Genomic DNA, 57671 nt, shown 5'->3' with positions numbered 1-57671 from the left:
TTACGCGTGCAATAAGACAGCTGTCCCCATTCTTTTGCAATTCTTAAATAAGCTTTATCGTATTTTTTTTGTTTTTTTTCTTTCATCATGAGGAACAAATCCTGCACCTTAAAATTAAGGTATAGCAGATTCTTATAACGTTAAAAGATTACCAAATTTCACTACCCGTAATCATAGGCACTACAACCCCTGCAACAAATGCCGACATTACTAATATCCAGTCGCGTTTTGACAAACGAAAGAACTCCTGTAATATATAAGACAGCAACAATACCACCAGTACAATAATTACCTGAGCTGTTTCTATACCTAATGCAAATTCCAATAGAGGCATTAATTTGTCTTTGGAATTTTTATTGACTACGATCTTAAAATAGTTAGAAAAGCCCAAACCGTGAATGATCCCGAAGAATAATGTGGTTATAGCTATAAAGTTTATACTGCTGTTTTTTGCCGATTTCCTGGAGGCTTTAAATATATTATATAATGCCGTGATGAGAATCGTAATGGGTATTAAAAACTCCACAACACCTGCATTTACTGTAATTACACCAAAAACAGACAAAATAAGCGATACCGTATGGCCTACCGTAAACAAAGTTACGAGCAGCAATACGTTTTTCCAGTCTTTAAAAATATAGGGAACCGTTAGCACTATTAAAAACAGCACATGATCATATGCATTGATATCCAGCACATGTCTTAGTCCCATATTAAAATACAAGTCAAAATCCGACATAATGTAGTTTATGATAATTTAAACCGTAAACTTACATTTTTTTTGGATACTTTAATACCGTAAAATGGTTATAAAGAGCACAATCTTAGCTAAATTATTTTAAAAAATTATTTCAGCATAAAATATAGAAGTATATTTGTTCCTTATAATATTAACAGATAAAATATGTCTATTTCAGATTTATTCGACAGCGGTTTTAAAAATAGGAATAAAGGTCACTTTGCTTCTATTGTAAGAGTTGCTATGGAAAACGGCCACCTTAGTACAGAGGAAAGACACTTTCTTGACAAACTTGCAAAAGAGCTTGAAATTTCGGGCGAAGAGTACACAGAAATCCTTGCCAACCCTACTCAATACCCTATCAACCCGCCTTACCTTCACGTTCATAGGCTGGAGCGTTTGTATGATCTTTCAAGAATGGTATATGCAGACCACATACTAGGACCAAGACAAAAAGAAATACTTACACGTTTTGCACTTGCATTAGGTTTTACACCGGGCAACGTACACTATATTGTAGACAAATCATTATCATTGCTTGTATTAAGCGTAGATCTGGATACTTTCCTTTACGAAATGCAGCACATGAACAAATAAAAAAATCCCGCCAATGGCGGGATTTTTTATGCTATCTATTTTTCGGATGCTTTTGTCATAAACTCTTCTGCTTTCACTACCATGTTGTAGCTTCCGCAAAAGAACGGTACACGCTGATGAAGTTCAGTAGGAACAATATCCATTATCCTTCCAAATCCGTCAGAGGCTTTACCACCAGCCTGTTCTGCAATAAAAGCCATTGGATTACATTCATACAGCAAACGTAATTTACCGTTTGGTGCTTTAGAACTTGTTGGATAAATATAGATTCCGCCTTTTATCATGTTACGATGAATGTCAGATACAAGGCTTCCTATATAACGGGATGTATACGGCCTGTCTTCTTCTTCCAGCTGGCAGTACTTAATATAGTCCTTAACCCCTTGTGGGAAATGAACGTAGTTTCCTTCGTTGATAGAATAGATGTTTCCATCTTTAGGAAACTTCAGGTTAGGGTGCGATAAGTAAAAAGTACCTATTGCAGGGTTAAGTGTAAAACCGTTTACACCATTACCTGTAGTATACACTAACATGGTAGATGTTCCGTAAATTACATAACCGGCTGCAACCTGATGGTCTCCCGGCTGAAGGAAATCTTCCAGTGTTACCGGACTTCCTATAGGCGTTACTCTTCTGTAAACTGAAAAAATAGTACCTACAGAAACGTTTACATCAATGTTAGATGATCCGTCAAGCGGGTCGATAAGTACTACATATTTGTTGTTATGTAATCCGTCGTTACCCTGAATTGTTATAAAATCGTCATTTTCTTCAGAGGCAATACCGCAAACAATCTCACGATTTACCAGTGTCTGCATGAATACTTCGTTAGCATATACGTCCAGTTTTTGCTGGTCTTCACCCTGTATGTTCTGCTCGCCAAATTTACCAATAATATCGACTAATCCTGCCTTATTCACCTTGTAATTCACCACCTTAGCAGCTAATCGTATCGAGTTGATAAGCCTGGATAATTCGCCCGAAGAATACTTAAAATCCTCCTGCTTCTCAATAATAAATTCGCCTAATGTTTTGTTGCGTTCTTTCATTACTAAAACGTTGTAGTTGTGTTAGAGGGCACAAATATCGATATTTTTGTGATATGATAATAATTTATTATTTCGATACATTTTTGCTCGTACTTTTGCGCAAATTTTACTCATGTTAATTAGAAAAGGACAGAAAGAAGACATGCCGGCAGTACTGGATCTTATTAAAGAACTTGCTACTTTTGAGAAAGAGCCTAACGCTGTGGCAATTACTGTAGACGAACTTATAAAAGAAGGATTTGGCGACATGCCCCTATTCCATACATTTGTTGCAGAAGTTGACGGCGAAATAATAGGAACGGCATTGTTTTACTATCGTTTCTCTACCTGGAAAGGAAAAACCATTCACCTGGAAGATCTTATTGTAAAACAGGAAAAAAGAGGAACCGGTGCCGGAAGCGCCCTTTATAAAGAAGTGATAAGGTTTGCCAAACAAGATGGTGTTCGCCGTGTAGAATGGGTAGTGCTTAACTGGAATACCCATGCCATTAATTTCTACGAACGTTCTGGCGCTACAATATTACAGGACTGGCTTACGGTACAAATGGACGAGGAAGGAATTACAAAATTTACGTTAGACTTAGTAACAGAATAAACATTTTTCAGGATGAAAGTATTCAAATTTGGAGGAGCATCTGTAAAAGATGCCGACGGTATTAAAAATGTATACAGTGTATTAGACCAAGTAGGCCATGATGATGTGCTGCTGGTAATCTCTGCCATGGGCAAGACAACCAACGCACTTGAGGTGGTTATAAAGAACTACATTGATAAGTCAGCAGAGCTGCAGGCCTCTGTACAGGAAGTCAAGAAATACCACAACCAAATATTAATGGATCTTTTTGAAGACGATAAAAATGAAGTGTTTGCTGCGGTAAACAAAATTTTTGCCGACTTAGAAAGCTTCCTGAAAAACAACAAGTCGCCAAACTACAACTTTGTATACGACCAGATCGTTAGTCTTGGTGAAATAATGTCTACAACAATAGTTAGCCATTACTTTAACTTCCGTGGACTTAAAAATCAATGGTTGGATGTTAGAGAATTCATTAAAACCGATAACAATTACCGTGATGCTTCTGTAGACTGGGATCAGACCCAGAAAAACATCGCGAAAGGCGTTAAGAAAAAGAACCTTAACATCACTCAGGGATTCCTTGGATCTGATGAGAATAACTTTACGACTACTTTAGGAAGAGAAGGATCTGACTATACCGCTGCTATATTTGCCTACTGCCTTAATGCAGAGAGCGTAACAATATGGAAAGACGTACCTGGTGTACTAAATGCCGACCCACGCTACTTTGAAAATGCAATCCTCTTAAACCAGATCTCTTATCGCGAGGCTATCGAGCTTGCCTTTTATGGTGCTACAGTTATTCACCCTAAAACATTACAGCCGTTACAGAAAAAGGAAATTCCGCTTTATGTAAAATCGTTTATAAACCCACTATTACCGGGTACGAGTGTGAGCAAAGGTGCCGATCTTGAACCGCATACTTCCTGCTTTATCGTTAAGAAGAATCAATTGCTCATATCATTATCATCGCTTGATTTTTCATTCATTATGGAAGAAAACATCAGCGAGATATTCTTATTACTACATAAATACAAGATGAAAGTGCACCTTATCCAGAACTCTGCGATTAGCTTCTCTGTATGTGTAGATGATAAATTTGGCAATTTCACTGAATTAAAAAACATACTATCTAAAAAATTCCAGGTAACCTATAATGACAATGTTTCATTATATACCATCCGCCATTTTAATGAAAAATCGGCTGGTGCTGTAGCCCAGAACAAAGAAGTACTGGTAAGACAGATAAGCCGTGAAACAATGCAGATCGTAACTAAAGAAGCATAATTAGTTTCAACTAAACCTATCTCTATAAATTAAACCCCTGACAAAATACTACCTGTCAGGGGTTTTTTATATTTATTCCAGATCAGAATTTTTATCCAGTAAAGTCTCCCCCCATTTGTTTAGCAGCCATAAAACCTCAACAAGGCTTTTACCTGTTTCGGTTAAAGAATATTCAACCCTTGGCGGAAGCTCATTGAACGCTTCTTTCACAAGAATACCATCTTTCTCCATTTCTTTGAGCTGCTGGTTTAATACCCGCCTGTCTACTTTTCCTATACCACGCAAAAATTCACTCGGACGCTTCTTGCCTTCATTGATCTGCCAGACTATGGGTATTTTCCACTTTCCACTAATCGTATTAACAGCAAATTCTAACGGACATATTTTTTCTTCTATTGTTCTCTCCTTTGTTTTCATAAAATTGACTTTTTTATCCCTATGTGATAAAAATATGCGGTATTGCAAGCCCCATAAACATTGCTAACCTTTGCAAAACTAATTAAAAAATGAAGTGGCTTTTAAAATCAAAGAGCTTAAATGATAAACCAAACTATGAGCGAATCAAGAAAAGGAGCAAGATCTATTAAAGAAATACCTCCGTACGTTTTGGAACAACTAAACAAAGGCGAAACCGCTACCGTTAACTTAACAGAATGGCTCGCCGTAGACCAGAAATTGTTGTTTAAAAACATTTTAAACAAATATAACCGGACTGCTTATCTGAAACCCGTTCTAAAAGCCCTTGAAAATCTAAAAAACCAAACCGTTAACACCATTAATGAAGCCATAGGAAATGAACTCTTAACCCTGACTTCAATCCATAATGACACTGATTTCTTCAACCTGTTAAAATCAGACAAAGCCGATATGGCCCGATGCTGGGCAGCTTATAGCATTGGTAAAGACCCGGAAATCCCACTAAATGAAAAATTAAAAATGATACAGCACTTTGCTGCTGACAAGCACTTTGGTGTGCGTGAGATAAGCTGGATGGCAGTACGAAAAGATATTATTGATAATATTACTGAAAGTATTAGCGTACTGAGTACATGGACATCATCTGAAGATGAAAACATAAGGCGTTTTGCCAGTGAAGCAACACGCCCAAGAGGTGTTTGGTGTGAACATATTGAGATTTTAAAGCAAAATCCTGAAATAGCATTAAGCATCCTAAGTCCACTTAGTTCAGATCCGTCTAAGTATGTACAGAATAGTGTAGCCAACTGGCTCAATGATGCCGGAAAAACAAATCCCTCTTTTGTAGTACAATTATGTTCAGAATGGGAGAAACAGAACACAACAAAACAAACTGTTTACATTATAAAAAGAGCCTTACGGACAATTAATGAAAAGTAAGGAATCTACCTCTGGAAAAGACCACAGCCCAATCCTTTTAAATCTTCACACTAAATACACTACTTTTGCCGTTTTGGAGTTATATTAAAGTATGTTTAAAAATGGGCTTTTACTGGCGCTACTCTTTTGTGTTTCCGCACTTTACGGTCAGGAAATAACTACGCCCTATAAAAACCGAAAAATAATTGCTACTCAGGACACTATAGTGATCGATAGTGTGAGCATCAACAAAGTGTTTTTTAAGCTCCAGAACCGTGAAGGCAAAGAAATAGACACTTCTTTTTATAAAGTAGATTTCCGTAAAAGCACCCTTGTTTTTAAAAACGGCTTTACCTCTCAGGATACTCTTACTGTTCGTTACCTCAGCTACCCCGACTACCTTACCAAAAAATACAGCATTTATGATGAAAGCCGTGTGGTTAGTAATGGTGCCACTCAGGGGCTTTACAAAGTGACCCGTGACCCACTCAGTACCTATAAACCTTTTGACGGACTTACTACTTCAGGAAGTATTACCCGGGGTATTACCGTGGGTAACAACCAAAGTGCTGTAGTAAACTCGAACCTCGACTTACAGATAACCGGAAAGCTGTCCGACAAAGTGAGTTTGCGGGCCTCCATACAGGATACCAACATTCCGTTACAAGAAGGTGGCTACTCTCAAAAACTGGATGAATTCGACCAGATCTTTATCGAAATGTATACCGATAAATGGAGCATTCGCGCAGGCGATCTCTTTTTAGAGAACAGGCAGTCCCGCTTTTTAAATTTCAATAAAAAGGTACAGGGACTTTCTACAGCTTTCACTTTTGGTGATGAAGACAATAAAACCTCGGTATTTGCCGCAGCGGCGTTAGTACGCGGACAATATGCCAAGAGTACCTTTACAGGCCAGGAAGGCAACCAGGGACCTTATAAGCTGCGTGGCCCTAATGATGAGCTGTACATACTGGTAATATCCGGGTCTGAACGCGTATTTGTAAACGGAATACTTTTAGAGCGTGGCGAGAACAACGATTATATCATTGACTATAATGCCGGAGAGATCATCTTTACCTCGCTATTCCCTATTACATCAGAAATGCGTATTAACGTAGAATACCAGTATTCAGATCGTAACTATACCCGCTTTGTAACCTATGGTGGTGTAACCCATGAAGCAGAAAAATGGAGCATTGGCGGTTTTGTATATTCTGAAAATGATGTGAAGAACCAGCCGTTACAACAAAACCTGTCTAAAGAGCAGGTCGCTATTTTGGAAAAAGCAGGAGACAATACCAACCAAATGACTGCGCCTTCTGCTTTTATTGACAGTTATTCTGAAAACAAAACACTTTACAAAAAAGTAAATATAAACGGAACCGAAGTTTTTGAATACTCTAAAAACCCTAATGATATATTGTACAATGTGCGCTTTAGCCTTGTGGGAAACAATCAGGGAAATTACATACTGGCAAATGCCGCTGCTGTAGGACGTATTTATCAATATGCCGAACCTATAAACGGTATCCCTCAGGGTAACTACGAACCTATAATAAAGCTTACAGCTCCTACTAAAATTCAAATTGCAACGCTATTAGGTAAATTCAACCCGAGTGAGAAAACCAGTGTTGACTTTGAACTGGGAATAAGCAACAATGACCTCAACCTTTTCTCCCCAATAGACGATGGAAATAATCAGGGTTATGCAGGTAAATTAAATACAAAACAACGACTATATACAGGAACCTGGGAGCTTGATGCTTTTGCCAACTATCAGTTTATCCAGAAAGATTTCAGGACAATTGAGCGTCTTTTTAATATCGAATTCAACCGTGACTGGAACCTCTCAAACATTTTAACGACCGAGGGTAATCAAAGCTATCTTGTAACTGGTACAACTTTCAGACTGCCCAAAAAAGGACAGATTAACTACCAATTGGAAAAGCTGGATTTCTCGGGTGCCTTTAACGGTATCCGCCATGTGGTAGATGGCAGGCTTACCTTTAATAAGCTTTTAGTTCAAAACCGCGGCAGCTGGCTGCAAAGCGACAGCAACTACTCTACCTCAACATTTATCCGTAATGAGGCTTTGGCAAAATACCATGTAGGCAAAAACTGGGTGGGTGGTACCGTTCGTTTGGAAGACAACCAGGAAAAAACAAAAGAGACTAAACAATTTAGTCCGTTAAGCCAGCGCTTTACAGAGTTTGGTGCTTTTGTAGGCCGTGGTGACAGTACTAAGGTATATGTAGAATTAGGCTACCTGCAAAGGGCAAATGACAGTCTTGTTGATGGTGTACTTAAAAAAGTAAACACCTCACGATCTTACTATTTAAAATCAAGATTACTGCAAACCGAGAAAAGCGACCTAACCCTTTTTGTGAACTATCGTAACCTAAAGTTTGAAGATCCTAAATTTAAGAGCGAACCTTCGTTAAACTCAAGGTTATTATATAATGATCGTTATTGGGATCAATTGGTACAGGTTACAACAGCCTACGAAACTACATCGGGAACTATAGCCCAACAGGAATTTACCTACTTACAGGTAGAACCCGGGCAGGGCGTGTATACATGGAATGACTATAATGGCAACGGCGTACAGGAATTACAAGAGTTTGAGATCGCTCCTTTCCCGGATAAGGCTACGTTTGTGAGGGTATTTTTACCCAATCAGGTATTTGTGCGCACTCACCAGAATAAGTTCTCACAATCACTTACCCTTAATCCCAACCAGTGGCAAAACAACACCGGGTTTAAAAAACTGTTATCCTATTTTTACAACCAGACCTCTTTTCTTATTGACCGTAAAATTGAAAGAGATACCAATAACTTCGACTTGAATCCGTTTTCTTCCAGTGAAGAAAACCTGCTGGGCGTTAACTCGAGTATTCGAAACAGCTTGTTTTACAATCGGGGTAAACAGGATCATTCTATTACCTACACCTACCTTAAAAACAGGGCAAAAACATTGCTTACTGTTGGCTCTCAGGAAAACAGCAACAGTTCACATCAACTGCAATATGCTCACTTGGTTAAAAAAACGTGGCTGCTTGGTTTTTCGGGGCAAACGCTTCAATCGGCAACTGCATCAGAGAATTATGGAAGTAAAAATTTTAGAGTAGAAGGTTTTGGACTCGCGCCTAAGCTTTCTTATATTTTTTCAAGAAATGCAAGTTGGGATTTGTTCTATGAATACAAAAGCAAAGAAAACCGCATAGGCGAAATGGAAACGTTGTACCAGCAGCGTGTAGGTACTTCTTTTACCTATGCTTCAGAAAAACAATTTACCGCCAGCGGCGAATTCTCATTATACAAAAATGATTTTGCAGGTAATGAACTTTCACCTGCTGCTTACCAAATGCTTGAAGGATTACAGCCGGGACAAAACCTTACCTGGAGATTGCTGATCCAAAAAAACCTGACCCAGTTTTTAGACATCAACATTAATTATCAGGGGCGAAAAAGTGAAACCAGCCAGGCCATACATACAGGTAATGTACAGCTAAGAGCTTATTTTTAATTACTACTTATACTCTTTTATCAATAAAGTTAACCGGCTTACGGCTCATAGGCGTAAACATAATACTGTTAAGCTCTTCGGCAGATACAAAAACAATTTTTGGTGTTACTCTAAGCTTTGCCCTGAAATGATCTTTAATCTGTACTAATAATTCTTCTGTAGGATTTATAGCAGCTGCTTTAATCAATATTTCATCGGTACCCAGATCATTCGTACTTATTTGAATAATATGATTCTGTATTTCCGGAAAAGAGCGCAATAGATCGATCATTGCGGGCGGATATAACGTAGTGCCCTTGTACTTTATCATTTGTTGTTTCCTGCCTACTACAGGCCCTACACGCATCGTGTTCCTACCGCACTGGCAAGGTTCATGGTGCAGTTGTACAATATCACCTGTTTTAAAACGAATAAGCGGCATCCCTTCGATACCTAATGTAGTTACCACCAGTTCACCAATGTTTCCATTAGCTACGGGTTTGTCGTTCTCATCAAGTACTTCGGCAATGATAAGTTCCGGATGATGATGCCCTCCGCAGGAATATTCGCATTCTGCAAAAGCGGTGCTCATCTCGGTCGAAGCATAAGTAGAGAACAGTTTAATATCCCACTTATCAGTAATTTTCTGAGAAAGTGTATTGTTGGAGAAATCCTGGTTTCTTAGCGGCTCGCCTATACATATTGCACCTTTAATGCTGCTGGCGTTATAATCTATATTGTTAGCCTCGGCATATTCAATAAGCTTTAGCAAAAATGACGGAACCGTAATAAGGTAGGACGGATTGTATTTAAGTATCGAATCCCACTGAAGCTCGGGTACTCCGGCACCCACACGAATAACCCCTGCCTTTATTTTTCTCAGACCTAAAAAATATGCAAGACCAGCCATAAAACGCCTGTCCATCGTGGTCATTAACTGAACGACATCACCTTCTTTTACGCCTGAGCAGATAAAAGATATCGCTTCATTATAAGCCAGTCGGTCAAGATCTTTATCGGTTAATCCAAAAGTTACTGGCCTGCCTGATGTTCCCGATGTTGTAGTGTAATCGATAATCTGTGATTTTGGCACACATAAAAAATCATCATTGTATTCCTGTAAATGTTCTTTTGTGGTAACGGGAAGTTGTTGTAAGTCTTCAAGAGTAGTTATAGTGTCTATAGCAATATTCTCATTACTAAAAAGCCTTTTATAGTAAGGAGAATTTGTTGCAGCATAGTGCAGTGCCTCCTTGAGTCTTAACTCCTGATAAGCTTTTATTTCCTGCTGTGATGCTGTTTCTATAGAAGGGATATCCATACTAATCTAGTTTCTTATTTATTTCCTTAAGATATTCTTCTACTTTCTTTTTCTCAGGAAGGGTTGTAATTTCTTTGGTCAGTGTTTTTTCAAATTCGACACGGGCAGCAGTATAGTAGCCACGGTTGTAAAGATATACACCCGGTTTGTAATATACCTCCCAATAATCAGGATTTAATGACTGGAATTGTTTTATAAAATCGGCAGACAGATGTCCTTTATTTTTTATCGTTTTATCTACAATTCTATCCTGTATCCTGTATTTTTCATAGTTCTTAAACTCTGGCGAATCTACAAAAGGATCTTTAGGAATCGTAAGTGAATCTATTGCCATAGAACTTAGAGTTCCATTGTGCTGAGTACCAAAAACTTCATCCAGATCATAAGCAACATACTCTCCTAACTGATACGGGTTAGATGATACCCAAACCAGCTTTTGCTCGGGTTTAAACACTATAGAATGGTGTGTTAACAACTGATTGACCGCTTTTTGGTTACCATATCCCAATGATAACTCACCGAGCCCTTCCCTGTTGCGCATTACACCTGCCGCCTTAACAGGGTTCATCCTGGTATTGTTCAGCAATTCTTCCATTCTTTCATATCGGTACTCCGAATGGCTGTTTAGAATCGCATATTCATTATTTTCATCGTTTTTATAGGCATCACTCTGAAAATGATTCGAACAAATAATCCGTGTTGAGTTAGGCACATCAAGTATTCCGAATTTCTTAGGTGAAACCTCAATTAATACCGCTTTTCTATCGTGAGCACTGCCCACCATTATACTCTCTGAAACAAAAACCTCACGCTTGCGGACAATGGCAATGGCTTCATCAATATTTTTAGCATATTGCAGTATCTCCCTGGCGACTATAGATATGGGTGTTTTTGCTATTAGAGGAATGTCTGATTTTCCTGAATTTAAAGTAACGGTAAGACCTTCGGTATTCATCCCGGAAAGGTTTCCTATCATCCCTCCCCAAACCACCGACATGAATGGATAACCCGTTGTGGGTTTCACAAAAGATACGATCTTACTCTCGGCAAATTCATCACCTGCATAAAAATCGAGATTGCGTGCTATAAGCAGCGAACCGTCTTCAGTATTATTATCCCAGGCAGCAAATGAGGTACAGCCCACCATATCCAGATCGGTAAGTGCGTGACCAATATCGTGGGCAGCATGCAGGTAAAGCGAACGCAGGTAAGGCGGTGCTAAATAATCGTACTCGCCGGACACATAATGGGATACTCCGTAAATTTCGGTTTTATACTCTTCGGGTACATACAGGTAAAGTTTCCTGTTGTACCATTTTACAAACTGCCTGAGCATGCTTTGCTTAAATTTAGAAGGAACGATCTCTTTGATCTTATCTAAAAAAGCATGTTCCTGCTTTTTTACAAGATCTTTAGAAAGCGCCCCCGTTATAAGCCCTCTTTGCAGCGGATCGCCCTCTACGTACAGCTCCCATAGCCCTTGCTTATTTTTTAAAATAAAATTATTACCATAGGTAAACACACTGTCGTTTTGCTGCGCTACTACAGGAACAGTAGCGTCATAGCCTTCTGTAACAGCTTTATGATGAACCGATTTATAAGTGCCACACGATACCAATTGCAGTGTTGTGCAAAGTACTAATAGTATGTAACCGATTCCCCTCATAAAACCCTATAAATTAAGCTCGTTGTTTATTTTGTTTACTAAATAATCCTTCCCCAAAATTTCTGTACAGGTTACAACTGCACCAATAGTAACCCCCAAAACACCGTGCATATTAATGCTTTGTCCTGTAAGGTACAAATTATCTATTTTGGTTTTAGCCGAGATAAAGGTTTTCATAGGATTGTTAGAATCCTTAACATAGCCATATAAGTTACCGTTTTGTCCACCAATGTAATCTCTATACGAAAGTGGTGTAGAGGCATGCACCGATTGAATACAATTTCTAATCCCCGGGAATTTTTTCTCTACTTGGGTAAGAAATTGTTCTGTCTTTTGTTCTTTAAAGCGGTTATATGATTCGCCCCTATCCATTTCCTCAGCAGTAGTATTGTGTGTATGTTCCCATTGTTTTACCTCATTAAAATCCATGAAGGTAATAAGTGTCATACTCTCTGCCCATTTGTTTTGCTTTGCCGAAACATTCATTGAAGCCATATAACCTTCGGGCCAGGTTTCCTGTGTAGCGTGCATGGTTTTCCAAACCCTTGTACTGTCCTTAAAATGATAGTAATTATGGTTCAGGTATTTAAAGGTGTTGGGTTTAAAAACCAGATAAAGGCTAAATGCCGATCCTACGTTTTCCAGCCCTTGTACCCTATTATAAAACGATTTCCTGAACCTTTTTTTTCCTACAAGATCAAGTGTCGTTTTTGGCTCTATATTAGAAATAAAAATATCCCCAAAAACCTCTTCACCTGTTTTTATTTTAGCCGAAACCAGCTTATCTTCTTCAAACCCAAAACCGCAGACTTCCCTATATTTATAGGTTTCTCCACCATATTTTTTAAGCTGTTTTATAAGCTGTTTGGTAATTTGGCTGCCACCATTAATACAACGCCATGAACTCTGCATATAAGAGTTAACAGAAAGTGCATGCACATAAAGTGGCGATTTGTCTTCTATACCGGCATATAAAAAGTTAGAACCTGCCAGTACAGCCCTTAACTTTTCGTTTTTAGTAATGCTGTCTATGTATTCTTTTGCGTTTTCAGAAAGCACAGCAGGATCATATTTTACCTCACTGTTTTTTAAGTTATATAGTGGAAAGGAATCGCAGGTATCTACTAGTTTTTTGCAATATTCCTTTAACGCCTCTTCCTCATCAGGAAAATATTTTTTAAGCTGCTTCACAAAGTTATCATATCCCTGCGCATGCGGGTACTCCTGCTCATCGTCATCAAACGAGATAATATCATAGGCATCTTCGTCCATCTTTTTAAGCTTCAGATCGTCAATGATACCAATGTATTTAAAGTAATTGTACAGGTTTTGCCCTTCGTCAAGACCGCCTATATAATGTACTCCTGTATCAAAAATGGTTTTATCTCTCACAAAAGTCTGCAGGTTACCACCAAACTGGTTGTTTTTTTCGAGCACGCAAACACTATAGCCTTCTTTGGCTAAAATGATGGCAGACACCAATCCGCCTAAACCGCTTCCCACTATAACAACATCATATTTTCTTTTCATCTGCTTATCGCTTCCTTACAATTATAAAGCTTTCTTCTTCATGTTTTTTTTCAAAACCTTCGGGTATCCCTGCTGGTTTCATTATAACAATATATTGCGCCTGCGCCTGGATCTCTCTGTCAATTTCTATACCTTCCTCAACAACCACAACACTGTAAGGTATTTTATTAACCTCTTCCAGTGTATCAGGATATAGAATAGTTCTTTTTTTGTTGATGTAATTTGTTTTGGCTACATCACGTTTTTCTTCATCGGTAATATAACTGTACACTTTGCGCTGTGGTTCCTGTAATGCTAAAAGCACACTTGTTTCACCATAATTATCTGCTAAATGCAATATCGTGCTTTTTGCGCCAAGGTGTTTATTAAGTTTATGGTAGGCCTCCAGACTATTTTTAAGGTTCTTTTTTACAGCACTTACAATCTCAAATTCCTTGTAAGCAAAGCTATGTACAATTTTACTTTTAAAATAATCAGGTCCTTCTCTTTCTTCACGCATTAATCTGAACTGCTCTTTAAAGTAGGCACCTATTTTTTTAGTCCTTTCGGCAAAAGTATCTCCATAAGAAGTATCATCCGGTTTAATTCTATCCAATATGCTCAGTGTTAAGCTGCCGTCATAAATTATAAGATCTCCTTTAGGCAGCACTTCAGAGTTTCCGTGTATCAATACCGGTACGATATCAAGTTTAAACTCCTGTGCGAGATAAAATGCCCCTTTATGAAAACGCTGAATATGGTTGTCTTTAGATCGTGTTCCTTCCGGAAAAACAACCAACGAATATCCTTCTTCCACTTTTTTGCGCAGATGCTCAACACCACCTTCTATACCCTGCGACACCGGATAAAACCCTGCCAGCTTAACGCCTATTCCAAATACCGGCGAATTATAAACCCAGTCGCTAACCAGATAAATCACCTTAGGGCTCAACATCCCTACAGCAAGTATATCCAGAAAAGAAGTATGATTGGCAATGATAATAGCGGGCTTATCAAACTTCTCGTTATTTGGGTTAAGTACTGTTTTCTTTACGAACGGATTTAGGTACAGCACCGATTTCATGAATTTAGACATGGTATATCGGAATGCCATTATTTTCCATTTCTTTTTAATCGGAATGATGTTTACAAGTACCAAACTAAAAATAGACAACAGGAACGACCCTAGTCCGTAATAAGTAAATGAAAATATCGAATGTATCAGTGTCCTGAACTCAAACGGCGCATTTCCTTTTTTAATCCTGTGGGTAAGGAAGAATCTGAAAAGTATCGGGTAAAATATAAACGTAATGATAAGCGCAGCAAATACCCCTATCAGTGATACCGATGAAATCGATTTTAAGGCCGGGTGCCCTGCAAATACCAATGCGCCTATACCAAGCACCGTCGTTAATACAGCAAGCAGTATAGAGGTTCTATAGGTGGCCATTTCGTTTTTACCGGTACTGTATTCTTTTTGGAGTGCACTGGTCATGAAAATACTAAAGTCGACACCGTGCCCAAATACCAGTGTACATACTATGGTACTGAAAATATTAAACCTGATGTCAAACATTCCCATTATACCCGTGGTTACTATACCTGTAATAACTATAGGAATACAGCTGATAATTACCAGCTCAATACGCCTAAAGAAAAAGAAAAGTATTAACACCACCGCGATAAACGAATAGTTAATCAATGATGTGAAATCGTCTTTTAAGCCTCCCAAAAAGGTTTCATTCATTTGCTGCCTGTCGATAACCATTACCTGCGGCCTGCCGGATAGTTCTTTTACCACAGCATCTCTTTGCGCATCAGATACTTTTACTACAGTAGACACTGTATAGAATCCGTTCTTTTGCGATATAAATTCATTTAAGAACAGCGTTTTCACTTTCATATATTCCTCAAGACTAACAGACACAAAGTGTTTGTCTATCAAAGCATAAAAATTTTCATAGGTATTCGGCTTAAAGCCAAGTTTTGCTCCTTCGGCAATAAGTCCGGCTTTTACCTGCTGTTTTCTTTGCGGAGTCCAAAAGGCATTCCAACGGTCAATTTTTTGCTGCTGTTCTTCTTTAGAAAGTACAACACCTCCTATAGAGCTATAATTTAAAAGCTTATCTGCTTTTTTGTCTTTATTCAGCTGGGTATAAAGCGTACTGTTGTTTTGCAGCACCTCTTCTGCTGAGTTACCATAAGCCGTAACATACAGCGATTTTGAAGTAACATTGGTAGCGCCTTCCAAATGTTTTTCGGCAAGTTTTATATCGGCAGGCACATAGTTAAGCTGCGAAATATCTTTATCGTAAATAACTTTATTGAACGTAAAAAAACTTGCAATGATGATTACAACACTTGCAATGATAAGTATTTTATTATTGTGAAACGAAAACCCGGCAAGCTTGTCCAGTACCGTTGTATGCGCTATCGCGTCTCCTCCTTTAGGTTTATATAAGTGCGGAATAATAAGCAATGAAAATAAAGCTGTAACCACAACACTAACCGCTGCAAAAATACCCAAATCCTGCAATGCCCCAGAATTTACAAACAACAGGCACAAAAAAGCCAATGCTGTAGTTGTACTGCTCATAATAAGCGGTTTGGTAATATCTCTATACAAAACTTTAATATCACTATTGTGTTTGTAATGAGTCAGGATATGCAAAGCATAATCTATAGTAACACCTAACAGAATTGAACCTATACTTAAGGATATAGCCGAGATAGTACCTCTTAAAAAATAGAGCAGCGCCACGGCAAACAGTACTCCAAAAATAGTAGGGATCAGAATGATAAAAGGAATAAAGAATTTCCTATAATACACCATCAATATTAGCATCAACAAGGTTATAGCAACCAGTGTTGTAGTTTGTATGTCGCTTTTTATCTGTCGTGCATTGGCAACAGCAATATTGGTAGCGCCAAAGTATTCTAATGTTGCTGTCTTACTGAATTTTGCATTTAAGCCCTCTTTTATGACATCAAGTTTATCTACAAAAAGGGTATTCTTTTTGGTTTCGTTGCCCGGGAGTTTCGGACTTATAAACAACAGTATCTTTTGATTGTCTTTTGTAATTACATAACCATCCTGCAAACGATACTCATCGCCCATGCCCAGTTGCTGTAATTTTTTAAGGCCAATGAATGAAATCCCAAACGGATCTTTAAGGATAAACCCTTTTGTAACAACCCCTGACGGAGAAAGTATCGACTTGTAATTCCCGTTTACCGTTGCAGCAATACTATCACTCAGTATTTTTTGTTCGATCGTTTTATAATCTGCCTCGTCCAGAAAAAGCGGAAGATTGTTGTAAACAAAATCGAAGGTTTCCTGTATGTTTTCGTCGTCTACTTTTCCCTGTACTCCATTAATGTACTCTTTACAACTTTGCAGGCTGTCTAAAAAAGCGCCCGCTACCTGAGCAAGTTCTTCCGGTGATGCACCTTTTTTAGCATTAATAATAACGGTGATCTTATCTGCAAAATTTAGCTGGCTTAAAACTTTTGCCGCTTCATCTGCCTTTTCATTTTTAGGGATAAGACGTGTAATATCTTCTTCAAAAGATATCTTCGATGCAAAATACCCAAACACTAACAGGCACCCCAAAGCCATGCCTATAGATAATAGCTTGTTCCTGTTTATAAAAAAATGTATAGCTATAAAGAACTTATGCATTATTGTGTTTTTTGTTTTTATCCAAAGCAATTAAAATAAGATAACCTGCCATTCCAAACACAAAAGCCAATAGCGTTGCCAGTAAAATACTGCCCGCAAGGTATTGTGTTAAATTTTGTTTTATAGCCTCCATCGTACTCATCTTCTCAATAGGCGTCGCGCCCACAACAGCCAGCGAACCCATTTGTAAAGACAGGTAAATAATGAGTGGAATTACCGGAGGAAAACTAATATTAGAAAAGGCAAATGCAATTAGCTTATTAAGCCGTAGTATATAGGCAAGAAACAATACCAAAATTGTTTGAAACCCCCATAACGGAGCAATTCCAATAAAAACGCCCAAAGCTATAGATAGTGCTTTTTTTGCATTGCTGTCACCACTTTCCAGTACATTTTCAAGAAAGAATTGTTTCAGACTTTTTTTTTTAAAACTCCTGATAAAATCCCGAGGTTTAATATACAACAGACTAATAACTACGAGCACCGTGTTTAACACACTTATTCTCGAAAAATCCTTAAACGGACGGAAATGAGATACCCTCTCATTCATATCATACAATACTTTTACAGGAATGTTTTTTACAGGAAGTCCTTTCCATGCCGCACGTACTATGACTTCTATTTCAAATTCGAATTTAGTCGTATAATATTTTGTATGTATTTTGTTAAGCGGATAGAGCCTGTAACCCGATTGAGTATCTTCCAGCTTAATACCCGTTTCGAACCAAAACCAAAAGTTAGAGAATTTATTCCCGAAGCTGCTTTTTTTAGGCACCCCTTCCTGTGCCATATTACGGCTACCTATAAGCAGTGCGTCGCCTTCGGTTTCAATCGCATTTATAAAAACAGGGATATCATCCGGGAAATGCTGCCCATCAGAATCTATAGTTATAGCATAGTTATAACCAGCCTCCCGAGCCGTTTTAAAACCAGTGCGCAACGCAACACCTTTGCCTCTATTTGTGGGTAAATGCACCTGCGTGATTTGCGGGTACTCTTTTAGTATTTCTACCGTAGTATCTGCGGCGCCATCATTAACTACAATGATGTTTTGAGTATATTGCAACACACCATCAAGAACCCTCTTCAAGGTTTTATGGTTATTATAGGTAGGTATAATAACACAACACTTTAGCCGGGCTATCGAACTATAATCGCGTGGAGCTGTGCTCATTACAAAATTGTCGTTTAAAAATAGTCAGCAAAGATACCTTTTTAATTTTTTTTGCCAAACAGAAGTTTTTTTCAAAAAAAATGCGACTTCAACAATATTAGTTGAAAGCCGCTTTTTCTTCTTTGGTAAAAGAGGTAGAATTCTTTACAAACCCTCTTGTAAATTCTTTAAGGTCTGCCTTTTGGTTCTTATAGTTTTTTATAAGAAAGGCCTTATCCTCATCTTTCTTTTTATTGTAGCCTGTAATCTTAGGTGCATTCTCCTGTATATTCAATCGAAGAAAACGAACCTCATAATTATCCGGATCTCTTTTTATAACTGCTTCTAAAAGTTTAGCTCCTTCTGTAAAAAGGCTCTTTTTATTAAAAAGTCCTTTCTCAAATTTAGCCCTTAATGTAAGTGCTGCCGCTTTATAAGCAACCATAGTATTATCTGTGCCGGTATCACTAACTTCTTCAAGGGTTTTATATAATGCTTCTGCATCTTCTCCCGAAGTTGTTGCGCTAAGATATTTTTGCCTTATCGTAGTTAAATCTGTCGATAACAGCATTACTACCGAAATAAAGAAAGTAAATAGTTTCATAAATACATGCTGTAAATTCTAATTAAAGTTGGCAAATACAACTATATACTCCTAATTTTTATTGTAAATACAACTTAATTTTAACACAACCGTCTCATCAAAATAAGAGGTGTTTTTCACTTTAACCGTACCGTCATCAGCAACTGTAATATCCAGTTCCAATTTTAACTCCGGATTAACTTCCGGATTAATAAGCGCCATAAACTTAATGTTTGAAGCACTTTTCATCGTTAGTGAAGCATTAACCGCTTCTTGGGTCAGCTCTTTTATAATTTGCATCATGCATACGCCCGGAGTTACAGGATTGCCCGGAAAATGTCCTGAAAACACTTCGTGGTCTTTATTAAGCCTTATACTAGCTACATACCTCTGACCGTCTGTATTTTCAAGTGAATTTATTTTGTAAAAGTCTTTTAGCAGCATTGTTTTTGTTTTAGAAAGTATAAGCTAATCCAAGCTGAAATACACTGTTAAGTATAAGCTCATCGCTATCATAATCATCATCGGTAGAATTACCAAAAATATCCAGCAAGCCCAATTTGTAACGGGCTTCTATTGTTAATCCCATCGGGAGTGTATATCCTACACCTGTCATAAGGCCAAGGTCTAACCCGGTAAGTTCATCTCCCTCATAGCCTGTAAAATTATCTCCTACTTTAATATCCGCAGTTGGTCCTACTAAACCGTGAAAACCGGGGCCAAAAGTAAATTTATTCATTACACCCAATGACAAATACTGTAAAGAAAAACTTTTCTCGCTAACAGGATCAAAACTAAAATCATATACCCTGGCTTTTGCTCCCTGCCTTGAATACGTGATCTCCGGCTGAAGCGTATAAAAACTAGCCAATTTTACAGCAACATAACCTCCTACATAAAAATCGGTCCTGTTTTTAAAGTGAGTATCGTTAGTATTGGTAAAACTCGTAAGATTTAAACCCGCCCTAACTCCAGGTTTTACAGTAACCTGGGCATTAGCCTGTAATGCCAAAAAGCAAATAAATAGTAACGTAATCCTTTTCATGATTTAATTTGATTGATTGATTAAAATATTATTTAGTAGCTCCCTTCACATCAAAGCTATATGATACTCCTAATGAGAATACCAGGTTAGTGGTAGTTCCATAATCATTAAAATTGTCATAGCTATTTCCTGTGTAATAAGAATCTACTACATCTATAATTCCTTTTTTTACACGTGCTTCAATAGTTAGACCCATAGGCAGCGTATAACCAACACCTGCTGCGATACACATATCAACTTCGGTGCTGTTGTAATTTTTACTTTTTGTAATGATATCAAATGTAGGCCCTACATGTATATTAAACTGGTCTGAAAATGTAAATTTATTCATTGCAGAAAGAGATACATAATTAAGGCTTACATCTACATTTTTACGATTGTATTCCTGAGTATTAGAATCATATACACTAATGTCTCCTTTACCGCCCTGACGGGAATAGTTAATTTCCGGCTGCAGCGTATAAAACCTCGTCAGTTTTAATGCCCCAAAAGCACCTATATAAAAATCTGTTTTAGTATCAAGATCTGTATTAGTAATTTGAGAGAAATTAGCTCCGGCTCTAATACCCGGCTTAAATGTTACCTGTGCTTCTGCAGAGATAGTTGCCAAAATCAAAAAGGCAAATAGTAAAGTTTTTTTCATAATATAGTTTATTGAAGGTAATTGAGTTCTATTTTAAGGTTTATACTTTTATGGTCAATAACGATTTTACTGGCTAATATATCACTTTCAGCAGTATAGCTTATAAGAATTTTCTCTTTTTGTTTCGTCGCATTTACTAATTTAGAAAGCCTTCCTGTAGCCTTATCAAAAAACAGGTAGTTACTGCGTTTGCCTGCAGCACATTTATAAACTGTACTTTCAGTATTCACATACTCCTGCTCCACTTCATAGTTTCTTTTTAGCAGCAGCATAAAATCACGTTTAAGTGTATTTACAATAATTTTCCTGTCCAGTTCTTCAAGAATGTAATTTACCTTAAAACTGTTATCGGTAATTTCAAAGTCAAAAAGCTTGTTGCCAAATTCGGTAGTAAAAGCGGTACGGTAAAGGGTATCGTTCATTTTTTTGGCAATAAATATTCCGCCAAAATCTTTGCCATATATAGAGATATGGGCTTTGTAAATGTAATCGGTTTTAGTATCCGAAAAATAAGGGACAGTATAGCTTTTAACTACAGGCTCTTTCTGCTCAAAACCGTTTACAGTTTTAACAGCACAGGAAGCCAATAGAAAACTACTAATTATTAAAAACAGAATCTGCGATCTGCGCATTGGTCACTTTATTTTTAAATACAATTGTGGTATAATCATTAGACGGTTCTGTCATTTTAACCTGAGAAACCATATTCCCTTTCTTATCAAAATAAAGCTCCATTTGCTTAATATACTTTTTTAGCGTGGCATCTTTAGGCATTAGTTTTGTAATGTTGTAATCCGGTGTTTTAAAGAAGCTGATAGTAAACTCGTTCTCATCAAACATATCACCATTCACACTACCTACAATGAGCTTGTTCAGCTTGTTAAACATTTTACTGCTACCCATATCCATTGCGCTTTTTTTACCCGCATCGTTTATGGCTATCTTGTTGTTTTTAAATACAACGCTGTATTGATAGGGTTTGGTATACTGCCACAATAACATTCCAGGCGATTTAAAGCTCATTTTCCCGGAAGTCTCTATGTCTTTAGACAGAAAATCCATGTGTTTGTACTGAACAAAATCTGTGGTAAGCGTTTTTGTATTTTTCGCCGTAGCATTAACAGCATTTTTAAAAGAAGTGATTTCGGCTGCGCTCATTTTTTGCTCCTGTGCAGTGGCTGTTAAAGCCGTTACCAGTAGAAAAAATACATAAAAAACACTATTCTTCATAAGCAGGGATATTAAGTAATTGATTAACCGTTACGGCTTCATAATTTTGCTCCTGCAAAAGTACCAATAATTGTTCCAAAACATGAACCGTTTTTTGCGAAGTATCGTGCAGCAGGATTATACTTCCCGGGGAAAGCCTGCTTTTTATACGATTATAAATTTTAGTTTCATCTTCAATAACAGCATCCAGTGAACGGATGTTCCACCCAATAACATAATGTCCTGCCTGTTGCAGTACCGAAGCTAAATTTGGTGTTGTAACTCCAAACGGAGGTCTAAAGAGCAATGGCTTTTTGAGCGTGTGTTTTTCAATTAAAGCGTCGGTAGATCCAACCTCAGCAGCAATTTTTTGTTTCGAAAAAAAGCCCAGCTTAGACGAATGGCTATAAGTATGATTCCCAACGACATGACCTTCGTTTATTAACCTTTTAAAGATATGAGGGTAAATTTCTATTTGAGAACCAATGCAAAAAAAAGTAGCTCTTATATTATAGCGTGCCAAAACATCAAGTACTTTTTCGGTATGTGGTGTAGGACCGTCATCAAAGGTAAGCGCAATTTGTTTGCCCGTTGGGCGTAGATTTTTATTCAGGGTTTTTATATGATAGCCCGATTGCACCAATCCTGATCCAATCGCTGCAATAATAAGCCATAAGGCTAACGGCAGTAAAAACACCCACCATGGTAACGGTTCAATGAATGATCGGATAGCAAGCAGTAGAACAACTGCCCCAAAAAAACCTGTATTAACCCTATGCGTTAGCATTGGGAAATCAGCGTAAAACTATGATCCTGACCTCTGTACTGATTGTACAACAATATGTTTTTATAATGTTTGGAAGTAATACCATTCACTTGTAAAACCGATGGTACTTCCTGCAATTTTACAATATGCGAAGCCACCCACAATCCAAAGGCCGAAGCCGTATTAAATTCTCCGCTAAGGTGTTTATAATATACCTGAGTAGCCTCCTTAAATACACCCTGAGAAAGTATATTGTAATAACCGTCGAATTCTGTATCGCCATTGTAGCCCAAAATCACAGCATCAATATCCTGGATGCTAAAATTATTATGCTTTAAAAACAGTTCCAATTTCGTTTCTAATTCATCTTTTTCAAGTACGTTGTAAATTGACACATCAATCAATTCGGCATAGGTCGTCGCTGTTTTTTTATCTTCCAGCACAAAGAACATTGCCCCTTCCGAGAATACTGCGCCATTTGTTTCCGATCCTAAAATACTGAATGGCATCTCACTTTTGCTTTTAATAGCTCCTGATAATTGCAAAAGATTCATGGTAGCATCTGCCGATTCCTCTACTCCTCCTACTAATACTGTTGCTGCTTCACCTTCATCGATCTGCATTTTTGCATCGATAAGAGAAGATTCAAACGAAACAGCTCCATTTACATAGGTGAAATTATAGGCTTTGCACTGTAAGCCTAAGGCAATTTGCCCGCCTACAGTGTTGTGTGTAGACTGTATGAACGATGTAGGGGTTAAAAACTCTTCTTTATTATCAAGTAGTGCTTTTAAAAATTTCTCAGAATCGACACTACAGCCCATTCCGGTGCCTGTAATAATAGCATCAAGGTTTTCTACTCCGGCTTCTTTCATGGCTCTTGCCGATGCCACAATACCGTTTTTCACTCCTTTAGCCATACGTCTGCCCGCTGCCGGAGCAATAAAATCTTTATAATCCGGCAATGTCAGCTCAAGGATATTATCATTTTCATTTATAATGATCTCTTCCAAAAAAGCCGTATTCATGGTTTTTTGGGCAGAGACACATCCGGTACCGTTTATATAAGTTCTTTTCATTAGCTTTTAGAAAACAGCAGGGTTGAACAGTTACCGCCAAACCCAAATGAATTTGACAATACATGATTGATTTCTTTTTCTTTTAAAACCGTTTGCGGAACAATATCAAATTCTTCCATTGGGGTTGTAAAATTAAGGTTGGGGTATACAATGCCATTTTGCAAAGCCAGCACGCTGTACACTGCTTCTATTGCAGCAGCAGCGGCAAGTGTATGCCCTGTAAACGGTTTGGTAGAACTAAAATCGGGCACATTAACTCCAAAAGCCCTTATCAGTGCCCTTCCTTCAGAAAGGTCGTTGTTAGGCGTTGCCGTACCGTGTGCATTAATATAATCTACATCTTCAGGTTGTAACCCTGATATTTTAAAAGCTTTCTCCATGGCAAGAAAAGCGCCATCTCCATTTTCTGAAGAAGCCGTTTGATGGTAAGCATCATTTGCATTGCCATAACCCGAAAGGTAAGCCAGGACTTTTTTATTTTGTTTTTTCACTACCTCATCACTCTCCAATACTAAGAACGCAGCGGCTTCACCAAGGTTAAGTCCTTTTCTGTTGTTATCGAAAGGCGTATTGTAGGTATCCGAAAGTATCATAAGGGTTTTAAAGCCGTTTATGGTAAATTTGGAAAGCGCATCAGTACCACCCACAATTACCCGGTCCAGTTTCCCCGCCCTGATCAATCGTGCACCAAGCATAATAGCGTTAGCTGCTGATGAACACGCTGTACTTATAGTAGTAACCATGCCTTTAAGACCAAGTTCGCCGGCTATTTTATGTGTAGTATCGCCTGCATCATGAGATGAAATATACCTGTGGTTTTCGTCGGTTTCCAGATAATCGTAAAAAAACTTTTCGGTCATATCCATACCTCCAACGCTGGTTGCCGAGATAAGCCCTGTAGCATATTCATTAATATCCAATATGCCTGCATTTTTTACAGCTTGTTTAGCGGCAATAGCGCCCAGTAGGGCTGTGCGTGAAAAATTATTATCTACAGGAAGTCCCAGTTCATGAGCCAGTTCTTCATTCGATCTTTTTATCTCGCCTACCTTAATGTCATTTTTATGAACAGTAGCAATATTCTCGATCGCAGTAATGCCCGGTTTACCATGTATAAGGGCATTAAAATTCTCTTCGACAGTTGTTCCTATCGAAGATATAATTCCCATGCCGGTTATGGCAACTCCTCTACTCATTATTATTTCGTACGGTTTTCTGAGATGTATTTTGCCATCGTTTCGATCGATTGAAATATCGCTTTACCTTCTTTTGGATCGGCAAGTTTAATTCCATAATCTTTATCCATCATCACGATAAGCTCAAGCGCATCGATAGAGTCAAGTCCAAGACCGTCGCCAAAAAGCGCATCGTTATCGTTTACATCTTCTATCTGAACATCTTCCAGGTTAAGGATGTTTATAATCTTTTCTTTCAGTTCTTGTTTTAATGCTTCCATGCTTAACTTAGGTATAATGTTTGTATGTTTTTTGCCGTATGTTCCAGGCTGCCTTCTTTAGCGACCTCATACACAAATGCTTTATATTCGTCTTTAAAAAATTCAACCCAACCGCATAACACTGTTTCTGCTTTATTAGTATCCAGTAAAATAGCTGCATAATTAGCAAAAAATTCCGGATTAAATGCCTCAAAAACAAAGAAACTATTTTCTGTATAGAGTTTGTGTTTTATGCTTATTTCTCCCATACAAATATTTGGCAGCGTGTACACAAATACCGCAGGACTCGGAAAATAATTTTCCTTATCTATAATAGAATCATTGTATTTCACATCAGTATCCAGGCTCGATGCCGCATTGGCAAACAAAAGCGCAGTGTTGTTCCCGCCATCGGGCACAGTATCTTTAAGCAGTAAATCGGCTGCCAAAAAGGACAGTTTGCTTAAATTATCCATTTTAAAAAACTTAGGATAATCAATTCCTGCATGCCTATACGCTTGTTTTGCAAAATCGGCAAAGGCAGTATCGGGCGCAATAAAAAACTCCGCTCCGTTAAATGAAATACGACTACCTTCTATACTACAATGTTGTGTTATATAATACTTATCTGCCATTATTTACTTTTTGAAATACCACTGCTGTATTGCATCCCCCAAAACCTGATGCTGTTTTTAAAAAACAATTTACCGGTGTATCCAAGTTTGCAGCCAGCACATTTATAGGTTGAGAAACGCCTGGTTCATCATACCCCATAGAGGCAAATACTTTATTCCGAGCCATCGACTCCAAACCTATCACAGTTTCTAATAAGCCCGATGCACCAAGCGTATGTCCGTAGTAGCCTTTAAGGCTGTTTACCGGAACTTCGTTTAGCCCAAGCCTGTTAAACGCTACAGCTTCCATCTCGTCGTTAAACGGTGTTGCCGTACCGTGTGCCGAGATATAATCTATGTTTTGAGCCGTAACTCCTGCTTCATTAAAAGCACTTTCTATACTTCTTACCAGTCCTTCTCCGGTGCGTGATGGACCCGATATATGATTGGCATCGTTAATAGATCCGTCTCCGGCTATTTTTGCTTTTGCCTCGCTGTTATTTATTGTTACTAAGGCAGCTGCCGCAGCTTCGCCCAGTGTTACACCTTTTCTGTTTGCCGAATACGGTTTGCATGGTACATCGCTCATTGCCTGAAAGGAATTGAATCCAGAAAGTACAAACTCCGATACCTCATCACCGCTTATTACAAACACATTGTCATAAAGACCTGCCTGTACTAATCGTTTTGCTACAGATACCGCCATAATACCCGACACGCAGGCATTAGACACTACAATAGGCTGGGTGGTAAATCCGAAAAAATCGACAATGTTTTGTGCCAGTTGATGCAGATAAGCGTCTGGTACAGGAACAGCATTTTCATTAAGTACTGTTATATTCCCTTTTGTAGTCGATAAAATTAATGCTGTTTTAGCATTCAGTTCAACCCCCGATTTTTTTATAATAGGATCCAAAGCAAGGACCATCATTTTTTCAAGTCGCGTAGCCTTGGCATCGCTCAAAGCTGCAAAAGCAGTATTAAGCTTGTCGCTGTCTATAACACCCGCATAGAACGGAGCTGTCATCAACGTGCTGTTTTCCTGTAAGCGTATCCCCGAAACACCATTGGCAATAGCCTGCACATTACTATCCACATCAAACCCCAAGGGAGTGATGCAGTTGGTATAGGCTATATATACATTCTTTACATTCATTCGTCTACCAGTCCTACTTTGCGTCTCCACTCTTCAAAAAAGGGAGGATAGTTCAATACCATTACACCTTCAGGATTTATAAATACCTGTACGGTTTCGCCAGTACAGGCAAGATTATTATCGCCATCAAATATTTTAAACCTAAAAATTATTTTAGCAGCAGGTGTATTTACAATTGTAGTTTCTATTCTTGCTACATCGCCATAACGCAAGGGCAGTTTGTGTTCGCACCCCGATTTTACAATCGGCGTTGTGTAACCATACTTGTGCACGTCCAGATAACTAATACCATGCTTGCGTCCAAATGCCTCACGGCCATCTTCAAAATAAGTAATATAGTAGCCGTGCCATACAATACCCAGCGGATCGGTTTCGTTAAAACGAACCCTAATCTCCTGAGAAACCGTTAGCGCTTCTACTTCCTTATACTGCTCTTTTCTTCTCATCATAAATAAGTGATATAGCTACCATAGCTATGAAAAACAAGAACAATGCCGCTAGTTGCGGTACAATTCCCAGTAATGTATTATTTCTTAAAAGCACATCATAAAAAGCCTCCAGTCCCCAGTTCATGGGTGATGCTTTTGCAATGTACTGCATTATTTTTGGCATGGCAAAAACAGGTACCCATACTCCGCCTATCGCTGCCAGTATTACTACCGATGTTGACCCAAACGGTGCTGCCTGTTCCTGTGTTTTAGCCAGTGTACCTAGTAAGATACCGAAGCCTACTGCTGCAAAACCGCTAAACAGTGCTACAACACTCATTAGCAAAAATGTCCCGTTAAGCCCTAAAGCCGGGAGTCCTATATGCGGGAAAAGGTACACCCCCACAGCAACCATAAGGTAAAACTGCAGCATGCATATAATAAGATAGGTTATGGTTTTACCCGCAATTACCGTAGCATAAGAAACCGGATTTGTTCTTAGCCTGATCTGCGTGCCCTGATTTTTTTCTTTTACAATGTTTATAGACAATGGTACCACAATAAAAAACATGGCAAACAGTGTCCATGCCGGTACATTGTGTTGTGTAGAGTTTGGCACCATCGCTTTATTCTCAAACATGGGTACTATTTCTTTAAAGCTAATGTAGCTTTCCTGCTTAAATGCAGCAGTACTTTCTTCGCCTAACTGCTTGCTAAAAGCATCATATATAGATCGTGTCTCTATTTGCGAGATCATTTTATCTACAGTACTCTTCACCGCACTTTTAAAAGCGGTTTGCGATGCCGGATCGAAATACAACCGTACTTCTTTTGGCTCATTTTTTTGTATCGGAGTTGTAGCTGCAAGAGTATCGGCAGTGCCAAAACCTTCCATTATCTTTGCTACGTTTTCATCTACTTTGGCTTGGAGTCCGGCGCTTAATTGTTCGGGAATTATAATGGCTAATTGATACTTCCCTTCAAATACTTTTTCTTTGGCGAATGCCTCATCTATCGGCTTGCCATTATCTTTGGTTATTACCGAGAACGAACTGCTACCGTCAAGGTTTTCCAAGACCATTTTAGACACCTCACCTTTGTCATTATCAACAAGAAGAATCGGAATCCTACTCTCGGTAGCGGTTTTAAATGTACTGTCCTGGATAAGCGTAATGGTTATTATTAAAAATAACGGCATTACAAACAGGATAACCAATCCTCCCGGATCGCGCTTTAGCAATAAAACTTCCTTGTATATGGACATTAATAACTTATACATCTCTTAGCTCTTTACCTGTTAATGATAAGAATACATCTTCGAGTGTATGCGCATTGTGCGTAATCTCAATAATCTCACCGGGAGTACCTTGTATCAAAATAGCTCCATTATCAATAATGGCGATATGACTGCAAAGATCTTCTGCCTCAGCAAGATGATGAGAGGTATATATAATGGTTGTCCCTTTTTGGTTTATTTGTTTTAGATAGTCTATAATCACATTTTTTGAATGTACATCTACCCCAACGGTAGGTTCATCTAAAAACAATATTGTAGGCTCATGCAGTATTCCTGCAATCAGGTTCACCCTTCGTTTCATTCCGCCCGAAAACGTATCGGTACGTTTATCTGCAAATTTTATAAGTCCGAGATAGTCAAGTGAATCGTTTATTTTTTGTTTTAGGTCATTGCCTTTAAGTCCATACATGCTGCCAAAGTACATCAGGTTCTCACGGGCAGTAAGCGTTGGGTACAACGCATATTCCTGAGGCACTACGCCAATGGTTTTCTTAATGGCATGGGCACTGCTTTTATAAGTAAGACCTTCCAAGGTAAAACTGCCCGATGTAGGTTTTATCAATCCGCACAGCATAGAAATAAGGGTGGTTTTCCCGGCTCCATTAGGACCAAGCAAACCAAATATTTCTCCCTTGTTTACCGACAACGACAAATTATTAACCGAAAAAAAATCGGCTTCTTTGTACTTTTTGGAAAGGGATTGTATTTCTATTATGGGATTGTTCATCAGGATAACTTAAACGGCTTTTCTCAGTTTTTTAAAGAATTGTTCTTCCTTCTCAGCAATAGCAGTTAATTGATCAGCAAGTAAATTATAAACATCGGGTTTGGCGCTGCGTTTTTTATACACACGACCTGCCTCAACAGCAAAATCACGCCACATATCGCCTATCGCTGTCATCTCAAAAGACAGTTCTTTTAACTGATCGTTTTTAAGCACTACAGCCGCCTCCTGTAAAAAGGCAGCATATATAAATCTAAAACCGCCACCACCGGTACCTATCTCTTCCTGCATACGCACAATTTGCGCCAGGTAATGATTGGCTTTTCTAACACCCAGTTTTACAGGCCATTTTCTTATTTGCTTGGCGACATACTTTATACCTCGTACACCTACAATAGGCACAGGTGCCAGCATATCGCGGCAGGTAGCTTTAATTGCTTTTGTAATTGCTTTTGCAAAATCGATATCTTTAGGAATGTGTATTGGGTAATACATTTGTCCCTTTGGTGCAAAGGCTCCTTTTGCAAAACGTACTCTGTCCAGTTCTTCTATAGTAAGCGTGGTTGTGGTTTCCATAACCGGATCGCTAATAAGATAATCGGTTTCTGTTTTTCCATATACCACTAGGTTGTGTGCATTAAAATGGAAGCGGTAATCTTCAGGAAAATAGGTAAGGTTATACACCCCAACCTGAAGCCCTGATGGTATATTGTTCTTCAGGTTATCGTCCAGTGCTTTTCCAGCCGATTTAGGTCCTGAGAATTTTTGTCTTTTTACTTTAATGCCCAATCTTTTGGCAAGCCTGCCAAAGATAGCTCCCGGCAAAGGGCGGTAACTAAATGCCGGTGCATGGTTTACTTTAATAAACGGCAGGTACACAAAAAACAATCCTGAACCGATACCAAAAACCATGGGTTCGCTTATGTTCAGTCCGTTATGCTTAAGTAAGTTTGATGCTACACCATTCTCACAATGTGCCGATTGGTGGTGCTTAAAATCAGTCGTCATTATATCAGCCCTTAAAATTTTTAAACTCATCTATGGTAATCAAAAAAGCGGTGGCATACTTTTGTAATACCTTATCACTAAGCCCGGCAAAAACCTTTGGCTTAAAATGCCTTTTTATACGCCATTGCCACATGCCTACATATCCGGCAAGAATACCAATATCCATTTTACTCAGTTCCATAAAATAAACAACAGGACTTGCCACGCCGTTTATTACCTGCTGTCTTGCTTCTTCTGTACGCTCTTTAATATCTTCCAGTGCGTTGTTCAGCGCAATGGTCTTAGGTTCCCAGCCAGAGCTTAGTGCTGTGGTATAGTTCCCTTTTTCATCGGTAGCATAGCACAGTTCGCGCATGTTTAACGACTCAATATTACTTTTGTCCTGTGGTACTTCGCTCTCTTTCATCGTTCCTGAATAAATAAATTTATCTCTCCTTCTAAAAGCAATTCTCCGTTGCAGTAGCTTGTACAGCTCATCATGCAGGTAGTATAAACACCGGTATCAAACCTCGATCTAAGGTGCGCCGTGGTTGTAATTTCTCCACCCGTTTTAGGCAGTGAATGAATTTTTATTGTTTTAATCGAACTGATAAACCCTATAACATCTACATTGGGTTTGTCTTTCTCCTGATCATCTACAAAATAAGACCGTGCCACGATAGCCGAGCAGGTTTGTGCCGCATTCTCAATAAGACCCGCTTCACTTAGTACTCCGTTATCTATAAAAATATTATTTTCTTTTACAGCAAATATTGTCTCTACACTCTCATGGCCAATACTCATAATCAAATCGACCATGAGCATGGGCTTACGGTGCGGTAAATAATTATGTATCTCTATAACCTTCTCCATTAAGAACTATTTAGCCAATACCGTTTTCATTTGGCTTGAGGCTATTTGTATGTTGTTTCGTTTTGTAACAATATCTACAAGGGTTACACCCATAAATTCCTGAAGTACATTTACCTCTGTTACCAGTTCTTCTCCCGGCAACGGCAGTTCCAGTACCTCAACATTTTTTATTGAGCCAATGTACCCAGTAGGTGCAGGCTCATTTTTCAGGTAATACTGATAGCCTGTATACAAGGCAACCGACTGTGCCATATGCTCTACAATACCCGATTCATTAAACCTGTTATTCTCAACAAAAATATTATCCGCAGCTACTGTAAGTCCGGCAGTTATAGTGTTCTCTCCAAAAGAAAACAATTTGTCAACCATCACAAAAGGTGCTTTTTGCGGTATCAGGTTTTCTACAAGGCTTTTTTCCAGTATCGATTCCATATTAGCAAACGGTTAAATAAGCAATAGAATAAGTAAATCTTCCGCTCTCCGGAACGATAAGTAGTATCTTCTCGCCTTTTTTAAGTCGGCCTGAATTCATCAGTTCTTCTATCATCAAATAAATAGAAGCTGCTCCTACATTGCCTACTCTGCTAAGGTTTAAGAACCACTTTTCTGTTGGGATATCGATACCGCGTGCCAGTAGCGAATCATACAACCGTGAACCAAAAAAATTTGAAGAAACGTGTGGCAGCAGGTGATCTACGTCCCTGTAATCTACCCCATGTTTGTCCAGTGCTATTTTTGTACTGTCAGACCCAAGGTCGAGTACATATTTATCGAGCAGTTTTACATCCTGCTTTACAGAAAATATCGATTGTTTTAGCCATTCTTCTGCTGGATAATCCTGCCATGGCCGTAAAGATCCATCTTCCAGCTTATCGCCTCCGGCATACATACACGCTTCGTGCTCATGCGCATAAGAGAACGACTCCATCCATTCTATCTTTAAAGAAACGTCACCTCTTGGTTTGTTTTCCAAGAGGAAAGCTCCTGCCCCGTCTGACAGCATCCAGCGAAGAAATTCTTTTCTAAACGCTATAATAGGCTGTTCTTCCAGGTTTTTGAGGTTAATAACCTCATTATTGAACTTATCGGCAAGCATCCATGTAGATGATCGTTCTGATCCTGTACATACTGCGTTTTTAGAATTTCCCGATTTGATGCTCATGTATCCGTACTTAAGTGCATTCATCCCCGCACAGCAAACACCCGAAGACGAGTTAAGCTCTACCGACTGATTGTCCATAAGTCCATGTACCATTGAGGCATGCGATGGAAAAAGATTATCCGGCGATGATGTACCGCACGAAAGCACCTCCACATCTTTTTTAGTAAAATTGTTATCATACAGCTGTTCTACAGCTAAATGGGTAAGCTGTGCATTATTATGGGTAACGTTACCTTCTTTATCTATAGCATAATACCTTGAAGTAATACCATTATTGCGCAGTACAATTCTGCGCGCTTTAGATGCTGCATCATTAATCATACCCAGAACACCTTCCATTTCATCGTTAGAAACCGGTTCATTGGGCAAATATTTTCCCGCTCTTGTTATATAAACATCAAACATAATTGTTTCGCTGCTTTTTTATACGCTCTCAACGCCTTTATAATATTTTACTGTCTTTTTGTTTTTACCAATTTTAAAAGGATAAGTAAGAACGTGCAAGATATATACAATTGGTGATATAACCCAAATTGCCAACACCAAATAAATCACAAAAACCTTTAGAAGTTTCCTGCGTTTTTCATTCCTTTTTATGATAAAAGAAGACCATTTACTAAATACAAAGTTCCCTTTTTTATCTACAGCTACAAGGTACGGACTAACCTTTACCGCATCCTGAGCCAAAAGCCTTTCCTGCAAACCGTTAAAATCACCGTTGTGCAAAGTCTCTTTTATAGTCTCACCAAATTTCACCGATTCGTTTATATCTTTTTCAGATACTCCCGGTAATGGAAAGATCCCTAAATGTTTTGTTTTCTTTCCGCTAAACATCCATTCTACAATGGTAATAACGCTTATAAGGTTACCAGCTCTATCTACAAGGGCAATATTCCCTTTTAGTAATGCACCGTTTTCTTTTAGCAGGGCTTTTACTTTTTCCTGTGCTAAATACCACATATTCCTGCTGCCGCTTATCGTTACAACCGGAGTATTATTGAGTAGCATTTTTGCTTCAGGGCTTTTAAGGAATGAATTTATTGGAATAGATGGTGAAAGGAACCACACCTGATAATGGAACAATATGAGATCGTATTTTACATTTAATATTTCCTGCGACACCGGTTTTAATTTTGCCGGTATCTGCAAAAAGGATTCAGGGAAAGCATCAAAAAACAATTCTTTATTCCACGGAAAAGGAAACGGGTTTTCCATTTCTATTTGATGAAATACCACATTTACATTTGGGTCGTTTAACAATGGTGCCGAAATATTTTTTGCGATGTCCTTCAGCTGGCCCGATTGTGAAAAGTATATTACAAGAACGTTTTTCATTAGCAATGTATCCCTTTTTTATAACTCAATTTCTTTAAAATGCCTTACCTTATCTTCACGCTTTGCGTGTACCCAATCGGGCCACGAAGCAGGATCTTCGGCATCATATATTCTTATGCTTTGGTTTTTATCTTCCTGAAGCAAGTCTTCTCTTGTGCATCCCAAAATTTTTGCAGCAGCTTCTATACCTGAGTATGTTGCCCCTGCAACACCATGAGAAAGTGTACTTGCACCGCAAAGGTAAAGATTATTGATTTCAGATTTATTCTTGTAAGCAAACGGACCTACATACTTTAACGTTTTTTCGGTCCCATATACATTACCATTAGTGCTATTCACAAAAAACTGATTGGTCTTTGGTGTACCAAGTTCCACCTGTACAGTATTTTGCCTGACTCCTGGCAGCATCCGCTCCACAGTATTCATAAACTTAGCTATAACCTTTTCCTTAAAGATTTGATAATCTTCACAATGATAATCTTCTGCTCCTTTAAAATCCGGCAAATTGGCATAATCAACATAAGTTACAATTTCAAAACTATGGTATCTGCCATTATAACTCACCGGGTCTTTTAATGTAGTGCAGCTCATAAAAAGTGCCGGAAACTCATCACCTTCGGTTATATCATTATTTATTAAATCATCAAATTGTGCATCTACATCTTCACTTTTAAAGACCCAATTATTGCCCGAATCAATTCCGGCAGCAGTAACGTCCATATCTACAGTAAGAAAAAGAATTAGCGATGTAACAGAATATTTTGTTGCATCCAGCCGTTTTGCTAACTTCTTACTTAAATGCTCCCGCCCTAAAAGATTAAGGTAAGTAATCGATGGATCGGCATTCGATATTATTCGTTTCGCCTTTATTATTTCTCCGGTATCCAACTGCACCCCATGAGCGGTATTATTTTCTACCAATATTTTTTTTACATTCATCTTTACCTTCACTTCACCACCGTGGCGTTTAACAGCGTTGGTCATTGCCTTTACAATACCGCCTCCGCCGCCCATTGGGTAAAATCCACCATCAGAATAATGCCCCATAACAGAGCTGTGCACTATAAAACTAGCTTTTCCAGGAGGTAAACCATGATCGCCGCACTGTACATTAAGCACTGCCTGCACCATTGGGTCTTTTACATGCCTGTTAATGATTTTTTTAAGGCTAAAAAAAGCATTATGCACAAAATCTTTGGTTTTAAACGGTGCCGTTATAATTTGCCTAAAGCCTTTAATCTTCGGCATCATCTGCATCTGGCTGTTTACTTTTGTAATAAGGGAAAGGTAACTTTTTATTTGTTTTTCACTCTCCGGAAAACGCTTACTCAGGCTTTCAGCAAAATTATCTAACCCCGCGGGGATGTCAAATTTTTCATTGCCAATAATACAATGCTCAAAAGCATCTTTATTCATCCTGAAAAACACCATGTCGTTTGCCACACCAAGTCCTTTGTAGAGATCACTTGTTGCCTGGCCGTCATGTAATAACCCAACATAATGTACACCGGGGCTAAAACGCTGCCCGTTTAGCATAAAGCTATGGCACCATCCACCGGGCACATAATGCTGTTCAAGCACAAGTACTTTCTGACCTGCACGGGCAAGGCATATTGCTGCTGCCAAACCTCCCGCTCCGGATCCAATTATAATAGTATCTAACTCGGGCTGTATGCTATCCATGCACTAAAGATAAAAAATACGGTTATATCCCTACAACCCTTTGCGTTATTATTTCTTTTTAAATGCCTGCCAAAAATCAAAATAATTATACCACTGTAATGGGTATTTTCTCAGCATCGACTCAAGACTTGTTATATACGACTTGAGCAACGCCTGCTCATCCCTGTGTTTAACTTCTGCTTCCCGGGCATACAAATGATAATGCAGCTTTTTCTCTTTCATTACATACACAAAAACAACAGGCACCTTAAGGCGTGAAGCAATAAGGAAAGGTCCTGCCGGAAAATTTGCATCTTCTCCTAAAAAGGGCTGGGTAATGTGTTTAATACCTTCCAGATAACGATCTCCTGTAAGACAGATCAGTTCGTTATTGGCCAGGGCATTATTAATCTCATAGATATGAGAAAGGTCATCTTTTATAATTATAAACTTAACCGATGATTTAGATGAAATACTCTCAAGATATTCTTTAATCACCCTGTGCTCCATGTCGGAAGTTACAAGGTTGATCTGGAAGTTATCATCAAGATCGGCAAGGAAATATTCGGCAATTTCAAAATTACCAATATGTGCACTAATAAGCACACCACCAGTTTTATTGGCTAAAAGGGCCGATAATCGTTCTATACCGTCAAACTCATAAGTAAAGCGGTTTCGCATTCCTGCCGAAATTGCGGTTTTATCTATCAGAGTTTGCCCAAAGGTATAATAGCTCATAAAAACCATTTTTCGGGCTTTTGAGCGGGTATAACCCAAACGGTTATGAAAATAATAAAAGGTAACCTGATTGGTTTTCTTTAAAAAAAGAAAGTAATATGTCGCAACAAAATACAGTACAAAATAGGAGACTCTTACGCCAAAATTCCTGATACAAAATACAAATATTTTATACCCCAGGAGATTTCCCTTGGATTTACCGTCCCATTCGCTCATGGATTATTGTTTGGCTTCCACCTTATTTTCTATTAGGTCATAAAAATTTTGAAATGTAGCGATCCCAACGAAATCTGCTTCACCAAGTTTTATTCCAAAATTAGATTCTACTGTAACAACAAGATCTACATAGTCTAAACTATCCAGCCCTAATGTATCTTTTAAATTGGCCTCTGGCGCTATAGTCTCTCCATCTACCTCAAACTCATCGATTAAGAAATAATTAATCTTCTCTATAATCACTGCTTTGTCCATCTTTAATACTTTTTTACAATTAACGCCGAATTTGTTCCTCCAAATCCGAAAGAATTCGACAAAAATATGTTAATTTTCTTATTTATCGTAGTTTCCGCTACATTTAATTTGGCCGAGTCTTCATCGGGGTTTTCAAAGTTTATATTAGGTGCAATGAACGAATTTTGCATCATTAATATCGAATAAATTACCTCGCTTGCTCCAGCCATCCAGCACTCGTGTCCCGTCATTGATTTTGTAGAGCTCACATAAGGCCTGCTTCCAAATATTTCGTATATCGCTTTTGCTTCATTAGCATCTCCTACTGGTGTAGATGTAGCATGCGCATTAATATAATCAATCTCTTCCGGCTTAACCCCTGCCTGATCCAGTGCTTTCTGCATCGCCTTGGCCGGTCCTTCTACGTTTGGTGTAGAGATATGCCCTCCGTTAGAAGAAAACCCATACCCTATTACCTCTGCTAATATTGTAGCTCCTCTTTTTATTGCCGATTCGTAACTCTCTAAAATAAGCGTTGCGCCACCACCGCTTGGAACCAGTCCGTTACGGGATGCATCAAATGGTCGTGATGCTTTTGCCGGATCAGCCTCATCTGGAGAAAACACACCAAGACCGTCAAAACTACCCATGGCATATTTATTTATCTCCTGGGCACCTCCGCAGATGATCATATCCTGAAGCCCGCCTTTAATTAAATGATATCCTAAACCTAACGAATGTGAGCCACTGGCACATGCCGCGCTCACAGTAAGGTTAATACCTCTCAACCTGAATATGGTAGACAAGTTCATTGTAATGGTAGAGTTCATCGATTTAAAGATAGCTCCAGAACCGATAAGTGCTGTGTCTTTCTTCTCTCTTAGAATATCTGTAGCATCTATTATGGCTTTAGAAACACTATCGTTTCCATACATAATACCCACTTCGTTATTATCAAAATATTCATCATCTAGCCCTGCCTGTTTAAGCGCCTGTATAGTAGCCATGTAGGCATACTCAGTTTCTTCGCCTATACTTATACGCTGCCTTCTGTTAAGCAGGTCTTTTAAGTCTGGCTTTGGCACCATACCTGTTAAGCATGACCTAAACCCGAAATCTCTTCTCTCTTCATCGATCCTTATACCCGATTTACCATGGTACAACGATTCTTTCACCTCTTCAAGCGATGTGCCAATACAGGAATAAATCCCCATGCCGGTAATAACCACTCTTCTTTCCATTTTCGTGTTTTGGTTTATTTATGAATTAGGAGTAAATACCTCCGTTAATATTAATGACCTCACCTGTTATATAACTTGCTTTTCTGGAAGCAAGGAAACTCACAAGATCTGCTACCTCTTCGGCTTCACCAAAACGATTAGCAGGCACCATTTTAATTAATTCTTTTTCGTCAAGTTCACCGGTCATATCTGTCCTTATAAAACCGGGTGCTACTGCATTTACAGTAATGTTGCGTTTTGCAACTTCCTGTGCCAGTGCTTTTGTAGCAGCTACTACTGCTCCTTTTGCAGCAGAGTAATTGGTTTGCCCCGGGGTACCTTTAACACCCGAAAGTGAAACCATATTTATAATCCTTCCATATTTATTGCGAAGAAGCTTTTGTATAAAGAAGCTGGTTACATTATAAAAACCATTAAGGCTTGTATTTATTACTTTAGACCAGTCTTCATGTGTCATCCACATAAAAAGACCATCTTTAGTTATTCCTGCATTATTTACAATAACTTCTACTAATGCTTCCGGATTATTGTCCTGCCATTCACCAAGAACAGCCTTAACCTCATCGGCATTAGCAACATCAAATTTAAGCAGTTCTCCTGTGGCGCCGTTTGCAATTACTTTTTGTAATGTTTCTTCGGCAGCCTCACGATTGGACTGATAATTTATAAGTATATGGTAATCGCTTTCGGCAGCAAGTTTTTGGCAAATTGCACTGCCTATGCCTCTGGAACCACCTGTAACTAATGCACACTTCATATCTGTATTTCTTACTTAAAATAATTCTGCATTTTCAAACCACTGGTTACCCAATAGCTGACCTTTTGTATCTAAAAATCCCCATTTACCATTATTTTTTACTCTTGCAAGACCTTTAGAAAACCCTTTAAGATCGTCTTCTAAAAAGCTAAGCGCAGCTGTAATAGCATAATTAGTAGGGATAATCATTTTCCCTTTTGTATCTATAAAACCCCAGTCTTTTTCTTTTACCGGCGCAAGTCCGTCTTCACTAAATATCTCAGCATCATTATAAACCGGATCTATCACTATTGCACCTGATGTATTGATGTAACCCCATTTTTTACCTATATAAACAGGAGCAAGGTTTTTACAAAACGCACGGGCTTTATCAAATTTAGGCTCTATAGCCCATTCGCCTTTAAGGTTTATAAAACCTATTTTTTTATTTTTACGTGCATACGTAAGGTCCTGGACATGGAAGTCCCATATTTTATCTACACCCTCTATAGCTTTAAATTTGCCATTTATAACCAATCCAAAAGCATCTCCATTCTTAGCCCAGGTAACACCTTTAAAATAGTTCCCTATCTCGTCATAAACAGGCTCAACAATGACCTTACCTGTTTTATCTATAATACCCCAGCGGTCATTGTTCTTTACACGCGCATATTCACCCTGAAATGATTTAATCATATCAAATTTAGGTTCTAATACTATATTCCCTTTAGTATTTATAAGACCTACTTTATTTGCCTGACGGATAAAAGCTACGCCGCCTTCAAAATCAAAATATTTTTCTGTAGGAGGTGTTTTCACTTCTTCTCCTTTTTTATTGATGTAAAAATGTCTTTTATCTTTTTCTACTACACAAAGGCCACTGTTAAAATCGTTTATCCCGTCAAATGACGCAGGTATAACCCATTTGCCCTTTGCATCTATAAAGCCCCATTTGTTCTGATCTTTTACAGCTGCAAGTCCATCAGAAAAATTTTTAGCTTTATCATACATCGGTTTAATTGCAAACTGTCCTGTTCTATCAATATAGCCCAATTTACCATTCTGTTTTACAAGTGCCAGATCCTGAGCAAAAGACACCTGAACACAAAGAATTAAAAATAATAGAATTTTTTTCATGGTGTTACTAATTTTATAATTTGGTTTGGTTTACTTCATTAAATATTCCTTAACAGCCTGCACATATGGATACATAACCATATCTTCAGAGAAAACAGGAAGTATCGCTCTTATATCATCATATATTTTTCTAGTACCCGAAGATACTTCATTTTTATATTCCATAGCATCGATTGCCTGCACAATAGCCATAACCTCAATAGCCAATACTTCAAACGTGTTTTCTATAACCTTAGCTGTAAGCACGGCAGCATTTGTACCCATACTCACAATATCCTGATTATCGTTATTGTTTGGTATACTGTGTACATACATAGAATTAGAAAGCATCTGGTTTTCGGCAGTTGTAGAAACCGCTGTAAACTGAACGCCCTGAAGCCCAAAGTTAAAACCTAATTTACCAAGATTTGTAAACGGCGGCAGTAACTCATTAATTTTAGCATTCATTAAATAATTAAGCTGTCGCTCACCAAGCATAGAAAGCTTGGTAATTACCATGCGCAGCTTATCCATCTCTAACGAAATGTAGTCGCCATGAAAATTACCTCCGTGGTAGATCTGTTTATTCTTAACATCTACAATTGGATTATCGTTAGCGGAATTGATCTCGTTTTCCAGCACCAGTGCAGCACCATTAATAGTATCCAGTACCGGACCTAATATTTGAGGGACACAGCGCAGCGAATAGTATTCCTGTACTTTTTCTTTAAATATCGTCTCTGTATTTTCTCCTGTATAAAGGTGGTCTGCTCTTTTTCGAATAAGCTTGCTGTCTTTAACATGCTCTCTCATTCGTCGCGCTACTTCCTGCTGACCCTGATGCAGTTTAGTATTATTAAGCTCGGCAGACAAGTGATCATCATATACTTTAACAACTTCATTTATAGCAGCCGAAAATTTAAGTGACAGGTCTACAAGTTTTCTTGCGTTAACAAGGTTAACGATACCTATACCCGTCATTACCGATGTCCCGTTCATTAAAGCAAGACCTTCTCTTATTTCTACATTGATAGGGGTTAAGCCTTCAATGGCAAAAACCTCAGCTGTTTTTTTTCGTTCGCCTTTATAAAAAACTTCACCTTCACCTATAAGTACTAATGCCAAGTGAGCAAGCTGAACCAGGTCTCCACTGGCACCTACTCCGCCATGTTCAAAAATAAGCGGGGTGATATCTCTGTTAATAAGCTCTTTCATTAAATGAATAACCGAGTCATGAACACCCGAGTTCCCTAATGAAAGTGTATTTAGTCGTGCCAGTATTGCCGATTTTACAAAAACAGGCGATAATGGCCTGCCTGTTCCCGAAGAATGGCTTCTTATTAAATTATACTGTAATTGTATCCTGTCCTGATCTTCAATGCGATATTGTGCCATAGGGCCAAAACCGGTATTAACACCATATATAACTTTATTTGCCGAAAATTCTTTTAGGAAATCAAAACTCTCCTTTACCCTTTCCAGCACTTCTGCACTAACCTCTACCTTATTGTTTCCAAACACAATAGATTCAAATTCAGCAAGGCTTAAATATTGGTTTATACTGCTCATTAATTGTTTAATTATATTTGCGCTCTCTTAAAGAAGATTTTTTAAAGTTTGTAAAATTTTCCTCTATTTTTACAGCGTTACAAATGTAGAATTTTTTTAAGATAATTTTAAGAACAGGAAAAACTTATCAATGTTAACAGAAAATGTAGATGTGCTGGTTATTGGCGCCGGGCCTTCAGGCTGTGTTGCAGCCTCTTACCTTCATAATAATGGAGTAACGATAAAAGTAGTAGAACGCTCTAAATTTCCACGCTTTGTTATTGGCGAAAGCCTGATACCAAGGGTAATGGATCATTTTGATGAAGCCGGATTACTGGATGCTCTTAACGCAATGGATTTTGAGAAAAAATTTGGCGCACGTTTTATTAGAGGTGAAGAGGTTTGTGAATTTGATTTTAGCCAAAAATTTGGAGAAGGTTGGGACTGGACATGGCAGGTACCCCGTGCTGATTTTGATAATACCCTGGCACAGGAAGTACTAAAAAAAGGGGTTGACCTGGAATTTGAAACCGAAGTTCTTGATGTTGTTTTTAATGGAACCGACTCTATAACTACTGTAAAAGATAAAGAAGGAAACACAAGACAAATACACGCCAAGTTCATTATTGACTCCAGCGGTTATGGACGCGTATTACCGAGAATACTAAAATTGGATGCTCCCTCATCTATTCCTGAGAATTCTTCCATGTTTACCCATGTTAAAGATAGCAAAAGGCCACAGGGTGTAGAAGGAACTCAAATAACTTTTGACATTCTTGAGACAAAAGTTTGGTTGTGGGTAATTCCGTTTTCTAACGGTAACACCAGTATAGGTGTAGTAGGCCCTACAAGTTACATCAACGCTATTGGTGGCGAAAATAATACTGAAGCTTTAAAAAAGATAATAGACCAGTCTGATTTTTATCGCGATCGTTTTGAAGGCATTGACTTTTTATTCGAACCGCATAAAATTGAAAACTACTCCTGTTCTGTATCACAGCTATACGGGCCTGGCTTTACCCTTACCGGTAACAGCTCGGAGTTTTTAGATCCTGTATTCTCTTCCGGCGTATGCTTTGCTACAGAATCGGGGATGCTTTCGGCAAAATTATTTTTGAAAGAATTAAATGGCGAAAAGGTAGACTGGGAAACAGAATACTCTGACTATATGAGGCGTGGCGTAGATGTTTTTGCCACCTATGTAAAAGAATGGTATACAGGTAACCTGCAAACCTTATTTTTTCATAGACCTGAAAACCCGGATGTAAAAGAAAAAATATGTTCTGTACTGGCTGGATATGTATGGAATGAAGAAAACCCATTTGTCAAGAAACACGACAGGGTAATAAAAAGTATGGCATACATGCTGCAAAACGAAAAAAGCGCCGAATAGGCGCTTTTTTTATATACGAAAACAAAATTATTTTGTTTTTTTCACCATCATTTTAGCAATTGATTTTGCAGTTTTAGCAAAACCTTCTCCAATTCTTGATTCATTGCTAAAGTTGCTTCCCCACTGGTCACCAGGAGCTTTATCAGTCTCGATCTCCAGTAAAACGTTGCTTCTATTTGCGGTTTCAACAAAACGCAAAACAGTAGATACCTTTGCCGGCTGCTTCATTACTGCTGCATCCCATCCCGGGTAAAGCCAAACAACGTCTACAATAAGTGTATATTTTGCATCATTTAAACCTTCCTGTACCGTTACATTTTTCTCGTTACCATAATACTTGCTTAAAAGCTCAATAAATTTAGGATTCCATATCATTTGTGGTGATGCATCCCATCTCTTTTTCCAGGCATCACCGTTACCTTTACTTTTTTTATTAAGATCGGCTACTCTTTCAGAAACATACTCTGCATTTGTAAGGTTCTCCTTAAGGAGTTTTACATTGTCATAAGTAAATTCAACATTAAGTTCTTTCTGTCCGCTTAAAAATTTGAAATCCCCTTTTTTCACATCTATATCTTGAGCAAAACTCAAAGTAGAAGCAAACAATAAGGCTAAAAGTACAATTTTTTTCATATGATTTATCTGATTAAATTTACCCAAAAATACATATTTATTTTATTTTTAATTAATTGACTGGCTTTTATTTAAAAAATTAATATTTTCACAAATCAAAGAAATCATAATTATGAAAAACTCTTTACTGTACTGTTTATTTTTCTTGTTTTCATTGAATGCGATGGCACAATTAGACAAACAAGATAAAAATCTTTTAAAAAAATATAACAAAGCCATAACCGAATATAATAAAGCAAACGATTCTACAACGGCAGATTTTTATTATAAACGAGGTGGAATCCGTCACGATCATCTCGATTTTCAAGCTGCCGTAAACGATTATGATAAATCGCTTATTCTTGATCCTGAAAACTTTAAGATTTACTACAACCGAGGATTGGCTAAAATGGATTTACAGCTACTACATGGCGCCATTGCCGATTTCTCTAAATCTATTACCATAAACCCAGACAATCCTTACGCTTATAACAATAGGGCTATATGTAAGTACGACTTAAAAGACCATTTTGGTGCTACACAAGACTCCTCTATGGCAATAACATTAGATCCAAAAAACGCTGCTGCTTATAACAACAGAGGAATAAACTACATCAAGATGGGGCTTTTAGATGAAGGCTGCAAAGACCTTCATAAAGCCTATGAACTGGGAGACAAAAAAAGTATGAAAGCCATAAAAAAATTCTGTAAATAAAAAGGCTTCCGTAAGGAAGCCTTTTACACACAATCAATTAAAAACTAAATTATTTAATCACTTTTAAAGTAGCTTCACCATAAGAAGTGGTTACTTTTAAAAGATAAGTACCGTTTTGTAGTTTAGATGTATTAACCTCCACTTTTTCACTATTCGCTTTCTGAGAAATTACCGTTTGCCCTAAAAGATTTATAACCGTAATTTGAGAGATCATATCTTTATTTGAAACCGTAAGTACATCGGTTACAGGGTTTGGATATACCATAAGCCCTTTAAAATCAAAAAATGTATTTGATAAAACTTTGTCGGCTGTAATTTTTAGCGGCTCACTTTCACAATCTCCTACAGTTTGGGTAACATAATATTCTTTACCATCTACTAACGGTTGCGTAGCAGGAACAAGCACAAGCTGTCCACCATCCATAATATACCATTTCACTGTAGCGCCTACAAGTATAGAGATCGTAAAATCACTTACTGTCTCACCTTCTTCAAAGGTTTGTGTAGCTGCACCTCCCGGAACAGCCGGTTTTGGAAGCAAGGTTACCACAACTTCTTTAAAAGCACTTTCACAGCCATTTGCCAACTGCCTCACATAGTAAGGACCAGCTACTAAAACGGTATTCCCTGCTAAAGGTGCACTTGTTTGAGGTTTATGCCATCTGATTACCGCACCTGTCAATCCTGTAGCCATTAGATCTTCTACAGTAGCACCCTCACAAAAAGTTTGGTTATGCTCAGCTTCCGGTATTGGTAATACTTCTATTGATACAATAACATGACGTCGTGTACTTACACATTCACCAACAGTTTGCGACACATAATAATTTCCTGCAACCACCGGAGTTGTACCCGCAAGTGGTTCTCCGCCTTCTTCAGTAGTATACCATTTAAACACCGCTCCGGCAGCACCTGTAACTGTAAGGTTTGCAACTGTAGTACCCGGGCAAACCGAAGGTGTTTCATCCGGTACAGATGGTTTAGCCAATGGAGCATATGTTATTGTTACTTCCTGTCTTTCGCTCACACAATCTCCAACCGTTTGCGACACAAAGTAATTCCCTGCAAGAAGCACGGTTGTACCCGCTAGTACATCACCGCCTGTAACATTTTCATACCATTTGAATATTGCTCCCGGCTGACCTGTAGCTGTTAGATCGGATATTCTTTTCTCTGAACAAAATTCTAAAGTTGTATCCGGCACCGTTGGCTTAGCAATAGTAAAATAGATTACATGTACCTCACGTCGTGCACTTGTACAATCACCTACTGTTTGTGATACATAATATGTTCCTGCAGGTAATGCTGCTGTATTGACCAATGCAGTTCCGCCGGTAAGTGTAGTATACCATTTGAATGTAGCTCCCGTCTGACCTGTAGCCGTTAAAGCTGCCACTGTTTTTGGAGAACAAAACTCGAAGTTGTTTGGTGCAGTAGGTAATGGAACAGTAGTAACAGTTACAGTAACTGCTGTACGTGTAGTACTTTCGCATTCTCCCACCACTTGTGCCACATGATAGGTTGTACCTGTAGTCAATACTGTTGTAGCAGCTAACGCTGTGCCACCTGTAGCAGCGGCATACCATTTAAAAGTGGCGCCTGCAGCTCCTGTGGCTACTAAGTTAGCAACTGTTGCTCCTGCACAAAAAGTTTGAGCCGTCGCCGTAGGCGCAGGTGGTGCAATACAGTTAAACGTATTATTTAAACTATACCCAAAGTTTGAGCCGTGGCTTAACATTGCATAAGTAGCAGTTAAAGCCCTGGCGTAAGCAAAGTCAATATTTGGATCTGCATATACAATTGTATAATCGTCTGTACTGCCTGTACTAAAAGCTCTTGTAGCTACTATAGTTCTTGTTGTACCGGCAGTAGTATTAGATGTCATCGTCCAGTTATTTGTATCTACAGACGGAATAGCACCAACGCCATTCTGAAAGGCATCTATAAGTGTAGTTCCGTTATAATATACAACGTCGCTTCCTTCCTGCATACCACCATTATTCCCAAAAGAACCAATTTGCAATCCAAACCATCTGTCTGACGGACCGGTAAGTGTTAGCGTGGCAGTCGTTGTTGTATTGTTAAGTTCTATTTTTGCAGTCATCCCCGTTAAGAGGTTCACTGTTGCTGTAGCTTTACTCTGTGCCCGTATAGCTACGGTGCCCAAAAGTAAAGCTGTAAGTAGTAAAATTCTTTTCATATTGCTTAATTTATTGGAGTTTAGTTTTTTAATAATTTTATCACCTCTTCATTCTTTGTAAAAACAGCATAATCCATTGCAGATTTACCTTCTTTATTGGCCAGTTTTTTATCTGCATTGTACTTTATCAGCAAGGCCATAATTTCTTTATTTTCGAATTGGGTAGCATAAAGCAGCGGTGTCATTCCCATTGCATCGGCAACATTAGGATTTGCCTTATTTTCTAATAGTACTTTTACCAGTGCGGCATTACCCTTAACTGCAGCTGCCGCCAGTGCAGTGCCGCTTGAACTGTTGTAGTTAATGTCCTTTACCATCTTCGCCAGGTATTCTGCCACAGTACTATTGCCTCTGTAGCAAGCCAGTATCAATGGTGTGAATCCACTATGATTTACAGCATTTATGGTGTCTTTATTTTTTTGCACCAAAGCTTTCATTTCTTCTACCGAGCCCGAGCGCGCAACATCAAACACATCTTTAGGTTTTACCTGAGCACTGCAAAATGCAGTCACTAAAATCAGGAGTGAGAATATTTTTTTCATAAGTGCTTATTTAGATAAAATCAGGTTATAAGTAACAGCTATTTTTTCGGATACTTTTTTACTTACCAGCTTTGGGATTTCGATATCAAAATCTCCAGGTTTTACATCAAAACCACCTATTATGGTTATAGTGTCACCCGCTTTAGAAATTTTTGCCACATCAGTTACTTTCTTCGTTTTTCCGTGCAGTGTCAATTCTCCTGTAACTGTGAACGATTTAGCATCAGTAGAAAGCTTAGAAGCGTCAAAGCCTTCTATTTTTCCTTTAAAAGATGCTTTTGGATATTTGTCCGACTCCACATAGTTCTCATTAAAGTGTTCTTCCATCAGAGCAACTTTAAAACGGAAGCCTTTCATGAGTGCCAAAACAGCCAGATCACCCTTTGACGATTCCAGTACCGCCGATGCAGTTTTGTTTTCGGCAGCTACTTCCTCAAAAGAAGACATCGAAGCCTCAAATTTTAAATTACCGGTTCTTGTACTGTACTTCTGTCCATAAAAACAGGCCGACACAAGGATAAAAACCATACATAGTATAAACTCTAAGAATCTTGTTTTCATAGCATTATTCTTTTTTAATTTTCAAGAAGACCATCCTCTTTCCATTTCAGGATGATGTTAATTTTATCCTGTGGCATTCTGCCTGTTTGCGGCATTATTCCATCTTCTCCATTTTGCAACTGTATGCGTTCCAGTAAAACAGATGTTTCTATCGCATCTCTAACCTGGCTGTAGGTAAGTAATTTTCTATAAGGAAAACTTCCATTTTCTGAGTGACAGCTAATACAGTTGGCATCAATGATCGGTTTCACATCGGCATCATAGGTTACTTTATCTACTATAATAGTTGGTACTTCCAAATCCTCATAGGTATGAGATTCACAACTATACAAAGCCATTACTACTACGGCTATACTTAAATATCGTTTCATTTTCATATTAAAAAACCCTGTATAAATTAAACCCAAAGAAAAAATCTCCTTTACCCCAATCTCCCGCAGCATTGGTTACATAGCCACTCTCGGTCATTGCCTGAGAATTGGTAAACAGCAATTGAAAAATATGCCCTCCAGTTTCGAGATCCAATCCTATCGATAATGGATTGGTATAAAAATCAGGCTTGTCAAAATTGTGCATGTATTCAACATTTACCGAAAGACGTTTCGTTAACTTCATTCTCCCTCCGGCACCCATAGAAAACTGATTATTGTTCTCAAGAGCAGGATTATGTAAATTCTTATGGATATAAGACGGCACTAGTTGCAATGATAATTTCTCTGATATTTTTCTCGATATCAAAACCTGTGTGATATAAGTAAGCCGGTCTGAGAATTCGATTTTCGGGTAATCTTCTTTTTTAAATAAGGAGTTAATATCAACAGTATTGTAACCTACGATATCTACAGGGAAATCGGCACTTTGTCTGGCCACCCTATACTTTAAACCTGCTTCATACACTTTAAGCAGCGTATGCCTCGAAGCACTTACAGAAAGCCAGTCGGTTATACCATATACACCTCCAATTTTAGTGGTTGCCTGATCGAGACCAAAAAATTCAGAAAACCCATCTTTTACAGTACCAAACCTATGGGATACGACAAAGTACACTTCCTTTTTAGCAGGCATTTTTGTGGTTTGCAGTGTTACAATCTGCAGTCCTTTAAAGGCAGCAGTTGCATAACTGTCGGACACCTGAGTGGAATCCAGTTCAGAAAGCAGATCATCCTGAGCATAACTAAAAGTTATCCCCAGCAGACATGCTGTTAATAAAAAAAATCTATTCATGTTTAGCAATTTATTTAATCGTGCACTGATCGAGCTTTACTTCTCCAAAAAGTTCATCAAACCCAATACATCTTCCTTTTATCGTTATGTTTTTATTAATTCCGGGATTGCCTATTGCGGTATCAAAACCACACACCACTTTATGATTAATAATTACTAAAGAATCTTTAACATCGGTCACTACTCCATTAAGATCAATGGTTTTGTTTAGATACTTAGCATCTGCATGTACTGTATTTGCCAAGTATTCATCAGACAGCTTTTTTGCTGTAACCGTAAAAGCAGAAGCTTCATTGCTTACATCTCTAGCTTCTTTATACAAAAAACCATAAAGCAGGGCTCCTGTTCCTATCAAAAACACCAGAGTAATAATTATTCGTTTTTTCATTTTCATTTCAATCAAAATAAACACACATCTGTTAACACATTAAAAAACCCTATTGTTTTTAACAAAAAAACGAAACAGGACAAACATGGGACTTATAAAAAAAACGAAATTAGTTATAAATTTTCCGGAGAAACTGGCAACTTAGAATTCGAGGGCTTTCGCCGAGTATTGACACAGTTCAGTCGAGTAAAATTTTACAGCAGTAATTGAAAACAAAAAATCCCCTTTCTGCAACACCAGAAAAGGGATTTTTGCCTAAACAAACTACTAACAATTACATTACTTGGATCGGTTACACAACAACAACCTTAATAGATATCCTGTAATTGATACTGCAAAAGTAGGAAGCCAATGTAAATTATAAGTTAGCATGATGTTATGCTTACTTTTTTACAAAACACTAAAAATCAGGTATTTCTACCTGATTTTTTACACAATATAAGCCTTAGCTTTGACTTATTAATACACTGATTTGCAATTTTATAGACTTTAGTCACAATTATATATTATTACTTTTCAGTCAAATAGCACAGCTAAAGTGGAAACAGAAACCACTCAAAAAAACGAGGCGTTTTCCGAAAAGCCTTACGAGTAGGAAAAACAAAAAAACCAACAAAATTATGTCTGATCAAGTTACAGCAGAAAGAGTCGTTCTAGGCGGATGGACTCCTTACCACAAACTAACACCAAACGACCAAAAAGTTTTTGACGAAGCAATGAAAGGCCACGTAGGAGTACACTATACTCCTCAAGCTGTTTCAACTCAAGTTGTAGCAGGAACAAATTACCGTTTTGAGTGTACGGCTTCAATACCTCCTGCAGAAGTAATATGGAGAGCTATTGTAGAAATTTTCCAGCCATTAAACGGTGGCAAACCAGTAATAACAGGTATTATTAGATTATAATAACAATACCATCCAACTAAAAAACACTACTAAAGAGCCTCCTGAAATTTATTCAGGAGGCTTTTATATATTAATAAAAATGATTCTAATTTACTGATTGATATTCTCTAATGTAAAATTGAATGCTGTTGCAGATTCACCAGGACCGCCTCCAGTCATTACAATATCTGCACTGCTAATACCAAACAAATTGATTTCAGTATTGATTTGGGAAATAATTGCCGAGTTCATTACATCCCCCTCTTCCACCTGGGAAACCACACCAATATAAAGTCTCGGTTGAAACTCAAAAACAGCTTTCTGCCCGGGAGCCAAATTCTTTTTAGTTGCAAAAAGCTTCCCATCTCTATAGCAATTTGCGCTGATAGCTCCAATTCCAAGATTATTTCTTACTTCAACCTCTGCGCTACTTGTTGCAGGAGATGGTGACAATTGAAGAATATCCCCTGATGTAGACTTGATCATCTCATAGGCCTGACCATCATAGGTCGTTAATTGTGGCGTATAGTTACCATAAGAGTCGCCAGCTGCAACCTGGTAATTTAAAGAATAGGTAAATGGATGATTGTCTAACCTGCCACAATTTTGAATTACTGTCCAGGCTACAGCGAGTTCAGAAAAGTCCGCCGAAGCATTTTTTTGAAATATTACAACACTGCTATTATTTGTATCGTTAGATCTATTGATGAAATTCAATTTAATTTTGTCCATGATTCAGTTATTTTTTGTTGAGTCATTAAAATTAATTGATCTCCATTGTACAGTAACAGGTAAAAATACCTGATTTACTATATTGTTTTTTTCCACCTGCTGTCTCGCCATTCCTTCTGCTCTTCTTTAGAAAGGAACGACCAGGCTACAATTCGACTGGATTTATTCCCGGTTCCCATCAGAATTGTTTTAATCTCGTTAGCTTCCAGCTTCTCTAATAACTTATAAATACCTTTTAGATTAGATTGCTTTGACACTATAGTAGAAAACCAATAACAGTTTTTTCCAACTTTTTTACTCTCAAAAACCATTGTATCAATAAACTTCGCCTCTCCGCCATCACATATAAGTTCATTACTGATTCCTCCAAAATTAAGCTCGGGAGTTTTATCTGTTTTACCTGATAAATTCTTTATTTTTCTTCGTGTTCCTTCATTTGCCTCTTCAGCAGAAGAATGAAAAGGAGGATTACAAAGAGACACATCGATCTTCTCATCTGTACCAATTATTCCATGAAAAATATTTCTTGAATGTTTTTGCAGCCTACACTCAATCATACCTTTTAGTGACGGATTTTCATCAACAATATTTTGAGCCAAAGCAATAGATTTCGAATCGATATCAGATCCAATAAACTTCCAACCATATTCTGTAACACCAAGTATCGGGTAAATACAACTCGCACCTATACCAACATCTAGACACATAATTTTATCACCTGTCGGAATCCTTCCAAAATTACTTTCACCTAACAAATCGGCAACGCGATGAATGTATTCTGCTCTTCCCGGTATGGGAGGGCATAAATTTTCATCAGGAAACTCCCAATAGTGTATTCCGTAATAATGTTTCAGTAAGGCCTTGTTTAAAAATTTCACAGCAGCAGGATTTGAAAAATCTACAGAATCATCTCCGTATTTATTAGGCTTTACATAATTCCCCAATTCCGGAACAGCAATTACTAGCGCCTCTAAATCATAGCGCTCCCTGTTTTTATTTCGGGAATGCAGTTCTGTTTTTTCCTGTTGTCTTTTTTCTGATGCCATACTTTTATTAAATCTATTAACTACGTCTACTCTTCTATTGAAGAAGATTTCCTAAAATGAAACCCGCCATAATGACCTTAAAATCGTTATTACAATTAAGGATCAAAATCTATCGAAGAACACTTATTTAAATTAAATCTTCATTTCTGCAGCTAATATAGTTTAAGAACATTTCATAAAACATCCAAATTCTAACTATATTTTTCACTTTAGGATAATAACCTATAATAAAAGCAGTATTAATAAATATTCACTCTTATCAAATCAAAAGCCCTTATAGAAATATATAAGGGCTTTTGATTTGTATATTAATGATATATAATTATCCAAAAAAATAATATATAGATAAGGATATAAAAATCGTTAAAAAAATTACACTTATTAGAAATCGAGAGGGATTAATAGTCTTTTTATAATCATCAATCCTAATTTTATAAAATACAGCTGATGATGACAAAAAAGCGAGACCAATTATTACACTTCCACTAACCGCATTTGAGTTACCTAACAATAATAACATCACTACTATTAAAAAAAAGGCTATTAAGGGAAACTTCCTGATTACTATATCCATAATTTTTATCCTTTAGATTGTTTACAAGTTTTATAAGAATCAAGGCACTGACCTTCCATTGTTACTTGAAGAAGTAGTGCTGCTGAGTGACAAAAATAAATAGCAATACCTCCTGAAGCGGTATCTATCAATAAACATGCACCATGTGCAACCGCCGCTGAAGCCATTGCAGTCCCCATGCACCAGTTAAAAGCACTATTACAAGAATCAGTTGAACCAGGATCAAAAGGAGGTGTAAATTTAAGTAAGTCAACTTTTTGGAGCGCTCCTAAAAACAATTCTTGTTGCATCCCAGTACTTCTTTCTGACAATGAGTATCTTCCATCAAGATTTTGATATCTTATGCTTTGGTCAGTATTCCATTGAACGAAAGCTTCATGACTATTAAATCCATAGGCTTTAAATATATCTTGCCCTTCAGTCGCATCTATTATTCCGTCTGATGCGTAATTTTTTATTTTTTCTGCATCCTGAATTCCTTGAAAAAAATTATACTCCGCAGTTACATAATCAAGGTATTCCTGATCTGCTAAAATAGTTTTAGAGTCAATATCAATATTATTTTTTAGTACCAGATCATTTTTTTCACTAACAACCGTCTCATCGTTTTTAGAACATGAAATAACAATACTAACTCCAATTAGCAATATTGCAATTTTTTTAAATTTACTATAATTAATAATTGGTTTGTTTTAAGTTAAATTTGTATGCTTACTCTTTCGTTTTTCAGCTAATCACGATAAGAAATGGGGCCACATTTATTTTATGACACCAATCATACAAAAAAAATAAAAAATAAAATAAAATTGGTTTAAAAAATCGATTAAAATCACAATTAAACGTCAAAAATAGTTAAAATATGTTAAAATTAAAAATGGATTGAGAGTGCTAATAAATACTTTCTCTAAATAAATAAACCGCATTAAACTAGTTAGTTTAATGCGGTTTATATTTGTGGAGAAGATGGGAGTCGAACCCACGACCTCTTGCATGCCATGCAAGCGCTCTAGCCAGCTGAGCTACATCCCCATTAAGTCGGGGCAAATATAATATATTTAATTTCCATATTACGAATTTCAAAATACAATCTTTCCAAAAGTCTTTCTACTATTTAGTATTTACCTTAATTTTACCTCAAAATATAGTAACATGACAACTACTTCAAGGCCTAATGGGTCTTTATATACAAAAATCGACAACAAAATTGCAACCGTAGAGTTTGGACACCCTGCAAGTAACTCATTCCCTGGCGAACTTTTACAGCGCCTTACAGACGAACTGAACGCTCTTAATAGCAATTCAGATGTAAACCTGATCATACTAAAAAGCGAAGGCGAAGGTGCTTTTTGTGCGGGTGCTTCTTTCGATGAGTTACTGGCCGTTTCTAATTTAGAACAAGGTGCTGTATTCTTCTCTGGTTTTGCAAATGTTATTAATGCAATGCGCAACTGCTCTAAACTTATTGTAGGACGTATTCACGGTAAAGCCGTAGGTGGTGGCGTAGGTCTTGCAGCTGCGTGCGATTATGCTCTTGCAACAGTAGACAGTGCTATCAAATTGTCAGAATTCACCATTGGTATAGGTCCGTTTGTTATTGCTCCGGCGGTAGAACGCAAAATGGGAGTTGCCGCATTAGCCGAAATGACACTGGCTGCACACGAATGGAAAAATGCCTATTGGGCACAGGAAAAAGGACTTTATGCAAAAGTTTTTGAAAACGTAACAGATTTGGACAAAGAACTGGGCATTTTTACTCAAAAGCTGGCAGGATATAACCCTGAAGCATTAAGTGATATGAAAAAAGTATTGTGGGAAGGCACCGAAAACTGGAGTACATTACTCGCAGAAAGAGCTAAGATCTCAGGACGTTTAGTGCTCTCTGACTTTACTAAAAATGCATTAGGTAAACTAAGAAAATAATTACCCGCGTGTTTTAAGCCAGCCGGTAATACTCATTCGTTCCTGTTTAACGGGTTTTACCTCGTGCTCAAGCACCTGGCTTTCAAACACCACCATTCTGCCCTGCACAGGGTAAATATCTAATGTTCTTTCAACACCGTTTTCTTCTAAATAAATAGATAGTTCTCCCCCATATTCAGGTTTCCAATCCTCGTCATTAAGATAACATACTATAGATAACTTTCGTCGGCTATCGTTTTGAAAAGTGTCTAAATGACGTTTGTAAAAAGTACCTACAGGGTAGACCGCATAATGAAATTCATTTTCATTGATACCCATAAAACAAGTTCTGTTCAGGTAGTCTTTAAAGTCATTCAATTTCAGAAAAAATTGCGCTTCTGCAGCAGTAGCCTTGCTTTCATCCAGCCAAAGAATAAAGTCACCTCTAATGGCTCCAATGATCTTTTCGTTAGACTGATTGCCTATTGCCGACTTCTTAAATTGGTCTTCTTCATATTTTTCTATAAGGCATTCCCGCAGGGACAACACTTCTTCCTTAGAAAAAAAGTCATCTACAATACTGTATTTCTGCTCCATAAGGTCATCTATAACCTTCTCATACAGCGGATTTAACATGGCGTCCTGCATAATATAAAATATAAAAAAGCGATCAAAGATACTCGTAAAACCAATAGGTTTACAATAAATTACAAGCAAGCATATTATTTAGTAAATTTGCACCCTTAATACAATAACAATGAGCAAAATCAGAATTACCAAGCAATTTAGTTTCGAAACCGGCCATGCCTTATATGGTTATGACGGAAAATGCAAAAATGTGCATGGTCACAGCTATAAGCTTTCGGTAACTGTAATAGGCACACCGATAACCGACACCGGCAATGTGAAATACGGAATGGTAATCGATTTTGGCGACCTTAAAAAAATTATAAAAGAAGAGATCGTAGACATTTTTGACCATGCTACTGTTTTTAATAAAAACACACCGCATATCGAACTTGCTAACGAACTAATGCAGCGCGATCACCATGTAATACTTGTAGAGTACCAACCAACAAGTGAAAATATGGTAATTGATTTTGCTGATAAGATCAAGAAACGCTTGCCGGATAACATTCAGCTTTTCTCGTTAAAGCTGCAGGAAACAGACACTTCGTTTGCCGAATGGTATCAAAGTGATAATCTATAATAGTAAAAGTCCCGTTTGTTAAGCGGGGCTTTTTTATTTTAAGCAGCAAGTATTTCCTATTCTTAATCAACTACTGTCCCGCTATCACCTTTATCCCACGCAAAAAAGAGCGCGGGGATACCGGCTCTATCAGGGCTGACGAGAAAAGATTGTCTTATCTACCCATTCACAGTTACAAAGCCCTTTACAGCATTTAAACATACTCAACAAGGAAAAATTCGCAAATCACATAAAAACACCTTAAAATGAAAAAATCCCGCCAATGGCGGGATTTTTTATATTCTATGATTGCTTAGAAAATTATTTCTTCACAATAAGGAATTCACTTCTTCTGTTTTGTGCATGCTGCTCTTCAGTGCAGTTCTCGCCACAGTTAACTTTAGGTTCGCTTTCGCCATAACCCTGCCCAGAAATTCTCTCTTTAGCAATACCTTTAGAGATTACATACTGTACAGTAGACTTAGCTCTGCGGTTAGATAAAGCCATGTTGTATTTATCAGAACCTCTGTTATCTGTATGCGCTTTTGCCATGATAACCATGTTTGGATTCGCTTTCATAGCTTCAACAAGCTTGTCAAGTTCAAATGCTCCTTCTTTAGTTACATTGCTCTTATTAAATTCGAAGTAAATATCGTTAAGAACAACGTCTACCTCTTTCACAATAACATCAATTGGGTTAAGATCTGCAGCTATGTTAACAGTACCTCCATTTGTTTTAGCGATCGGGAAGCTGTTATTTTCATAACCTTCTTTAGAAGCCTGGATCGTGTAAGCCCTGTTACAGTCAATGCTGTAATCTACTTTACCATCTGCACCGGCAGTACGTGTTTCGATAACGTTGTTTCTCTCATCTAAGATAGCAACTCTTGCATTAGAAAGTATCTGACCTGTTCTTTTGTCTTTAACGATTACAATAGCTTCTACACCACACACAGGAGTAGCACTGTATAGTTTATCGATACCACTACGGTTACTTGAAAAGAAACCTAAGTTTTTAGTAGTATTAAATGAAAAAGCAAAGTCGTCTTTGTTTGTGTTTACCGGAGCTCCAACATTCATTGGCTCACCACCTTTTGCAAAGTCGATCACATATACATCAAGTCCACCAAAACCTTTAGGTCTGTCAGTAGAGAAGTATAGTTTGTTGTCATCTGTAATAAATGGGAAACTTTCTTTTCCTGGTGTATTTACTTTTGTACCAAGATTTACAGGCTCACCATAACTGTTGTTGCCTTTAACTTCTACCTTCCAGATATCCTGATCTCCAAGAGTACCTTCTCTGTTTGATGAAAAATAAAGTGTTTTACCATCTTTACTTAACGATGGGTTCATTGTAGACCAACGCTTGTCGTTGAATGGAAGCAATTGAGGCTCGCCCCATTTACCACCTTCTTTTACCGATTTGTAAAGATAGATCTGGCCTACTTTAAGGTTGAACTCTTTGTCTTTTTCAAACTGCTTGCGCTCATTAAAGCTCTCGCTGTTAAAATACATCGTGTTACCGTCTGCACTAATAGCTACAGGACCATCATGCCATTTTGTATTCAGTTCAGATAATGGTGTTGGCTCACTAAAAGTACCGTTTGCATTGTAAGTAGCTGTGTAAATATCTAAATAAGGCTGCTCATCTGTTGCTGCCTTTTTTCTACCTGTATTTCTTGAAGTTGAAAAGTAGAATGTATTATCATTAGCCAGTACAGGTCCGAATGAACCATATTTGTCATCATTGATGTCAAGTACTTTATCATCAAACAATTTTGTCTGGCTTTTTAATTTTGGTAAATAGTTTGGATCCTGGTTAAACAAAACTGCTCTTTGATCGCTTGGTGCTAACGATGCAAATTTTTGCATCTGCTTGTTAGCCTCTTCATATTTACCTTCTGCCTTTAGCATTTGAGCATAACGGTAATAGGTTTCAGCATCCTGTGGCGTTGCTGTTGCTTTTGCATACCAGGTTACTGCATCTTTAGAATTAAAGATATTATAGTAGCTGTCTGCTATCTGTTTGTAAACATAAGGGCTTGGCGTTAGCTTTTCGTATGCTTTTGCTGCATCAATATAATCCAGTCTTGCATATAGTTTGTCCGCTGCTTCGGTTTCCTTTGTCTGACCGCTCATTGCCATAGTGGCGAGCATAAAACTTAGGGTAATGTATAGATTCTTCATTTTTTAAGTCGCTTTTAGATTAGAAATAACGTGGTGAACGGGATACTTTTTTCGGGAAGTTTAGATCGAATAATAACATGATCTCATGCGATGCAGGAGTTGTTACATTAAGATCTGAGATGATATGATCGTAAGCATATCCAATTCGTAAGCCTGGTGTAATTGCATAGTTTACCATAGCACCAAAGCTGTCATCCAGTCTGTAAGTTGCTCCAATCTCGAAGCGTTCAAAGAACAAGAAGTTTAATGACCCATCGATAGATGGCGACACATCAAAA

60 protein-coding genes and 1 tRNA gene (1 of these 61 running past the window's edge) are annotated in these 57671 nt (G+C 37.9%); 10 read left to right on the top strand and 51 right to left on the bottom strand.

What is annotated here, in order from left to right; translation table 11 throughout:
• Positions 1–86, bottom strand: the 5' portion of a protein-coding gene (locus EPI11_RS14645) for a deoxycytidylate deaminase (protein ID WP_128390815.1). It extends 361 nt beyond the left edge of the window; the window shows 86 of its 447 coding nt (coding positions 1–86); it begins with the start codon at positions 84–86; its stop codon lies beyond the left edge, outside the window.
• 62 nt (positions 87–148) lie between these two features.
• Positions 149–739: a HupE/UreJ family protein gene (locus tag EPI11_RS14640; RefSeq protein WP_128390726.1), complete on the bottom strand. Its 591-nt coding sequence runs from the start codon at positions 737–739 to the stop codon at positions 149–151.
• A gap of 165 nt (positions 740–904) precedes the next feature.
• Between EPI11_RS14640 and EPI11_RS14635 the strand changes: the two genes are divergently transcribed.
• Positions 905–1336, top strand: coding sequence for a tellurite resistance TerB family protein (locus tag EPI11_RS14635; RefSeq protein ID WP_128390725.1), 432 nt, complete (start codon positions 905–907; stop codon positions 1334–1336).
• Between the two features lie 35 nt (positions 1337–1371).
• On the opposite strand, the gene fbp is transcribed toward EPI11_RS14635, so the two are convergent.
• Positions 1372–2385, bottom strand: coding sequence for a class 1 fructose-bisphosphatase (gene fbp / locus EPI11_RS14630; protein ID WP_128390724.1), 1014 nt, complete (start codon positions 2383–2385; stop codon positions 1372–1374).
• A 112-nt stretch (positions 2386–2497) separates the two neighbouring features.
• On the opposite strand from fbp, the gene EPI11_RS14625 reads away from it, so the two are divergent.
• Together EPI11_RS14625 and EPI11_RS14620 are read left to right on the top strand one after the other, a co-directional pair.
• Positions 2498–2980, top strand: a complete 483-nt coding sequence (locus EPI11_RS14625; protein WP_128390723.1) for a GNAT family N-acetyltransferase — start codon at positions 2498–2500, stop codon at positions 2978–2980.
• A gap of 12 nt (positions 2981–2992) precedes the next feature.
• On the top strand, positions 2993–4249 hold the full coding sequence (locus EPI11_RS14620) for an aspartate kinase (RefSeq protein WP_128390722.1): 1257 nt from the start codon (positions 2993–2995) through the stop codon (positions 4247–4249).
• A gap of 72 nt (positions 4250–4321) precedes the next feature.
• On the opposite strand, the gene EPI11_RS14615 is transcribed toward EPI11_RS14620, so the two are convergent.
• Entirely contained in the window at positions 4322–4666 is a 345-nt protein-coding gene (locus EPI11_RS14615) for a winged helix-turn-helix transcriptional regulator (protein WP_128390721.1), read from the bottom strand.
• A 135-nt stretch (positions 4667–4801) separates the two neighbouring features.
• Here EPI11_RS14615 and EPI11_RS14610 point away from each other — a divergent pair, with 135 nt between their 5' ends.
• Positions 4802–5605 carry a DNA alkylation repair protein gene (locus tag EPI11_RS14610; protein ID WP_128390720.1) on the top strand — a complete coding sequence of 268 codons (804 nt, stop codon included), beginning with the start codon at positions 4802–4804 and terminating at the stop codon, positions 5603–5605.
• Between the two features lie 91 nt (positions 5606–5696).
• Entirely contained in the window at positions 5697–9110 is a 3414-nt protein-coding gene (locus EPI11_RS14605; RefSeq protein ID WP_128390719.1) for a hypothetical protein, read from the top strand.
• A gap of 7 nt (positions 9111–9117) precedes the next feature.
• On the opposite strand, the gene EPI11_RS14600 is transcribed toward EPI11_RS14605, so the two are convergent.
• The 33 genes from EPI11_RS14600 to EPI11_RS14440 all read right to left on the bottom strand — a co-directional run bounded on the left by EPI11_RS14600 (position 9118) and on the right by EPI11_RS14440 (position 41268).
• Positions 9118–10410, bottom strand: a complete 1293-nt coding sequence (locus tag EPI11_RS14600) for a phenylacetate--CoA ligase family protein (RefSeq protein ID WP_128390718.1) — start codon at positions 10408–10410, stop codon at positions 9118–9120.
• 1 nt (position 10411) lies between these two features.
• Positions 10412–12076, bottom strand: coding sequence for a C45 family autoproteolytic acyltransferase/hydolase (locus EPI11_RS14595; protein ID WP_128390717.1), 1665 nt, complete (start codon positions 12074–12076; stop codon positions 10412–10414).
• A gap of 6 nt (positions 12077–12082) precedes the next feature.
• Entirely contained in the window at positions 12083–13606 is a 1524-nt protein-coding gene (locus EPI11_RS14590; RefSeq protein ID WP_128390716.1) for a phytoene desaturase family protein, read from the bottom strand.
• A 4-nt stretch (positions 13607–13610) separates the two neighbouring features.
• Positions 13611–17267 (bottom strand): MMPL family transporter, encoded by a 3657-nt coding sequence (locus EPI11_RS14585; protein ID WP_128390715.1) that lies wholly within the window; start codon positions 17265–17267, stop codon positions 13611–13613.
• The gene (locus tag EPI11_RS14580) at positions 17260–18441 is read right to left on the bottom strand and encodes a DUF2062 domain-containing protein (RefSeq protein ID WP_128390714.1); all 1182 of its coding nucleotides are present in this window, start codon (positions 18439–18441) and stop codon (positions 17260–17262) included. Before EPI11_RS14580 ends, EPI11_RS14585 begins: the two co-directional genes overlap by 8 nt.
• 97 nt (positions 18442–18538) lie before the next feature.
• Positions 18539–19024 carry a hypothetical protein gene (locus EPI11_RS14575; protein ID WP_128390713.1) on the bottom strand — a complete coding sequence of 162 codons (486 nt, stop codon included), beginning with the start codon at positions 19022–19024 and terminating at the stop codon, positions 18539–18541.
• A gap of 51 nt (positions 19025–19075) precedes the next feature.
• On the bottom strand, positions 19076–19447 hold the full coding sequence (locus EPI11_RS14570; protein WP_128390712.1) for a 3-hydroxyacyl-ACP dehydratase: 372 nt from the start codon (positions 19445–19447) through the stop codon (positions 19076–19078).
• Positions 19448–19457: 10 nt separating this feature from the next.
• The gene (locus tag EPI11_RS14565) at positions 19458–20048 is read right to left on the bottom strand and encodes a porin family protein (RefSeq protein ID WP_128390711.1); all 591 of its coding nucleotides are present in this window, start codon (positions 20046–20048) and stop codon (positions 19458–19460) included.
• Positions 20049–20076: 28 nt separating this feature from the next.
• Positions 20077–20691: an outer membrane beta-barrel protein gene (locus EPI11_RS14560; protein ID WP_128390710.1), complete on the bottom strand. Its 615-nt coding sequence runs from the start codon at positions 20689–20691 to the stop codon at positions 20077–20079.
• 8 nt (positions 20692–20699) lie between these two features.
• On the bottom strand, positions 20700–21323 hold the full coding sequence (locus EPI11_RS14555) for a hypothetical protein (protein WP_128390709.1): 624 nt from the start codon (positions 21321–21323) through the stop codon (positions 20700–20702).
• Positions 21289–21921: a LolA family protein gene (locus EPI11_RS14550; protein ID WP_241657640.1), complete on the bottom strand. Its 633-nt coding sequence runs from the start codon at positions 21919–21921 to the stop codon at positions 21289–21291. Before EPI11_RS14550 ends, EPI11_RS14555 begins: the two co-directional genes overlap by 35 nt.
• Entirely contained in the window at positions 21911–22687 is a 777-nt protein-coding gene (locus EPI11_RS14545; RefSeq protein ID WP_128390708.1) for a polysaccharide deacetylase family protein, read from the bottom strand. The genes EPI11_RS14550 and EPI11_RS14545 overlap by 11 nt, the downstream gene beginning before the upstream one ends.
• A complete protein-coding gene (locus tag EPI11_RS14540; RefSeq protein WP_128390707.1) occupies positions 22681–23745 on the bottom strand; it encodes a beta-ketoacyl synthase N-terminal-like domain-containing protein in 1065 nt (354 codons plus the stop codon). The genes EPI11_RS14545 and EPI11_RS14540 overlap by 7 nt, the downstream gene beginning before the upstream one ends.
• Positions 23745–24941, bottom strand: a complete 1197-nt coding sequence (locus EPI11_RS14535) for a beta-ketoacyl-[acyl-carrier-protein] synthase family protein (RefSeq protein ID WP_164879183.1) — start codon at positions 24939–24941, stop codon at positions 23745–23747. Before EPI11_RS14535 ends, EPI11_RS14540 begins: the two co-directional genes overlap by 1 nt.
• A gap of 2 nt (positions 24942–24943) precedes the next feature.
• Positions 24944–25201, bottom strand: coding sequence for a phosphopantetheine-binding protein (locus EPI11_RS14530; protein WP_128390705.1), 258 nt, complete (start codon positions 25199–25201; stop codon positions 24944–24946).
• A gap of 2 nt (positions 25202–25203) precedes the next feature.
• The gene (locus EPI11_RS14525; RefSeq protein WP_394343650.1) at positions 25204–25815 is read right to left on the bottom strand and encodes a 3-oxoacyl-ACP synthase; all 612 of its coding nucleotides are present in this window, start codon (positions 25813–25815) and stop codon (positions 25204–25206) included.
• Positions 25805–26950, bottom strand: a complete 1146-nt coding sequence (locus EPI11_RS14520) for a beta-ketoacyl synthase N-terminal-like domain-containing protein (protein WP_128390703.1) — start codon at positions 26948–26950, stop codon at positions 25805–25807. The genes EPI11_RS14525 and EPI11_RS14520 overlap by 11 nt, the downstream gene beginning before the upstream one ends.
• The gene (locus EPI11_RS14515) at positions 26947–27399 is read right to left on the bottom strand and encodes an acyl-CoA thioesterase (protein ID WP_128390702.1); all 453 of its coding nucleotides are present in this window, start codon (positions 27397–27399) and stop codon (positions 26947–26949) included. Before EPI11_RS14515 ends, EPI11_RS14520 begins: the two co-directional genes overlap by 4 nt.
• On the bottom strand, positions 27374–28657 hold the full coding sequence (locus EPI11_RS14510; protein ID WP_164879182.1) for an ABC transporter permease: 1284 nt from the start codon (positions 28655–28657) through the stop codon (positions 27374–27376). Before EPI11_RS14510 ends, EPI11_RS14515 begins: the two co-directional genes overlap by 26 nt.
• Entirely contained in the window at positions 28650–29402 is a 753-nt protein-coding gene (locus EPI11_RS14505; protein ID WP_128390701.1) for an ABC transporter ATP-binding protein, read from the bottom strand. Before EPI11_RS14505 ends, EPI11_RS14510 begins: the two co-directional genes overlap by 8 nt.
• 9 nt (positions 29403–29411) lie before the next feature.
• Positions 29412–30407 (bottom strand): BtrH N-terminal domain-containing protein, encoded by a 996-nt coding sequence (locus EPI11_RS14500; protein WP_128390812.1) that lies wholly within the window; start codon positions 30405–30407, stop codon positions 29412–29414.
• A 4-nt stretch (positions 30408–30411) separates the two neighbouring features.
• Positions 30412–30813: a hypothetical protein gene (locus EPI11_RS14495; RefSeq protein ID WP_128390700.1), complete on the bottom strand. Its 402-nt coding sequence runs from the start codon at positions 30811–30813 to the stop codon at positions 30412–30414.
• Positions 30810–31259, bottom strand: a complete 450-nt coding sequence (locus EPI11_RS14490) for an ABC transporter permease (RefSeq protein ID WP_128390699.1) — start codon at positions 31257–31259, stop codon at positions 30810–30812. The genes EPI11_RS14495 and EPI11_RS14490 overlap by 4 nt, the downstream gene beginning before the upstream one ends.
• Before the next feature lie 6 nt (positions 31260–31265).
• Positions 31266–31691, bottom strand: a complete 426-nt coding sequence (locus EPI11_RS14485) for a hypothetical protein (protein WP_128390698.1) — start codon at positions 31689–31691, stop codon at positions 31266–31268.
• A gap of 1 nt (position 31692) precedes the next feature.
• Positions 31693–32826, bottom strand: coding sequence for a beta-ketoacyl-ACP synthase III (locus EPI11_RS14480; protein WP_128390697.1), 1134 nt, complete (start codon positions 32824–32826; stop codon positions 31693–31695).
• Between the two features lie 18 nt (positions 32827–32844).
• Positions 32845–33756, bottom strand: coding sequence for a dialkylrecorsinol condensing enzyme DarA (locus EPI11_RS14475; RefSeq protein ID WP_128390696.1), 912 nt, complete (start codon positions 33754–33756; stop codon positions 32845–32847).
• A gap of 18 nt (positions 33757–33774) precedes the next feature.
• Positions 33775–35439, bottom strand: coding sequence for a phytoene desaturase family protein (locus EPI11_RS14470; protein ID WP_128390695.1), 1665 nt, complete (start codon positions 35437–35439; stop codon positions 33775–33777).
• A gap of 48 nt (positions 35440–35487) precedes the next feature.
• Entirely contained in the window at positions 35488–36372 is an 885-nt protein-coding gene (locus tag EPI11_RS14465; protein WP_128390694.1) for an LpxL/LpxP family acyltransferase, read from the bottom strand.
• Positions 36373–36375: 3 nt separating this feature from the next.
• Positions 36376–36627: an acyl carrier protein gene (locus EPI11_RS14460; protein ID WP_128390693.1), complete on the bottom strand. Its 252-nt coding sequence runs from the start codon at positions 36625–36627 to the stop codon at positions 36376–36378.
• A 2-nt stretch (positions 36628–36629) separates the two neighbouring features.
• A complete protein-coding gene (locus EPI11_RS14455) occupies positions 36630–37847 on the bottom strand; it encodes a beta-ketoacyl-[acyl-carrier-protein] synthase family protein (protein WP_128390692.1) in 1218 nt (405 codons plus the stop codon).
• 25 nt (positions 37848–37872) lie between these two features.
• Entirely contained in the window at positions 37873–38604 is a 732-nt protein-coding gene (gene fabG, locus EPI11_RS14450) for a 3-oxoacyl-ACP reductase FabG (RefSeq protein WP_128390691.1), read from the bottom strand.
• Between the two features lie 15 nt (positions 38605–38619).
• Positions 38620–39720 (bottom strand): WG repeat-containing protein, encoded by a 1101-nt coding sequence (locus EPI11_RS14445; RefSeq protein ID WP_128390690.1) that lies wholly within the window; start codon positions 39718–39720, stop codon positions 38620–38622.
• Positions 39721–39750: 30 nt separating this feature from the next.
• Positions 39751–41268: an HAL/PAL/TAL family ammonia-lyase gene (locus tag EPI11_RS14440; RefSeq protein WP_128390689.1), complete on the bottom strand. Its 1518-nt coding sequence runs from the start codon at positions 41266–41268 to the stop codon at positions 39751–39753.
• Positions 41269–41398: 130 nt separating this feature from the next.
• Here EPI11_RS14440 and EPI11_RS14435 point away from each other — a divergent pair, with 130 nt between their 5' ends.
• Positions 41399–42640, top strand: coding sequence for an NAD(P)/FAD-dependent oxidoreductase (locus tag EPI11_RS14435; RefSeq protein WP_128390688.1), 1242 nt, complete (start codon positions 41399–41401; stop codon positions 42638–42640).
• A gap of 27 nt (positions 42641–42667) precedes the next feature.
• Here EPI11_RS14435 and EPI11_RS14430 read toward each other — a convergent pair whose 3' ends face one another.
• Positions 42668–43273 carry a hypothetical protein gene (locus EPI11_RS14430; RefSeq protein ID WP_128390687.1) on the bottom strand — a complete coding sequence of 202 codons (606 nt, stop codon included), beginning with the start codon at positions 43271–43273 and terminating at the stop codon, positions 42668–42670.
• 163 nt (positions 43274–43436) lie between these two features.
• On the opposite strand from EPI11_RS14430, the gene EPI11_RS14425 reads away from it, so the two are divergent.
• Positions 43437–43967, top strand: a complete 531-nt coding sequence (locus tag EPI11_RS14425) for a tetratricopeptide repeat protein (protein ID WP_206619130.1) — start codon at positions 43437–43439, stop codon at positions 43965–43967.
• A 49-nt stretch (positions 43968–44016) separates the two neighbouring features.
• On the opposite strand, the gene EPI11_RS14420 is transcribed toward EPI11_RS14425, so the two are convergent.
• From EPI11_RS14420 to EPI11_RS14395, 6 genes are read right to left on the bottom strand one after another with little or no spacing between them, the layout of a single operon-like run.
• Entirely contained in the window at positions 44017–46167 is a 2151-nt protein-coding gene (locus EPI11_RS14420) for an Ig-like domain-containing protein (protein WP_128390685.1), read from the bottom strand.
• A gap of 20 nt (positions 46168–46187) precedes the next feature.
• Positions 46188–46709, bottom strand: a complete 522-nt coding sequence (locus EPI11_RS14415) for an ankyrin repeat domain-containing protein (RefSeq protein WP_128390684.1) — start codon at positions 46707–46709, stop codon at positions 46188–46190.
• Between the two features lie 6 nt (positions 46710–46715).
• Positions 46716–47270 (bottom strand): YceI family protein, encoded by a 555-nt coding sequence (locus EPI11_RS14410; RefSeq protein WP_164879181.1) that lies wholly within the window; start codon positions 47268–47270, stop codon positions 46716–46718.
• 14 nt (positions 47271–47284) lie between these two features.
• Complete coding sequence (locus EPI11_RS14405; protein WP_128390683.1) at positions 47285–47641, bottom strand: cytochrome c; 357 nt, start codon at positions 47639–47641, stop codon at positions 47285–47287.
• 7 nt (positions 47642–47648) lie between these two features.
• A complete protein-coding gene (locus EPI11_RS14400; protein ID WP_128390682.1) occupies positions 47649–48494 on the bottom strand; it encodes a DUF5777 family beta-barrel protein in 846 nt (281 codons plus the stop codon).
• 10 nt (positions 48495–48504) lie between these two features.
• Entirely contained in the window at positions 48505–48882 is a 378-nt protein-coding gene (locus EPI11_RS14395) for an OB-fold putative lipoprotein (RefSeq protein WP_241657639.1), read from the bottom strand.
• A gap of 620 nt (positions 48883–49502) precedes the next feature.
• Here EPI11_RS14395 and EPI11_RS14390 point away from each other — a divergent pair.
• Positions 49503–49787 (top strand): hypothetical protein, encoded by a 285-nt coding sequence (locus EPI11_RS14390; protein ID WP_128390680.1) that lies wholly within the window; start codon positions 49503–49505, stop codon positions 49785–49787.
• Positions 49788–49877: 90 nt separating this feature from the next.
• Here the strand turns inward: EPI11_RS14390 and EPI11_RS14385 are convergent, their stop codons facing one another.
• The 4 genes from EPI11_RS14385 to EPI11_RS14370 form a co-directional block, all read right to left on the bottom strand.
• Positions 49878–50498: a hypothetical protein gene (locus EPI11_RS14385; protein ID WP_128390679.1), complete on the bottom strand. Its 621-nt coding sequence runs from the start codon at positions 50496–50498 to the stop codon at positions 49878–49880.
• Positions 50499–50575: 77 nt separating this feature from the next.
• Positions 50576–51544 (bottom strand): 23S rRNA (adenine(1618)-N(6))-methyltransferase RlmF, encoded by a 969-nt coding sequence (gene rlmF, locus EPI11_RS14380; RefSeq protein WP_128390678.1) that lies wholly within the window; start codon positions 51542–51544, stop codon positions 50576–50578.
• 579 nt (positions 51545–52123) lie between these two features.
• Positions 52124–52765, bottom strand: a complete 642-nt coding sequence (locus EPI11_RS14375; RefSeq protein WP_128390677.1) for a hypothetical protein — start codon at positions 52763–52765, stop codon at positions 52124–52126.
• A gap of 308 nt (positions 52766–53073) precedes the next feature.
• Positions 53074–53147 (bottom strand) — tRNA-Ala (locus EPI11_RS14370).
• 120 nt (positions 53148–53267) lie between these two features.
• On the opposite strand from EPI11_RS14370, the gene EPI11_RS14365 reads away from it, so the two are divergent.
• Complete coding sequence (locus EPI11_RS14365; RefSeq protein WP_128390676.1) at positions 53268–54038, top strand: enoyl-CoA hydratase/isomerase family protein; 771 nt, start codon at positions 53268–53270, stop codon at positions 54036–54038.
• On the opposite strand, the gene EPI11_RS14360 is transcribed toward EPI11_RS14365, so the two are convergent.
• On the bottom strand, positions 54039–54665 hold the full coding sequence (locus EPI11_RS14360; RefSeq protein WP_128390675.1) for a 2OG-Fe(II) oxygenase: 627 nt from the start codon (positions 54663–54665) through the stop codon (positions 54039–54041).
• Positions 54666–54774: 109 nt separating this feature from the next.
• Here EPI11_RS14360 and EPI11_RS14355 point away from each other — a divergent pair, with 109 nt between their 5' ends.
• Positions 54775–55227, top strand: a complete 453-nt coding sequence (locus EPI11_RS14355) for a 6-pyruvoyl trahydropterin synthase family protein (RefSeq protein WP_128390674.1) — start codon at positions 54775–54777, stop codon at positions 55225–55227.
• 300 nt (positions 55228–55527) lie between these two features.
• On the opposite strand, the gene EPI11_RS14350 is transcribed toward EPI11_RS14355, so the two are convergent.
• Both EPI11_RS14350 and EPI11_RS14345 read right to left on the bottom strand, forming a co-directional pair.
• A complete protein-coding gene (locus tag EPI11_RS14350; RefSeq protein ID WP_128390673.1) occupies positions 55528–57393 on the bottom strand; it encodes an OmpA family protein in 1866 nt (621 codons plus the stop codon).
• A 19-nt stretch (positions 57394–57412) separates the two neighbouring features.
• Positions 57413–57671, bottom strand: a 259-nt coding sequence (locus tag EPI11_RS14345) for a type IX secretion system membrane protein PorP/SprF (protein WP_128389834.1), incomplete at its 5' end; no start/stop codon positions are given.

Origin of the sequence: Flavobacterium cerinum, assembly GCF_004028155.1 — a bacterium.
Taxonomy (GTDB): domain Bacteria; phylum Bacteroidota; class Bacteroidia; order Flavobacteriales; family Flavobacteriaceae; genus Flavobacterium; species Flavobacterium cerinum.
The sequence above is the reverse complement of the archived record's forward strand: the minus strand, read 5'-3'. Positions and strand labels throughout refer to the sequence as shown.

What these genes read in the sequence shown, in the direction of transcription:
- EPI11_RS14565 (WP_128390711.1), bottom strand. Translation starts at nt 20,048, where the DNA reads ATGAAAAGGATTACGTTACTATTTATTTGCTTTTTGGCATTACAGGCT.
- EPI11_RS14510 (WP_164879182.1), bottom strand. Translation starts at nt 28,657, where the DNA reads ATGTATAAGTTATTAATGTCCATATACAAGGAAGTTTTATTGCTAAAG.
- EPI11_RS14545 (WP_128390708.1), bottom strand. Translation starts at nt 22,687, where the DNA reads ATGCTAACGCATAGGGTTAATACAGGTTTTTTTGGGGCAGTTGTTCTA.
- EPI11_RS14575 (WP_128390713.1), bottom strand. Translation starts at nt 19,024, where the DNA reads ATGAAACTATTTACTTTCTTTATTTCGGTAGTAATGCTGTTATCGACA.
- EPI11_RS14400 (WP_128390682.1), bottom strand. Translation starts at nt 48,494, where the DNA reads ATGAATAGATTTTTTTTATTAACAGCATGTCTGCTGGGGATAACTTTT.
- EPI11_RS14540 (WP_128390707.1), bottom strand. Translation starts at nt 23,745, where the DNA reads ATGAAAAGAACTTATATAAACGGTACCGGATGTGTCTCTGCCCAAAAA.
- EPI11_RS14475 (WP_128390696.1), bottom strand. Translation starts at nt 33,756, where the DNA reads ATGAAAAACGTTCTTGTAATATACTTTTCACAATCGGGCCAGCTGAAG.
- EPI11_RS14520 (WP_128390703.1), bottom strand. Translation starts at nt 26,950, where the DNA reads ATGAATGTAAAGAATGTATATATAGCCTATACCAACTGCATCACTCCC.
- EPI11_RS14460 (WP_128390693.1), bottom strand. Translation starts at nt 36,627, where the DNA reads ATGGACAAAGCAGTGATTATAGAGAAGATTAATTATTTCTTAATCGAT.
- EPI11_RS14430 (WP_128390687.1), bottom strand. Translation starts at nt 43,273, where the DNA reads ATGAAAAAAATTGTACTTTTAGCCTTATTGTTTGCTTCTACTTTGAGT.
- EPI11_RS14415 (WP_128390684.1), bottom strand. Translation starts at nt 46,709, where the DNA reads ATGAAAAAAATATTCTCACTCCTGATTTTAGTGACTGCATTTTGCAGT.
- EPI11_RS14615 (WP_128390721.1), bottom strand. Translation starts at nt 4,666, where the DNA reads ATGAAAACAAAGGAGAGAACAATAGAAGAAAAAATATGTCCGTTAGAA.
- EPI11_RS14490 (WP_128390699.1), bottom strand. Translation starts at nt 31,259, where the DNA reads ATGGAGAAGGTTATAGAGATACATAATTATTTACCGCACCGTAAGCCC.
- EPI11_RS14485 (WP_128390698.1), bottom strand. Translation starts at nt 31,691, where the DNA reads ATGGAATCGATACTGGAAAAAAGCCTTGTAGAAAACCTGATACCGCAA.
- fbp (WP_128390724.1), bottom strand. Translation starts at nt 2,385, where the DNA reads ATGAAAGAACGCAACAAAACATTAGGCGAATTTATTATTGAGAAGCAG.
- EPI11_RS14590 (WP_128390716.1), bottom strand. Translation starts at nt 13,606, where the DNA reads ATGAAAAGAAAATATGATGTTGTTATAGTGGGAAGCGGTTTAGGCGGA.
- EPI11_RS14600 (WP_128390718.1), bottom strand. Translation starts at nt 10,410, where the DNA reads ATGGATATCCCTTCTATAGAAACAGCATCACAGCAGGAAATAAAAGCT.
- EPI11_RS14420 (WP_128390685.1), bottom strand. Translation starts at nt 46,167, where the DNA reads ATGAAAAGAATTTTACTACTTACAGCTTTACTTTTGGGCACCGTAGCT.
- EPI11_RS14515 (WP_128390702.1), bottom strand. Translation starts at nt 27,399, where the DNA reads ATGATGAGAAGAAAAGAGCAGTATAAGGAAGTAGAAGCGCTAACGGTT.
- EPI11_RS14360 (WP_128390675.1), bottom strand. Translation starts at nt 54,665, where the DNA reads ATGCAGGACGCCATGTTAAATCCGCTGTATGAGAAGGTTATAGATGAC.
- EPI11_RS14555 (WP_128390709.1), bottom strand. Translation starts at nt 21,323, where the DNA reads ATGCGCAGATCGCAGATTCTGTTTTTAATAATTAGTAGTTTTCTATTG.
- EPI11_RS14595 (WP_128390717.1), bottom strand. Translation starts at nt 12,076, where the DNA reads ATGAGGGGAATCGGTTACATACTATTAGTACTTTGCACAACACTGCAA.
- EPI11_RS14385 (WP_128390679.1), bottom strand. Translation starts at nt 50,498, where the DNA reads ATGGACAAAATTAAATTGAATTTCATCAATAGATCTAACGATACAAAT.
- EPI11_RS14535 (WP_164879183.1), bottom strand. Translation starts at nt 24,941, where the DNA reads ATGAGTAGAGGAGTTGCCATAACCGGCATGGGAATTATATCTTCGATA.
- EPI11_RS14530 (WP_128390705.1), bottom strand. Translation starts at nt 25,201, where the DNA reads ATGGAAGCATTAAAACAAGAACTGAAAGAAAAGATTATAAACATCCTT.
- EPI11_RS14495 (WP_128390700.1), bottom strand. Translation starts at nt 30,813, where the DNA reads ATGAAAGAGAGCGAAGTACCACAGGACAAAAGTAATATTGAGTCGTTA.
- EPI11_RS14640 (WP_128390726.1), bottom strand. Translation starts at nt 739, where the DNA reads ATGTCGGATTTTGACTTGTATTTTAATATGGGACTAAGACATGTGCTG.
- EPI11_RS14440 (WP_128390689.1), bottom strand. Translation starts at nt 41,268, where the DNA reads ATGAGCAGTATAAACCAATATTTAAGCCTTGCTGAATTTGAATCTATT.
- EPI11_RS14635 (WP_128390725.1), top strand. Translation starts at nt 905, where the DNA reads ATGTCTATTTCAGATTTATTCGACAGCGGTTTTAAAAATAGGAATAAA.
- EPI11_RS14610 (WP_128390720.1), top strand. Translation starts at nt 4,802, where the DNA reads ATGAGCGAATCAAGAAAAGGAGCAAGATCTATTAAAGAAATACCTCCG.
- EPI11_RS14455 (WP_128390692.1), bottom strand. Translation starts at nt 37,847, where the DNA reads ATGGAAAGAAGAGTGGTTATTACCGGCATGGGGATTTATTCCTGTATT.
- EPI11_RS14625 (WP_128390723.1), top strand. Translation starts at nt 2,498, where the DNA reads ATGTTAATTAGAAAAGGACAGAAAGAAGACATGCCGGCAGTACTGGAT.
- EPI11_RS14365 (WP_128390676.1), top strand. Translation starts at nt 53,268, where the DNA reads ATGACAACTACTTCAAGGCCTAATGGGTCTTTATATACAAAAATCGAC.
- EPI11_RS14505 (WP_128390701.1), bottom strand. Translation starts at nt 29,402, where the DNA reads ATGAACAATCCCATAATAGAAATACAATCCCTTTCCAAAAAGTACAAA.
- EPI11_RS14550 (WP_241657640.1), bottom strand. Translation starts at nt 21,921, where the DNA reads ATGAAGAATAGTGTTTTTTATGTATTTTTTCTACTGGTAACGGCTTTA.
- EPI11_RS14425 (WP_206619130.1), top strand. Translation starts at nt 43,437, where the DNA reads ATGGCACAATTAGACAAACAAGATAAAAATCTTTTAAAAAAATATAAC.
- EPI11_RS14620 (WP_128390722.1), top strand. Translation starts at nt 2,993, where the DNA reads ATGAAAGTATTCAAATTTGGAGGAGCATCTGTAAAAGATGCCGACGGT.
- EPI11_RS14605 (WP_128390719.1), top strand. Translation starts at nt 5,697, where the DNA reads ATGTTTAAAAATGGGCTTTTACTGGCGCTACTCTTTTGTGTTTCCGCA.
- EPI11_RS14480 (WP_128390697.1), bottom strand. Translation starts at nt 32,826, where the DNA reads ATGTTTGATGTTTATATAACAAGAGCGGGAAAATATTTGCCCAATGAA.
- EPI11_RS14405 (WP_128390683.1), bottom strand. Translation starts at nt 47,641, where the DNA reads ATGAAACGATATTTAAGTATAGCCGTAGTAGTAATGGCTTTGTATAGT.
- EPI11_RS14570 (WP_128390712.1), bottom strand. Translation starts at nt 19,447, where the DNA reads ATGCTGCTAAAAGACTTTTACAAAATAAATTCACTTGAAAATACAGAC.
- EPI11_RS14465 (WP_128390694.1), bottom strand. Translation starts at nt 36,372, where the DNA reads ATGAGCGAATGGGACGGTAAATCCAAGGGAAATCTCCTGGGGTATAAA.
- EPI11_RS14580 (WP_128390714.1), bottom strand. Translation starts at nt 18,441, where the DNA reads ATGAGCACAGCTCCACGCGATTATAGTTCGATAGCCCGGCTAAAGTGT.
- EPI11_RS14410 (WP_164879181.1), bottom strand. Translation starts at nt 47,270, where the DNA reads ATGAAAACAAGATTCTTAGAGTTTATACTATGTATGGTTTTTATCCTT.
- EPI11_RS14585 (WP_128390715.1), bottom strand. Translation starts at nt 17,267, where the DNA reads ATGCATAAGTTCTTTATAGCTATACATTTTTTTATAAACAGGAACAAG.
- EPI11_RS14470 (WP_128390695.1), bottom strand. Translation starts at nt 35,439, where the DNA reads ATGGATAGCATACAGCCCGAGTTAGATACTATTATAATTGGATCCGGA.
- EPI11_RS14395 (WP_241657639.1), bottom strand. Translation starts at nt 48,882, where the DNA reads ATGAAAAAACGAATAATTATTACTCTGGTGTTTTTGATAGGAACAGGA.
- EPI11_RS14390 (WP_128390680.1), top strand. Translation starts at nt 49,503, where the DNA reads ATGTCTGATCAAGTTACAGCAGAAAGAGTCGTTCTAGGCGGATGGACT.
- EPI11_RS14500 (WP_128390812.1), bottom strand. Translation starts at nt 30,407, where the DNA reads ATGACGACTGATTTTAAGCACCACCAATCGGCACATTGTGAGAATGGT.
- rlmF (WP_128390678.1), bottom strand. Translation starts at nt 51,544, where the DNA reads ATGGCATCAGAAAAAAGACAACAGGAAAAAACAGAACTGCATTCCCGA.
- EPI11_RS14445 (WP_128390690.1), bottom strand. Translation starts at nt 39,720, where the DNA reads ATGAAAAAAATTCTATTATTTTTAATTCTTTGTGTTCAGGTGTCTTTT.
- EPI11_RS14350 (WP_128390673.1), bottom strand. Translation starts at nt 57,393, where the DNA reads ATGAAGAATCTATACATTACCCTAAGTTTTATGCTCGCCACTATGGCA.
- fabG (WP_128390691.1), bottom strand. Translation starts at nt 38,604, where the DNA reads ATGAAGTGTGCATTAGTTACAGGTGGTTCCAGAGGCATAGGCAGTGCA.
- EPI11_RS14525 (WP_394343650.1), bottom strand. Translation starts at nt 25,815, where the DNA reads ATGGCAGATAAGTATTATATAACACAACATTGTAGTATAGAAGGTAGT.
- EPI11_RS14560 (WP_128390710.1), bottom strand. Translation starts at nt 20,691, where the DNA reads ATGAAAAAAACTTTACTATTTGCCTTTTTGATTTTGGCAACTATCTCT.
- EPI11_RS14435 (WP_128390688.1), top strand. Translation starts at nt 41,399, where the DNA reads ATGTTAACAGAAAATGTAGATGTGCTGGTTATTGGCGCCGGGCCTTCA.
- EPI11_RS14355 (WP_128390674.1), top strand. Translation starts at nt 54,775, where the DNA reads ATGAGCAAAATCAGAATTACCAAGCAATTTAGTTTCGAAACCGGCCAT.